The sequence below is a fragment of the Capnocytophaga sp. oral taxon 902 genome (assembly GCF_013394735.1).
GTDB classification, from domain to species: Bacteria; Bacteroidota; Bacteroidia; order Flavobacteriales; family Flavobacteriaceae; genus Capnocytophaga; species Capnocytophaga ochracea.
This window is the reverse complement of record NZ_CP058261.1, coordinates 1,291,199-1,348,869: the sequence shown is the minus strand read 5'-3', so window position 1 is coordinate 1,348,869 and position 57,671 is coordinate 1,291,199. Positions and strand designations below refer to the sequence as shown.

The following is a 57,671-nucleotide window of genomic DNA, read 5'->3' as shown; positions in this document are numbered from 1 at the left end:
CTTGTTGAACATACTCTTGAGGAGACACTTCGTACTTCTTGAGGTATTCCTTACCCTTTTCAGTGAGTTTTGCCAGGTGGTTTTGGAGTTTTTCTATCGTATTTACCGATTTTTCTATCGGTATTTTAAAGAAAGAAAAACGAGAAGGGTTCTGGGCTTGACGCATAAAGTTGCTAAAGAAATTAGACAGCATATTACCTTGCTTGTCTACTTTCATAAAGTCATCTAAGGATTTGCTGTCAGCAGGAGCCGTTTTTAACTCTCCTTTCTCATCAATTCCTTTTACAGCCTTAAGCTGTTTTTCTTCTTTGTCAAATACCAGTAGGATATCAGATAGTTGTTCATCCACAGGGATTTGATTGTCGTAATTTGCCGTATCGGCGTGTTGATTTTCTGCCATTATTTAAACATCTTTTTTAATTTGGGGGTAAAATTACTCCCTTTGTAAGACGTCTAAGAGAGGCTGTCCTTTTTAGGCATAGTATTTCCGTTTTTGGCTTTTAAGGCTGTTACTGGCACACTAAAATGTTTTCGGATAAATTGATGTACATCCGAGAGCTTGTAGTATATTTTGCCTGATATGGTATAATAAGGCAGTTTGCCATTGGAGCGATACCTTTGCAGGGAACGTGCAGAGATTTTAAAAGTGAGCATCAAGTCTTGATTGTCCAAGAGTTCCTCGCCATCCAAGCTGTTTTTGCGTTTTTCAGCTTTGTCTATTTGCTCTTTAAGCAAATCAAAACGATCCATAATGCGTTCCATCCACGCTATAAATTCTATTCTGTCAATTTCCATTTTTTATATTTATATTTGTTTAATATTTCGATTGTTAGACCTTAATCTTAGAACATCTAAAAGTTCTTCTTATCCTTGTGAGTTCTTGTTATCCTCCAAAAGTTCTTTTAGCACACTGCCCATTCCTAAGAGTTGGTCATTTTCCTCTTGAGGGACTAAAATGCCCATTTCCTTTAAGGTGCGGATATAACCTTTTGCGGTACGTTCCTTTACATCAGTCCTTTTTTGAATTTCTATGTTCAGCTCTTGAACTGTCCACAAAGTTCGCTCTTTAAAAAGAGGAGAAACTAACGAGGCTAAGGTACTGGCTTTGTTGGGTTTTTGGGCTTCGTTTTTCTGATTGCCTACATAGCTATGCATTCCCAGTTCATTGTTCCATCTAAAAAGTATTTGTGGGGTATCGCTAAGGCTACCATTGCGGATTTTCATCGGTTTGACCGCTGAGATAGGACTGTTTTTCTCCCTTTCGATGGAAAGCACTGCCGTTGCTTTGCGTTGTAGTTCAGAGCCTAAATGACCACGGAGTTTAAGCCCACTGGGGGTGAGGTGTAACACACATACAATACAGGTTTTGTAGTTACCTGCCAAAAGGTAAAGCTCTTCTATGAGTTCCACACTTTCTTGCTCGTTATTCACAGCTCCAATAAGGTCGGCTATACCATCGATGACCACCAAATGCACTCCTGCACATTGGTAGTAAAAACTCTCCAAGCCTTCACGAATGACCTTTAATCGCTCTCTGCGAGGGAGTTGGGTGAGGCAAAAGGCGTGTAGCAAATCAGGAAGAGAGCTTAGTTTAGCTCTTTTAAGCAGTTTGCTGATGTTTTGATAGAGCTGGTCTTGAGACTGTTCTGTATCGAAAAATAGCACCACTTTATCTTTGGGGCAAGGCAGTAGCGTTGTGCCCAATGTGTCAATAGATAGGTTCTTACTGTTAAGACAACCTGCAATGAGGGCGCTTACATAATGACTTTTGCCTGTACCTTCGCCTCCTGTAATACCCAATAAACTACTCTGTACTCCTACAGGAGTTTTGCCAATGGAGATGATTGTTTCTTGCTTTTGGGGAGGTTTATCCCATTGAATTTCGCAGTTTTTAAGTAGTGATAGGCTTTCTTCATAGTGTTTGCTAAGGGTCTGATAAAAGAGTTGCAATAGGTCTCTACCCGTTTTACCTTGCGCAAAATAATCGGATATATCTTTATCCCTTTTAGTACCTGAAAGAGGTAAAACCAAACGAAATATTTCTAAAGGTGCTAATTGGGCTTGTTGCTCTAAGGAGGCTCTTTTACCTGTTTCGTCGCTATCAAACAAAAGGACTAAATGTCGGAATCGCATTTTTAGCTTTTGGAGTTTTTGTAAAGGAATGTGGGCTGTTTCGCTATTGAAACAGATAGCCGAAAAGCCTCTACTGGCTAAGCTCATTACATCTTTTTCTCCTGCGGTGATAAAAAGAATGTCGCCTTGTAGTGGTAGCTGAGACTCACCAAAGCAATAGTTTCCGGGGGTACCTCCATAGAGAAAGCGCAGTTTAGAAAAGGGACGATAGACCTTTAAATGCTTTTTAAAAAGGTAAGCAAACATCCACTCATTATAAGTGGAGGCAATAGTGTAAGGTTTACCGTCTTTATTGGTGCTTGAATAGCTTTGCAGAGAGATTACATTGTACCTGTTTAGGATGTCTTGAGTGATACCATATTTTTGCCAATAGGCTAATTCTTCTTGGGTAAAAGGTTTTTGGGTGAATTGGTAAGAGATAGATTTTTTGGTTTCTGAGGTAGTACTTCCTAAGGTGATGGTGGGAGGTATTTGAGGTTTTTGTGTAATTATAGAGGTGGATTCCTCTAAACCCAGATGTAAATCTCGATTGATAATTTTTAGGATTTCGATAAAATCAGAGGCATTTCGGCAGTCCAATTGATAGAGGTAACCTACCAAGAAAAAACAGTCACCCCTGAAAGTATCGTTGCCAAAATCTTTCATTTTATAAATGCCTTGTTTGTCCTTATAGATATTGCAGGAAGCATTTTTATCGTCATAGAAAGGGTTTTTAAAGTTTTTACCTACTCGCCAGTTGCCTTGTAGATAGTGCTGAAAGACCTGTAGTCCTCCTTCGGTTCTACTTAAAATATCTTGCTTTTTCAACATAACTTTTGGCTTTTTGAGTGAGGGATTGCAGGTAGCTTTCAGTGTTTTCTACCGATTGACTGATAAGGAGTTTGCGAATGCTTCCCAAAGTATAGAAATATTGTCCATAGATTTTGGAGTAGGTGATTTCATTGCGTTTGCGCATTCGCCATAGAGTTTTTTCACTTAGATGGAGATATTGACAGATTTCTTTTTGGTTGAGCCACAAACTATCCCACTCAATAGGCTCTTGCTTGAGTTGGTTTTCAATGCTTTGGAGTTGCTCCATAAGGGCTTTCCAAGCGGATTCTTCAATGGTGATTAAATTCATTACGTATAGGGTTAAATTCTCGGCGGCAAAGTTCTGACAAATACCAAACATAAACTGCCAAGTACTACCCATTGAAATGTGCATTTTAACGCAGTTGAAGTGATTTTTATTTATTATATTGGTTATGAGTGCATTACAAAATAATTGTAACGTATTTTTGGAGTATAAACTACTTTTATAGGAAGAAATGTCTAAAAAATGCCAATGGGCTATAATGGGCTTTTTTTTAGAAATGGAGGTAAAAGTGTGTAGGGAGTTTATATAGAAGAGTTAAATTGAAAATAATAAATATAATTAAAAATAATGAATATAATATTCGAATAAATCCTTCTCCCTAAAAAAGGGAAACTGTCTATTTCCCTAAAAAACTGATTAAACAATGTTTAAACGTTTTTATTTGAAGTTAGCAAAACTACTTTTGATCGGAGTTGTTTATATGATCTAGTAAAGCCGCTTTTAAAGCATCGAGGAAAGGTGTAAGGTTCTTTGAGCGTCCTTTCATACGATGAAAAGTGTGATACAGATCTCCCAATTCTACCTTGAAGAGCTTTTCAAATACCGCAGTTAGCTTCTTGATAGAAACTTTTCCTGATGAAATGCGATTGGTAGCATACAAACCATAGATTAGCTCTATGAGTTCAGTCTTTTGCCCTGTCCATTCTAAGAGATTTAGAATTTCTAAAGGCATATCTTCTTCTTCACGAGTACGAAAAAAAAAGATAATCGGAGAGTTCCTTGGCAGCCCCTATCTTAGCAACTTCAAAGCTACGACAAGTAGAAAATGCTCCATCAAAAGAAAACAAATACCCCTCATTGCTTTGAGGAAGGTAGTCGTAATTGCGAGTAAAATACTCTACATCACGATTGGTTCTTCCTAAAGCAATGTAACTGAAGAAATCGGTTGCTTCTAAAGTCTCTGACTCTTTAAACCATTGGGCTTCTTTGTGTTTTAGAAACTTTTTAGCTGCCTCAGTAGAGAGCAAAGTTGCTTTACTTTCTATCTGGTAGATCTCATTGTAGAAAATGAGTCTGCTAACCATTTGAGGTTGTACCTCGCGGAAGAAATGTATCTCTTCTGCTTGGTCCGTAAAACCTCGTTGCTGTACCTCTTCCTTAGCCTCCTTTAAGAGGTCTTTTAGGAACTGTACCATTTCTAAGGATTCTTTAACCACGGCGGATCCTTCCAGCGTGATTTGGCGTTCTCTTACAGCCAACTGATTCAAAATTTGTTGAAACATAAATTAAATATTAAATTTATTGCGCTATATTACGAAAAAACAATGATATACGCAAACTTAAGAAAATCTTCATTTTTTTAACAACTGGTTTGCAGGAGATTTACAATTAGCTCCACGCAAACGTGCGCTGCTGCATAGGCTTCTACAGAAGCCTATGCAGCAGCGCACGTTTGCGGGTGCAAAGGTAAAATTTTTTGTTTATATTGTCAAGATGTTGTACCTTTGCACCCAGAAGTTACTGAGAAAATAGGTATAATCAAATGAAATAAGAACCATTACTAAATCGTTACCTACTCTTATTGTAATTCCTGTATCTTCTTTATTTTGAATATATTATAAAAGTAGTTTCAATTTTGGGGCAAAATTACGGCGGTTGCGCAAGTGTGGCAATACGCAAAAATAACCATTTTTAATTGACGATGAGCACCTCAGCTTTTATGGAAATCTTAGCACAGAAGTATATCCCTTATGCCGAAATGCTAGCAAAAATAGGAAATAATGCCGTTTTTATAGTAGATAAAAACGAGCATTTCTATTTTATTTCCGATAAGTTTAAACTCTTTGGTTACGACGATATTCCTCAAAACGACAGCAACGAAATACAAGATTATCCGCTAAAACAACGCATTCACCCTGATGATTTGGAGATGAAAGAGCTCATAGATGAGAAGATTTACGAGTTTCTATCGTCCTTACCCAAAGAAGAACAAGTGCACTACAAATACATTTACGACTATCGCGGAATGGCAACCGATGGTACTTATGGGCGGGTGACTAATGAGGTACAGCTCTTGGAAGTTACTGACGATAATTACCTCGCCTTAGGCATTATAGAAATTGCCCCTGACCAATCGGAAAATTTGCCGGTAAGGGTGCAAATGAAACACTGTATAACGGGGGAGATTATCCCTATAAAAATAGAAGAGGACGCTTTTGCACTTACTCCACGGGAGAAGGAAATACTCACACTTGCCTCTCAAGGTTTTTCTAGCAAAGAAATAGCTGAAAAGCTCTTCATCAGCACTTACACAGTGAATAGACACCGACAAAATATACGAGAAAAGTTCAATGCCGAAAGCCTTATAGAAGCGATTGATATAGCGAGAAGGAAAGGAATATTGTGATAAGTAACAGGTTTAATACACTGTTTGTTTTTGAGCGATACTTTCGTAGTGAGTGAAAATGCGATAGGTACCTACTTTCATTATTTTATTCTCACTGTCTTCTTTTTGAGTAACTGTTAGCACATAAACCAAATTCTTGATACCTTGAGATGTGAGTTCCCCTGAAATTAGAGTTACATCGCTATTCTTTACACCTTCTGTATTAGCAGCGTGGTTTAGGAAAACGGTGAACTTGTTACCGCTACCTGAAATGATAGCACCAGAGCCTGTAGCTGTGTCAAATACGCCAAATTTCAGTACTTTGTAATTCGATTTTACCTTTACTCCTTGTTGATCATAAAACTTATATTTATAATCGGCAGCTGGATCGCCTTTGGTAAAGTAATGATCGTCGGGGTCGCTGGTGTAAAGGAATTTAAGGTTATCGAGCAAATAGATACCCTCGATATTAGGCGGAGTAGTCCCCTCGTTAATGGTCATTCCGTTGGCAACCATTTCGGTAAGAGTTTTGTCGGGCAGAATAGTTTTAGCTTCCTTAGGAATATTGAAGTTTGTAACTTCGATATCATTTTTGTCCTTGTTCTTTTTGCTGTCGTTGTCGTCGGATTTAGAGCAACCAATAACTGTAAGCAGTGCAAATACGCCTGCACAAAGTGTGTAAATTGTTTTTTTCATTTTTATTATTGTTTTTTAGGTGTTAGGTGTCAGGGGGTAGGTTTCTAACTTTGGCAAAGGTCGTAGCACGACGGGCGAGTAGAAACTTTGACAAAATTTCTAGCACTACTCATTTGCTAATTTTCATATTTGCTAATTAGCTAATTCGTTTTCTCATTTCGTTGAGCTTCATCAGTGCCTCTACGGGGGTGAGGGTGTTGATGTCGAGACTGAGTAAATCTTCTTTTAGGGCTTCTAAAAGTGGATCGTTCATATCAAAAAAGCTCAATTGCATTTCTTTTTGGGCGTTTTTAACCACTTCGGCAGTGGGGACTACATTATGACTCTCCTCGAGCTTTTTAAGCATTTTATTCGCCTTCTGAATGACATATTGAGGCATTCCGGCCATCTTCGCTACGTGTATTCCAAAACTGTGCGCTGAACCGCCCTCGGTGAGTTTGCGCAAGAAAAGCACGCTGTCTTTGGTTTCTTTTACCGATACATTGTAATTCTTGATGCGCTCGAACTGCTCACTCATCTCGTTAAGTTCGTGATAGTGGGTAGCAAAAAGGGTTTTGGCTTTGCTGGGGTGCTCGTGCAAATATTCGGCGATTGCCCACGCTATGGAAATACCATCGTAGGTGCTGGTACCACGCCCGATTTCGTCCAAGAGCACCAAACTTCTATCGGAGATATTGTTCAAAATAAGGGCTGCCTCATTCATCTCGACCATAAAAGTAGATTCACCCATAGAGATGTTATCGCTTGCGCCTACACGGGTGAATATCTTATCGACAATACCTAATTGAGCGCTAGCAGCAGGTACAAAACTGCCTATCTGTGCCAAGAGTACTATCAGAGCGGTTTGTCGCAAAATAGCCGATTTACCCGACATATTAGGTCCGGTAATCATTATGATTTGCTGGCGTTCACGGTCTAAATATACATCGTTGGCAATGTAGGGCGTACCAACGGGCAATTGCTTTTCAATCACAGGGTGGCGACCGTCCTTAATCTCAATGGCATAGCCCTCGTTCATCTCGGGCGGTGATAGTTGTTTTCCATCGCCAAAGTAGCAAAACCACAGAGGCAATCCAGCTGACCGATAAGGGTGGCGTTCGTTTGTACCTGACCAATATACTCACTGATAAAAGCAATCAGTTCGGCGTATAGCGATTGCTCTAACTGAGCGATTTTCTCTTCAGCACCTAATATTTTGGCTTCGTATTCTTTCAGTTCTCCGGTGATATAACGCTCGGCATTCACAAGGGTTTGCTTGCGTATCCAATCAGGCGGGACTTTATCTTTATGAGTGTTGCGCACTTCGATATAGTAGCCAAAAACGTTGTTGTTATCTATTTTCAGAGAAGGAATACCTGTGCGTTGGCTCTCGCGCAAGAGCAAATCGTCTAAATAGTTTTTGCCCGAATGCGAGAGTCCGCGTAGTTCGTCCAATTCAGCCGAAAAACCTTTGGCGATAGCATTGCCTTTGGCGATGTTCACAGGGGCATCTTCACTGAGTGTTTCGGCGATGCGGGTGCTGAGCTGTTCGCAACTGTGGAGCTTGTCGCCCAAAAGGGTAAGCGATTCATTGGCAGAAGCCAAACACAATTGTTTTATCAGGGGGATATGTTCCAAGGAAGCGCGCAATTGCACTACTTCCCGCGGATTGATTTTCAGGGTAGCGACTTTAGAAATCAGTCGTTCGATGTCGCCCATACGGCTGAGGGCTGTTTTCACCTGCTCTAATACATCGATGTGTTTCAAAAAGTAATCGACCACCTCGTGACGCTGACGGATTTTGTCTAACTTCTTCAGCGGTAACGCCAACCAGCGTTTGAGGGTACGGCTACCCATAGGCGATAGCGTTTTATCAATCACATCGAGCAAACTCACCGAGGGGGTGGTATTGCCCGCATAGAGTTCCAAATTGCGAATGGTAAACTTGTCGAGCCATACATAAGCCTCTTCGGCGATGCGCTGAATGGCAGTAATGTGTTGGAGTTGATGGTGTTGGGTTTCGGATAAGTAATAGAGAATAGCCCCTGCGGTAAGGATTGCTTCGGTGAGTTCGTCTACGCCAAAGCCTTTGAGAGAGTTGGTTTGAAAGTGTTTGGTGAGTACCTGCTGGGCGTAATCGTCTTTAAAGACCCAATCTTCCAAGTAGAAACAGTGAAAGTCGTCGCCAAAATGCTCGGCAAATTCCTTTTTTTGGTGTTTAGCAACGAGTAGTTCGCTAGGGCGGAAGTTCTGTAAGAGCTTATCGATATAGGTTTTATCGCCTTGTGCTACCAAGAACTCACCGGTAGAAACATCGAGGAATGCTGCACCGCAGCCTTGTTTGCCCAACCATACCGAGGCTAAGAAGTTGTTGCTCTTGCTTTGCAATATATCGTCGTTGAGGGCAACCCCTGGGGTAACGAGTTCGGTAACACCTCGTTTTACGATGCCTTTCACGAGTTTAGGGTCTTCCAGCTGGTCGCATATTGCGACGCGGTAGCCCGCTTTTACGAGTTTGGGGAGATAGGTATTGATAGAATGGTAAGGAAAACCCGCCAATTCACTGCGCTCGGTACCGTTGTTGCGGTTGGTAAGTACAATGTCGAGGGTATGAGCGGCTTTTACGGCATCTTCACCGAAGGTTTCGTAGAAATCGCCTACCCTAAACAGCAGTAAAGCATCAGGATATTTGCTTTTTATCTGATTGTACTGCTTCATTAGTGGGGTTTCTTTTGCCATATTTTTGAGTGAAAAATGAAAAGTTTATGAGGAGTATTTTATTATTTCTTATTTTTATAAAAAAGCTCTGAATGACTACCTATTCTATCTAACATAATTGTTTTTTCAGTATCATCTTGTTCCCAAATAAGTAGTAAGTCAGGTTCTATATGACATTCCATACAACCTTTATAATTTCCTGTTAAAAGATGAGGTTTTTTATCCATTGGGATACCTTCGGAACCTTTTTCTATCAAAATATCAATTATTTCTATAATTTTTGATAGCTTAATAGGTTGGTTTTTATATTTTTTTAGTTCCTTTTTAAAGGTCGTAGCATAGACAATACGATACAAATCTTTATTTTCTTTTGTGTCATTCATCTTCTTCAGATAAGATATCGTTAATCAATTCTTGAGCATTTGTATAACCTTTTACGAGTCCCTTTTTATATTTAGCGAGTTCTGTTCTTCCTTCCTCAATAGCTTTTATAGTTTCTTTATTAGGAATATATTCCTCTACAGGTTCCGCTACTATAGTAGGTTCTACTATCACATTATATTTCTTGAAAAGAGATTCAAACATAGGTACGTCTTCCTCAGGGATACTCACATTGTAATTGACCATTTTATTGTAATTTACAGTTCTCATATTCTATTTTTTTTTTTGCAAAGATAATAATAATTTGCTAATCTGCTAATTTTACATTTGTCTATTCTATATCGACAGTGGAATTATACTTTTGGATAAGAGTGATAAAAATCGTTTTTTGATAGGTCAGACTTGTTGGACAAATCGGATAGGTTAGAGAGAGCGGAAGGAAACGGAGAAATTCAAAAGAGGGGAAGTAGGATTTTTGACGGAAAAAGGGTGTAAGGAGGGTGGAGGTAGCTTATAGAGAGCTTATAGGAAGCTTATACGAATCTTGGAAGATTGGTATATAAAGGGTGTATAAATAGTTGATTAACATTATAATACAACAAGGGTAAAAATGTTAAAAACGGGGTTTCGAGGCGAAAGAAAAGGGAATAGGTGATAGGCCTTAGGCAATAGGCACTAGGGGGGAGTATGACGGAAAAGGGAAGAGATAATTAGAGAATTAGCAAATTAGAAAATTAGTAAATGGGAAGTATGAGGTCTTAGGCAATAGGCAGTAGGGGAGAAACCTCCCCTATTCACATACTCCGCTCTCGCGGTGCACATACCCAGCTGTCGCTGGCTATCTTCAAAGGGGAAGTGTAGTGACGGGAAAGCGAAAGAAATGACGAATGACGAGAGGCGAATGACGAAGGAAATGTGATGAAAATCTCTTGCTGGCTATCTTCAAAAGGGGGAATGTGGCGAGTCATTTATTCGGTAAGCCCCCGAACCCCCGAAGGGGGACTAGCTGGAAAAAGAGACAAACCTCCTCCTAGTGCACATACCCAGTTGCGAGCTCTCGTTGGCTACCTTCAAGAGGGGCGTAGCACAATAGGCAAGGTGAACCTCTCGGACAAATAGAAACTTTGGCTAAATTTAGAATGCATATATTTGTTAATTTATTTAGCAGATTCTCATCACAGCCTTAAAATACTCGCGCAGTTCTGCTACTTGGGCATCGTTGATGGCTACCATTTTGCCCATACTTATCCCTTGTACGATAGATTTCGCGCTGCATTCGGCTACTTCCAAATAGTCGAAGGCTTTCATTAGTGAAGCACCTACTACTACAGCAGTGGCATTGCGCACTATTACGGCAGTACTTCCTTTTTTGATAAACGCTCTTATGTCTTCCCCCTCATTTTCTTGCCATAAAGAACTTACAGGTACATTGTGTACATCTTGTAAGAAAATCCAGCTTTCGGGGATGGTTCTCACATTGAAATACTCATCGGTAATGCCAAAGGACATTAAATAGGGCGGTTGTGAGCAAATGATAGCATTCACATCGGGGTTTTCGTTGTATATTTTTTGATGTAACCAAGTGTACTCACTGGGGGTTTTGCCAGCTTCGACTTTGCCTTTTTTTATCTGCACCAATTGAGCAGGAGTAAGTTCCCAACGTGAGGTTTGCGCAGGAGTAATCAGAAAATCGTTCCCCTCGGTACGCGCTGAAATTGTGCCTGCACTACTGAACATCAGGTTGTGGTTGCAACCGCGGTAGATAAGCTTACAAATCTTGCTGCGCAAAGCTTTTTCTACAGAAGTATAAGACATCGCGAGATAAGTAGGCATTGCAGTAGGCAATTGGTTATAATAACCGTCTATCTGCTCATCGGTAAGGGGTTGCGCTTTGCCTATCAAGCTACTATAAAGCCCCATAGCCGCACAAAATTCAAAGGTTTCAAATCGCGCGTAGGCATCTACTATATCACTGCCACCAAGTACAGTACCGTGGTTTTCCATTATGATAGCTTTCACTTTGGGGTTGCTAAACTGCTGGGCATTGACAGCTCCCAATGCCTCACTACCAGGGAGCTCATAAGGTGCATAACCTACCTCACCACAAGTTCTTTTTGCTTGCAAGGTGAGATTAGCCTCAGGTTTTTGGCGAATAATGCTATACGATACTAAGGCGGGGGGTGAGCGTGGATAAGCGCTTTGAGGTCGGGTCGCATTTGATAAATTGCGCGGTGGAAAGGGTATTCTGATGAGGGTTTGTGTTTACCCACTATCTCTCCATTCTTTTTCACACACATAATATCATCGGGGGTGAGGTTGCCTTTGTCGATGCCCGAAGGGGAAATCCACAAGTCGCCAGCTTCATCTATTACCGAGATATTCCCGCCAGAGAGGGTAGTGAGCCCGCGTTCATAGATGCGGGTCATTGCAATAACTATTTGTTCTTTGGGGTGTAGCATTTGGCTATCAAGAGTTTTGTGATTCATTGTCGTAAAGGTTTAAAAGGTGAAAAGGAGTGATTTGTTTGAGTCCTAAGTTGATAGGAGGAATTACGTTGCCCATTGCTGCTGAGGTGAGCAAAGCCCCTCCAAAGGCAGTAGCGTTGTCTATTTGTGAAACGTACACTTGCTTATCGCTGAAATAAGTTGCCAGCAAACGTGTGTACAAAGGATTGCGCGCAAAGCCTCCTGTAATGTATATACACTCAAAATTACTATTCTCGCTGATGAGTTGCATTTTCTCTACCGAACATTTCAGCAAATTGAGCATTAAAGCGTGATAGGCTTCATTGAAGTTGCTTGGCTTCTTCTGGCTAAGGCAATCTCTGAATATAGTTTCATCGGCTTGTACCGTTTTGTAACTATTAGCAGGCAATTGGTATTGTGTGGCTAAGCGTTCAGCTTCTACTTGGTGGATATGCCCCATAAACAAACGTGACGATTTTACAGGCTTTTGTTTTACCGAAAGGAAACACAGCGCATCGTTCTTCAGTTGGTTTTCGGTGAGAGGTTCGTGATTAAAAGGATTCATAAAGATGCTCCAGGTACCAGTAGAAATCAGTATAAACTTACTTTTAGAAATTTCTAAGTAAGGAATCAGCGAGGCAGAACTGTCGTGCAAGCCACTGCCTACTTGTACCTTCTCGCCATTTATTACAACGAACTGCAAGTTCAAATTACTTTCAGGCGTAGGGAGAGTGAGTTGTTCATCGGCGAGCCAAGGGTGGTACTGCTGGTGGTCAAAATCCCACATAACTGTATGGCAACCTATGGAAGTGTACTCGGAGGTGATTTTGCCTGTAAAGAGATAACTGAGGTATTGAGGAAAGTGCAGAATATGCTTTACACGAGCAAATACTTCTGGCTTTTGTCGCTTGAGCCACAAGACTTGTAAGCCGGCATTGAGCATTCCTAAGGCAGGAGAAGCAGTTTGACGGCTAAATTCGTCTATTCCTCCGTAACGCTCGTAAAAGTTGTTTAATACTTCTTTAGGCATCTCTTTGAGGTAGTTGTACAAAGGGGTAAGTCGTTTTTCATTTTCATCTAAATACACCAAAGTAGCACCATAAGTAGTAAAATTGAGCGCTTTGATGCGGTATTCACCCTCTTTAACTACCCTATTGAGTGAGTTGTAAATCCAAGAGGTCATTGCATCGATATCATCACAAGGAAAGCCGTCGTCATCAGTAATTTCAGGAAAAACCTTCTCTTGTTGTGCTACAAGAGAGAGGTTTTCACTGAAGAGCAACATTTTTTTATTGGTTTTACCAATATCGAATATAGCGATTACATCGGTCATAATCTTTTCTTTAGTTCGGTGTTCTCGTATTGCTGAATGGCAGTGATATAATCTTCGGCTACAGGTACGTTATTTAACATACACCAATAGTCGTATACCGCTCCAAAAGGTTTAGTTTTTAGAAGTTCGAGAAACGCAAGGCGCTCGAAATACTGCTGTTTTTCTTCTAAAGCCTTGAGCTTTTCGGTAGGTTCGAGCAGAGCGAAGAGGAATGCTAATTGTGCAGCTCTCACGCCCGTAACGTAAGCACCTATACGATTAATGCTGGCATCGAAATAATCTAAACCAATATGCACGCGACTGAAATAGTGATTGCGTACAATTTCTTGAGCGATGAGCTGAATTTCATCGTTGAAAGTAACCACGTGGTCACTATCCCAACGCACAGGGCGAGTAACGTGTAAGAGAATTTCATCAACAAACTGCAATACAGCCGAAATCTTGTCGCCTACTTGTTCTGTAGGATGGAAGTGTCCGTTGTCTAAACACACCATCTTATTGTTTTTTACGGCATACGCCAAATAGAATTCATTAGAACCTACAGTCATTGCCTCTACCCCTATCCCAAAGAGTTTGCTTTCTACAGCGTCTAAGAGGTGTGTTTTAGGAAATTCTTCGGCAAAGATTTCGTCTAACGATTGTTTAAGGAGGGCGCGATGCGCATTCCTATCAATAGGCATATCTTTAGAACCATCGGGAATCCAAATATTGTTTACACAAGGCGTACCGAGCTGTTTGCCTATTTCGGCAGCGATACGGCGACTTCTTTTCACGTGTTCTACCCAAAATTGACGAACAGATTCGTCTTTACTCGAAAGAGTAAAACCTGTAGCCGCTTTAGGGTGAGAAAAACAAGTAGGGTTGAAATCGATACCAATACCTAACTGTTTAGCCCAGTCGATCCAGCTCTGGAAGTGTTTGAGCTCTATCTGGTCTCTATCGACAGTAACTCCTTGGAAATCTCCGTAGATAGCGTGGAGGTTCAGGCGTTGTTTACCAGGGAGCAATCGCAATACTTCCTCTATATCTCGGCGCAATTGAGCAATAGTAGTCGCTTTACCGGGATAGTTACCTGTAGCTTGGATACCCCCGCTAAGGGCTTGTTGTGATGATTCAAAACCTACTACATCGTCGGCTTGCCAGCAGTGCAAACTGATGTTCACTTGTTTCATTGCTTTGAGGGCAGCATCGGTATCTACACCTATAGCTGCATACATTTCTTTAGCGAGTTCATACGCTTTTTTAATGTTTCCAGTTTTCATATTTCTTTTATTTTTAATATTAGAATTTAATTACAAAAGTTGAAAGAATCAAGATGATAATTCCCACAACCAACACAGTAATCGTACCCATACGCACTCCTTTCCATTCATTGAGAAAAATACCCCATATATTGCTGAAAGCAATATTCATAGCCATCAAGATACTCCAACTGAAAGCTACCATCTCGGCAGGGAGTTTGCTCTCTCCCATCCCCATAAAGAAGAATTGCAAGTACCAAAGTGTTCCGCCAAGAGCAGCAAAAAAGAGATTGTTACACAGGGTAGTAGCAGACACTGAAAGATAGTCTTTACCTGTTTTGTTTTTTATATTTAAGAAAAGACAATACAGCATATTGGTAAGGAAGCCTCCAAAGGTAACGAACATTATCACAGGATTTTTGGCAAACAACGGATTGCTTCCTTGTGCAAGAGCGAGTTGCTGTATAGGTTTACCAGCCGAAAGTCCAAAGTTGAAACAAGCGCTCATCACCCCTGCTACTACAGCAATGAAGATTCCTTTTTTGAGGGCGAACTCAGCTACGGCTTTACGGCGTTGTTCAGTGGTCATCTCTTTGGTTTTGAGATGCCCAGCATAACCTATCACAGCAATACCTACCAAAGAAATTACTACCCCTGCCAGCATCAATATACCCGAACGGCTCGCTAAGAGGTTCTCACCTGCTATTATAGGAGGAATGAGCGTACCTACCGCTGCACAGAGTCCTAAAGAGATAGATTGCCCTAAAGCGACCCCAAGATAACGCATACTCAGTGCAAAGGTGAGTCCACCGATACCCCAAAGCATTCCATAACCTACAGATTGAAGTAACACTTTTAAGGGGATAGTGGCAAAGATTTCACTAAAAAGACCTTTCGGAGTAGTGAGATAGGCAAAGAGTACGGGTACTACAAGCCACGAGAAGACACCTTGTACAAGCCAATAGGATTCCCACGACCAATTTTTGATTTTCTTGATAGGCACATAAAAACTGGCGGCACAAATACTGCCTATTGCCATTAGGAGGATACTGAGGGTTGTATTCATAATATGGTTTTTATTTTGGTAATATATTTATAATTACTCTTTTATATCGAGTGAGTTGAGGGCTTCCTTTATCGGTTACTTTTAGGATAATATGTACTGTTTCGGGTTTAGTTACTTTAGGGGCTTTCATATCGAATAACCAAGACACATTGCAGGGTTCTCTAACTATTTTTCTTTTATAAGAGCTTACTTCTGGATATTGCATCCAATAGAAGGAGAGGGCATCACCGTCGGGATCTTTAGTTAATCGAGCATCTAATTCAAAATGTTCTCCTGATTTTACAGTTAATGTTTCGGGGTGTGATAGTTTAACAATAGGAGGGTGGTTAGCCTCTTTATAATTTTTTACACACCAATCCATTCTTGCAGCGAAATCATTTTGAAAATCTTCTCTCCACCTCCATATAGTTACTTGGTTGCTTACAATAGGTTTGATACTATCAGGCACTATTGTTTTTCCCCATTGTGCTTTAACTAAGGGGGTGTAAGTATCATCGGTGTTAGTCCAGATGGGGTGAGATTCAGGTTTTAACTCGAAAAGCCATCTTTCATTTGGGTCAAACTCGGGTTGATAGTATTGATAACGACCTCCCCAACCGCCCCAGTCGGGATGTTCCATATTATTTAGTCCATTGGGTATCAATCCTAACCAAGAAGGGGTGTCGCCTTCCATTCCGAAGCTTACATCAGGATACATTCTACCTAAGCTACCTTTTCCTTGTTGGATATTTTTTTCGATCCAACTATTGCTTATCACCTCGTTGTTAGCGCCTTTAAAGGGTTGAGCCATTCCTATCCAAGTAGAAGATTGATAGCTATTAGGGCTTACAATATAGAACAAATCGGGGAAATTCTCGGGTATCCAAAATCCAGCATCATCTTGGTCGGAAATAGTATAAACTCTGAGTTTTTTAATAAGTTTATCCATTTCATTTTTACTTTTTGACTGTTGCAATTGCAAGAGAGCTTGAGCCAAAGTATTCACTCCACCCCAAGCAGAAATCCACAAAGGACGGCTATCTTCTTTTAGTATTGCTTTTACAAGCAAATCGGAGCCTTCGGAGTTTTTACCCTCTTGTACTCCTTTCATTCCATACTCTTGCTGCCCTGCTTTTACAAGGTTTAGCAATTGTTTTTCGGTAGGGAATCCTTTTTCGTGTTTCAACAAATGAGGTCTTACCTCTCCATAAGCTTTTATAATTTGCCGTATCATCGACACTTCAGGAGGGTTTTTTTGTGGATACTTGTAGAAGCAACTAAGCCTTCAATATCTATTACATTGCTATAGAGCATTAGTCTTACCATTGTTTGTGAATCATCGGGTTCGTTTCCTATATCTGTCATTACAAACAATCGGTTTTTTGACAAAGGGGTTAATCGCTGTGCGTTAGACGGAATACAAAACAATAGTACAACAATTGTAAAAAATAGATGTTTCATAGTAAAAAAGGTTATTTTATTCTGTAAAAGTATTATTCCCCGCTTTGAGTTCTTTTGTTGTGTTTTTCCATACAAAAGTACCTTTGAGCTTTTCGGGCAGGGTGATATTAGCATTGAGCTTTCCCTTTTTATCCAATTTATAACTTACTTTGATAGTGCCGTAAGGATGTGGCATAGAGCCAGACACTTCTTTAAGAGTCCCTAAATGAGGCGCTATTTTAACTTCGGCAAAACCTTTGGCAGCTGTATCTATGCCTAATAGCATACGATAGAATTCTATATTGGGGCTGGCACCCCAAGCGTGGCAATCGGAGCGGGTGGCTTTGATATTAGAATCTTCACCCCAAGTATTCATACCAAGTTTGAGGTAATCGCGCCATACGTCCAATTGTTGTAGGTATTCATCGGCTAAACCTACTTTGGCAAGTGCCTGATTTACATAGTAACGGAAATAGATAGAAGCTCGTGTAATATTAGGGAAGTTCATCATTCGCTTGAAAAGGTCTTGAGCAGCTTGTCCCTCTACAAGACCTGTGAGAATCGCCAAAGTGTTAGCGTGTTGAGAGTAGTTCTTTTTGGCAGGGGTATCGGCGAAAAGTTGTTGAGTGTTATCCCAATATTTGTCGTGAATACTCTGAGCCAATTGAGTAGCTTTCTGTTGGTACATCTGTTGTAAACCCCTATTGCCAAGTGCCATTTCTAACTCATTTGCCCATTGGTATGCCCATAGCAGTTGGAGGTCTAACACGGCACTACCGCCATCGGGATTGAGAGGAGGTTCCCCCATTTTCCAGCCTTTGGCATTCTCAGGCCAATCTACAAACTTCCAATAGGGGGCGTTCTTGAGGGTGCCATCGGGTTGGGTATAACTTTCGTAAAAAGAGAGAATTTGGCGCATTGCTGGAAGGTGCTGTTTTACAAAACTACTATCTGGGCGATAGAGGTAATAGTCGTGCAACATTCCTATCCACATCAGTGAGAAAGTAGAAATGATATTATCGCCCGATGCGGGATAGCGCCCTTGGGTAACGCCTTCTGCCAAACGAGAATCGCTAATAGCGTTGATAGCTTGACGTGCAAGGCGATCGTCGGTAGTGTTGTAGTAGGTAATCATCGCTTGTATACGGGTGTCGCCTATGTATTGTAATTGTTCATAGTAAGGGCAATCCATATAAGTTTCCATCGCACACATACGAGCAGTGCGCCAACCGATATTTAGCATTTGAGTGAGTTGTGGATCATCGCAAGAGAAAGTTGTTGCTCTTTGGAAAGGATAGCCCGTTGCGAGACTGTAGAGTTGTTCGATAGTAATAGGTTCACTACCCGTTTGTACCGAGAGTTGTAGATAGCGGAAGGTTTTCCAATATAAAGGGGTGAAAGTTTGTTGCTTTTTTCCATTGGCAATCAGGCTGTCGGTAACCCCGTGTAGCTTTTTGCCTTCTATTTCATCACGGTTGCCTTTATCGTAATTGTTATCGTAAAGAGCTTCGGCATATTTGAGCGCGATAGTTGTATTTTTGCCACCGCTATATTGCAATACGGGGTAGGCATTGGTATTAAAAGTTTGGTCTAAAAGTATAGTAGCTTTTGTGTTTGCAGGGACGGTAAAGTTGAGTTTGCCAACAGGCATTTTTTTAGGGAGAGTGAGCCCTTCAGTTTTTCTGACTTTGAGTCCGTATTGAGGAGTGCGTTCCATTTGAGGAATGGCAGAAGGGACGAGCATCCAGTCGTTAGCGCCCATCGTATTGACTCCTTTAGGTAGCCCTGTGCCTATAGTAGCAGCTTTTTCCCAATGGCTATCGTTGTACTCAGGGCTTTCGCTATTGAGCACAGCTTTGTTCATATCGATAAACTCGCCATAAGGAGCTACAAAAAAGCCTATAGCGTTCGGTTTTACAAGCGCATAAGCAGTATCGTGTACACACTTCCAAGAAGCATTTGTATTCAAAGCACTTTCGGCTTTGCTATCACCTTGCAGTATAAAAGCTGTCCGTGAGCTGATTTGCGCCAAAGGTTTGTGCTTGCCATCATTCCACACGGTAGCCATTACCACATTGTTGCCTTGTTGTAGGTAAGGGGCAATATCTACTGTTTCGTAATGCCAATGGTAGAGGTCACCACGAGCGGGACCTAAAGAGACTAACTGACCGTTTATAAACAATTTGTAGCGGTTGTCGGCAGAGACGTGAACTATGTAAGTAGCAGGTTTGGCCTCGAGCGAGAGCACTTTTCGGAAGTGATATACGCCATAGTCATTAGGGTCAGTATTAGGTACATACACCCAGAAAGCGCGCCAGTTTTTAGTGAGCAACTCAGGGTTTACTGTTTGAGCTACTGCCGAAAGACTGAGAAAAGCAAAAAGAAGGAATAGGTTTTTCATTGTTGTTTGTATTTAAGGGTTGTTTGTAGCCAAAGGGAAAGTTCTTTTAGAATCGCCTCGTGGTATTTATACTGTTTGCTATATCCCCAACCGTGATTACCTATAGGATAAATATGAAGCGACACAGGAATCTTCTTTTCATTGAGACTTTTGAAATAGTTTAGACTATTTTCAATAGGCACCACTTGATCGTCGGCAGCAGCGATGATAATAGCAGGTGGTGTGGTAGCCGAAACCTGTTTTTCGTTAGAATACTCATCTACAAGTGCTTGAGAAGGGGTTTTACCGAGCAAGTTCTCTCGAGACCCTGCGTGAGTATAGGCTGCTTCCATAGTGATAACAGGATAGAATAAAATTTGGAAAGCAGGCTTAATAGGCTCGCTAAAATGAGTAGCTACTGTAGCAGCTAAATGACCTCCTGCCGAAAAACCCATTACCCCTATTTGAGAGAGGTTAAGCCCCCAATTAGTAGCGTTTGCCTTTACTATGTTCATAGCCGAACTCACATCGCTAAAAGTACGGTTTCTATCTCCTTTGGGCAGACTGTATTTCAGTACAAAAACGGCTATTCCTTGTTCGTTAAAAAAAGGAGCCCAGCGCGTACCTTCGTGTCCATACGCTACCATTCCATAACCACCCCCAGGGAAGATAAACAACCCTCTGCCATTAGCTTTGGTTTTCTCAGGCAAGAAAACTTCGAGATAAGGAGTATATTCCTTATTGACTTCAAATTCTTTAGGCGCTTCAGGCTGAAATATTTTCCCCGTTTTTAAATTGAAGATTAGCGAATTTGCTTTTTGAGCTTGCAAGTTCACTGAAAAAGCTAACAGCAGTACAAGTGATAGAAAAAAACACCTTGCCATAATACTTTGTTTTTGTTATTCATCTAAAATAGAAGCCTTGTATACGTTGTGTTCATCGGGATTGTGGAGGGGAGTCCAAACTTGTGCAAAGAAAGGATTGCGTTTGGCTTCCTCGTCGTAATTCCAAGGCATAGGGAGGCACTCAGGGCACCAATGTCCGCCGAGCAAAACAAGTGTAGGGCTCGCCTGAAAGTGATGACCGCAGGCACATTCCCATTCCAATTTTGTTTTGAGGTCTCCTTTTTGCATTTTGGTAGAGAGGCATTTACCTCCGCGGAAGGCTGCTGCTTGTTGCATATCGCTGAGGTCTAATTCGCTTTTAGGTTTGCTCTCGTCGTAGCCGTGATCTAACTTTTTAGGTTCTTTAGACGCCTGCTCAAAAGTAAAGTGTTCCCAAGAGGGGATTTGTTCCCATTGTTCTTTAGAGCCAAAGAAAGCGGTGATGCGGTTTTCGCGATGGTGTTTGAACCAATACAAAGTGCCAAAAGGCTTATTGGCAACAGGTTTAAACACGAGGTTTTTAATTACCCACGACGGGATATATTTTGCTAATTTAGCGACTTTAGGTGCGTGCTCTTTCATTTCGGCAACAAATTCTTCTAACGACCCAGAACGGAAATGCAGGTATTTTTCGAGTTCATCGGAATCGAGATACCACTGTCCGTGGAAATTGCGAGTGGCAAACCAATTAGGTTCCCATATCTTGCGAAAGTCCTTTACGCCTACCAAGCTGCTGGTCATTTGCATAAACTCCCAATTCATAGAGCGGTATTTTTCACCTCCCCCGATGTTGTAAATACGACACCAAAAATCCTCAGGCACACTGTCTTCGCAGGCATTGGCGAGCATTCTGCCTGAGTCGCGTGCAGTTACCCACTCGAATACACCATTCAAAGGTTCGTGGAACATAATAGGGTCGTTAGTGTTCTTCATCAAATCGAAGTAGAGCACCCCTGTTTGGCGAAGCGACACCCAATATTTGAGTCCAGATTCAATCACCTCGCGTTCGGCAATGGTTTTAGTAAGAGCATAGTTGTCGTAAATACTTATTTTGATAGGGTCACCAGTACGCCCCCAATGGATAGGAGGATTGCGGTCGCCTGTTTGAGCCACTGTGCCTATATAAACGAGTTTTATAGCATCTTTATTAGGCTGACTCTGGATAGCTTTTATGATGTTTTTTGCTGCCCCAATATTCACTTTGGTGGTAAGGGCTGGGTGATAATCAGCCATAGGGGCAACCATACCGCCCACGTGCAACACATAATCGGCACCTGTAACACATTCGAGCACATCGTCGTAATTGGTAAGGTCGCCATAAACGATGGTTACATTGGGTTTCTGCTCCCATTCTTGCACTAAAGGTTTGTTCTTTTCGTGAGGGAGTACTAATATTTTTATTTGAAAACGGTCGCTACGGCTGAGGAGTTCTTTCATTGCTTCTCTACCCATATTGCCTGTAGCACCTGTGAGAAATACGGTTTTCATTTTTTATCTCTTTAGTTCATCGAACGCTTTGTTAGGTTTGAGCACATCAGCTACTTTTTCTACTACGATTTCTTTAGGTACGGTAAAAGTTGCTGTTTGCAAAATATTTTCGACTGAATTGCCTACTTTTACAGTGTAAGTACCTGCTTCAACTACCCAAGCCGAGCGTACAGTATCAAAAGAAGCAAGACTTTCGGGGGAGAGGGTAAAACTGAGTGTTTGTGATTGTTTAGGGCTAAGTAGTTCAGTTTTTGCAAAAGCTTTGAGCTCTAAGGCTGGTTTATCCATAGATTTTGCAGGAGCTGAAAGGTATACTTGCACTACTTCTTTACCTGCTACTTCACCTACATTGGTTACTTCTACACTTAAACTGAGTTTTTTGCTGAATTTAGTAGGCGCTTTGAGCTTTTTCATCTCAAATTGGGTATACGAAAGTCCGTAACCAAACGGATAGGCTACAGGTTTGCCAAAAGAACTGAAATAGCGATAACCTACATAAATACCTTCGTTGTAAACACTTTCGGAAGGACTGCGTTTTGGGGTACCAGGGAAAGCAGTTGCCGAAGGGATATCGTTATAAGAAAGTGCCATCGTTTGAGGCAACTTACCTGAAGGATTCGTTTTGCCGGTGAGGATATTAGCAAAAGCATTCCCCGCTTCTTGACCAGGCAACCAAGTGATGAGTAGCGCATCAGCGAGGTCTTGCCAAGAAGTAACCTCTACTAAAGCATCGATATTAAGAGCCACGATGAGCTTTTTACCTTGAGCGTGGAAAGCGCTGGCAGTAGCTTTAATAAGGGCAAGCTCTTTGTCGTTGAGAACATAATCAGTTTCGAGACTGCGATCGGAGCCTTCACCGGCATTTCGTCCAATAGTGATGATGGCCGCCTCACAATTGCGTGACATCTGTTGAAGTTGTTCTTCGCTTATAGGAAACTCTTCTACAGGTTTGATAACATCTAAGATACTCACACGTTTAGGGCGTTTTTCCTTTTCTTCGGTGATGTAACTGAGGTAAGCTTTTTTAAGGTTTTCGTCTAATGAAAAACCAGCTTTTTTAAGTCCGTCGTAAAAAGAAATCGTATAAGCTGATTGTACTTCACCACTACCAGTTCCCCCTACGAAAGTATCGTAAGAAGCATTGCCTAAGAGAGCAATTTTGCCCGCTGACAACGGAAGAGCAGCCTTGTTTTTCAAAAGAATCATACCTTCTTCAGCAGCTTGTTGAGCGATAGCTCTATTGGCAATAAAGTCGGGATGCTGACTATAACGATAGTTAGCAAATACAGGGGTTTTAACGACGAGTTGCAGGATACGCTCGATATTGCGATCAAGTTCTGTTTCTTTGAGAGAACCTTCGTCAAGAGCTTCTTTTATTTTTTTAGCTTCTTGTTTGCGCCCTGGCATTAGTAGGTCATTTCCCGCTTTCACTTGGTTAGCATATTTGCGCCCTGAAAACCAATCGGTAGTAACCATACCTTTAAAATTCCATTCGTCGCGTAGTATCGTGGTAAGTAACTCGGGATTTTCAGAAACGTACGTATCGTTGATTTTGTTATAGGAGCTCATCACCGTCCAAGGATTAGACTTTTTGATAGCGATTTCAAAACCGCGCAAATAGAGTTCACGTAAAGCGCGCTGGCTCACCAAAGCACTCACACTATTGCGATTAGACTCTTGATTATTAGCTACAAAGTGTTTTACAGATACACCTACCCCTTGACTTTGAACACCATTTACCGCAGCAGTAGCCATCTCACCGCTCAGCACAGGGTCTTCAGAGTAATATTCGTAGTTGCGACCACAGAGTGGATTACGAATGAGGTTCATACCGGGGGCGAGAAGTATATCTACTCCCATTTCTTTTACCTCGTTGCCCATCGCTTTACCTATCGAAGTGCTGAGTGTGGTATTCCAAGTACTTGCTATCAAACTACCTACAGGAAAAGCAGTCGTATAGATTTTTTCACCGTTGACGATCGTAGGCTCTATACGCAATCCTGCAGGCCCATCTGCCATTATTACTGAAGGGATACCCAAGCGAGGAATAGCGAGTGTAGCACCTGCTGCCCCAACCACTTTACCTCCAATACTACCCGCAACGGGACCATCGTTTCCTAACGAAATACTCATACCGATACCACTCACGAAATGTATTTTCTCATCGAGAGTCATTGCTTTTACCACCTCTTTGATATTGTTTTTGTTGAGTTGAGGGGTTTGTTGTGCAAAACTTAGCGAAAAGGCTAAAATTGCTGTAAAGGTTGTTATCTTGTTCATAGCTGTTATATTTTAAATTTATTGTCCCATTATTTGTACGGGGCCTATGAGTCCAGCACTCATAGTATCACTGTCTTTGAGCTTTTTGAATACTTTTTCTCCTTTTTCAGCTTGCCCTACAAAATCGTTATAAGCGGCATTTGTGATAGTAATTTCGAGGGTATTGCTACCTTGTTGAAGATAAGGAGTAATATCAGTAACAAAAGGCATAAACACTTCTGAGCTCACTTTTTTGCCATTCACTACTATATCGGCAGCGTAATACACTTTGCCTAAGCTGAGGAAATAGTGTTTGGAAGGGCTGAGGGTGTTGATTACAAACTCAGTAGTATAAACACCAGGAGCGCTGTTGTACTTCAGCTGTGGATGAGTTTTCCAATCGAAAAGAGCGGTGTTTTCCACTTTTATACTTTCTGCTTGTATATGCCACTTTTCAGGAGTAGCTATAGCTTTGGCAACCGATGGATTGTAAAGCACTTTTGAGCTGAGTGGCATCTCGGTCGTCTGCTTGGAGGCCATAAAGAAAATACTGCTATAAGGTGGCAACTGATAGCGGTAAGCGCCTTTTTCGAGATTGGCAACGCGGATACTGCCATCGGTAGCATCGAGCCAATAAGCGTATTCCAACCCTTTTTCAGTTTGAATAGGCACCTCTTGCCAACTGTCGCTTTCGTTCCAGATGAATTGTGCATAACTTCCTTCTGAGAGCTTACGGCGCTGCTGACGTAAGGCGGGGTTGGGCTGCATATACGTAATAGGCAACTGAATAGATGGATACCAATTGTTTAGCATTTCTGCTTGCTCTTTGATATGATGGCTGCCAATAGTTTTAGCGAGTGCCTGCATTGCTTTTTGGGTTTTTATATCGTTTTTTTGATAATTGAAATAGTTAGGTTGCTGGGTAGGCACATCGCCTATCAACAATATATTTGCTCCTTTTTTAGCTAACTTTTGTAAGTTTTCAGCACTCTTGAGTTGGATATATGGCAACTGAAACAATAACAGCGATTGGTACTCATTGCCTCGTATGCTAAGGCGTTTGTTGTGTAACAATGAAAGTTCTTGTAAAGAAGCATCGTTGATCCAATCCCAAGTGACGCCAAGCTGGTTGAGTTCATCAATAAGAGGCATTATCTGTTTTAACCATTCAGTATCGATAGCACGACTGTAGGCTACATTTTTGTTTTCGGCAGGAAGTGGAGGCTCAGTATCTTTCAACTCACCCGCTATCATTACCTCGCGCGGGTTGGCAACTTCTTCGCTATAGTTTAAGAAAGGATAGTATATCAGCACATCGGCGTGAGGTTTGCCAGAACGCAATACGTATTGAGCGCGTTGTGCGTATTGGTTGATTTGGCTAATATATTTCCAGAAAGGATTGTTTTCATTGATATTCGATGAAAAGTCAATACCTAAGGCTGAATTGTAGAACGGATACCACCCTTCTTTTGGGTAGCCCTCAGGGAAATATCGATAGGGAGTACCGTGATAGATAATTTGGTTTACCCCACTACTGAAGAGCTTATCGAAAGTGAGCTTGAGTTTGTGAGGGGTGGTCATATAAGCGCGTTTAAAATAAACAGCTGCTTCACAACTGATGATAGGGCGATTGTACAAGTGTGCTCCTGAAGTAATGAGTTTGTAACCATTTTCAGAACCTTTGGAGAAAAGCATAGTTTCTACTTCGGGGATAGAAGCCGCACCTGCCGCTGCCATTATATCCATATTAAATCCGTAAGTTTGAGTGCGGTGCAAGAGGTTGCGAGCATTTGCCCAATGTCTAGAGCTATTTAAAAAGTGCTTTTGCAATAAGTCGCTAAGGGTAAGGTCGTAGTCGTAACGCAAGCGCCAATCGTCGGCTCCTAAACTAAAATAGGGAGCATTAGCAGGGTGTGCCATACGTTCGTACATATTGTTATAACCACGCCACATATTAGCAGGCAGGTAAGGGGTAGGGTCGTAACCGCGTTGTTGCTTGAAAAAGCGGATAAAATCATCAGAGAAATGTCTGTTGGCTTTGAACTCGTAACTATCGTTGAAAATCGCACGTACGGGTTTGCCAAAATAAGGAGCTAAGCCTGTGCGTTCACCGAAGAGATAGTCGTAATTTTTCTTTACTTGTAGTGAATCGAAATGATTGAATACATAGCCCGCTTCGCGTTTAGCGATGAGCATAGGCGTTTCCTGAGTAGGCACCGACCAAAAGGCGATGGCTTTCCACCCTTTGGGAGCGCTGTATTGTATAGTGTTGTTTTTTACTTTATCGGTAATATTGATGAGCGTTTTAGGGTCTATACGGAAGGTTTTATCGGTAGTAGTAGTATCATTTAGGAATTTACCAGCCAATACAGCTACTAATTTAGCAGTAGGGTCATCGGAATGTGATGCTCTTGGCAGGGCAATAGGTTGCGTACCCAGATTAGCAATGCCAAACTCAAGGGTAAGATTACCTTCTTCTTTAGCGATATGTGGCCCACCAGGAGGCCAACCACTGCCGTTGGTGAAATCGACGATAAGGTTGCGTTTTTGAGCTTCAGCGAGCATTTGCTTGATATTCTCGTAATAAGCAGGAGTGTCGTAGCTCATTATACGGTCGGCACGACCTTTGCCACGCGTGGGCATTACCAAAGCGAAAGGTTGGATTTCCACCCCTCCGAAGTGATTGTCGGCAAAGAGATTGATTTCCCGTTTTAGCTCTTCGGGAGTGATATCGTTCCCTGGTAGCCACCAACGAGTAAAAGGGGCAAACTGAGGTGCCGGATGAGCAAAGCTTTCAGCAGAGAAAGTTACCGACGGCAACCAGTATTTCTCGGCTTGAGTTTGTGCCTTGAGTGGGGTGATTGCCAAGAGTATTAAAGGAAATAAGCGTTTCATAAGCTAAGAAATAAGAGGTAAGAAAGGAGGCGCAGGCAAGCGCCTCCTTTGGTTTAAGAAAGATTACTTGATTTTAGTACCTTCGATATCAAACATATCATTCATACTGCCTTCTACTTTCTTATCGCCTTTCTTCTCTATATAAAGAGGAACATTATAACCGTTGCCGATGAAATTGGCATAGAAGGTATTGCCTTCAATCTCAGCCTTAGTGAGTTTGTTAGCATTGGCATCGTCACCACCGATAGTACCACCAAGAGAACCATCGCTATTTTTGGTGATATTGAGAACCATCTCGGTATCGCCATTAGGAAGTCCATAGACCATCAGTTTCCATTTGCCTACAAAGAATTTTTCGGTTTCAGATTGTGCTTGGACAGCTGCAAATCCTGCAAAGAAGAGGACTGCTACGATTAAAAGTTTTTGAATGTTTTTCATAATGATAAAATATTAAAAATGTTACTGTTTTAGAATTTGAAATTAAGAGTGAGTTCGTAAGTACGTGGACGAATAGCACCTGCTACAATTTTACGACCTATGTAATTAGTATCGTCGAGAATTTGATTAGCCCTACGAGAGCGCCTTTGATACCTGTTTCGTTCAAAATATTTACTACTTGGAATTTAAGGTCAATATTGCGGTTGAGCTTATAATCCACCCCTCCAAAGCTTTCCCACCAGCCGTTGTAAGAAATCGCATTGGTAGGGTTACCGTACTGATTGCCAAAGTAGCGGAAACTGAGCCACAAGCGGAGGTCGCCTTTGAGCATAAAGTAGCTGGGGTCTATTTCTATAAGAGTTTTTGAAAGCTCAGGAATGATTTTATCGTTGTAGCTATAGCTTACCCCGTAGGCACTATACTCATAGTCTTTATACTCTGGTTTTTGGAGTGTGAGCAGGAAGTGCAAGTTGAAATTCTTGAACGGCTTAGAGATAATGTCGGTAGTCCAACCAAGGGTAGCAATATCGTAGAACAAAGGGTAGAAAGTTTTTTGTTCGCTGGGATTAGCTGGATTTACGATAGACTCAGAGGCGATATTGTTCTTTTTATAGATACGAGTCACCTTAGACACCAAACTTATGAGATCGCCGTGATTCCAATACACCCCTCCACCGTAGTTCAGTACGCTTTGGGTAGTAGTATGAGGAGTTGCAAATATTTCCTTGCCATTAGTGTCTTTTTCGTTATTAGCATTATCCCAATAGCGTGCAGCCCAATCGTTATAAGTAATATCACCCAAGAAACCGAACTCGTTAGATACTTTGGCTACAAAGTTGAAATAGCCTACTTTGTTCCAGTCCTTGAATTTCTTCTTTATAAGATCACGGTTTTGCACATATTGATTTGTATAAGGATCGCGAGTACTATAGTCGTAATATCTCTCAATGCGAGCACCAAAACCAATATCGAAACGGTCATTCAGTTTGATATCATCAGAAGCGTAGAAAGCTAACTTTTTATCACTTGTTATTTTATAGCCTCCATAAGAGCTTCCTAAAATACCATATTGAGGGGTAATATTAACCGTTCCTCCCCCTACATAAGCATCTAAGCGTTTAGGATTCGCTTCTACCGTTTGATAGAACAAACCATTGTGTTGTATCTCAGGAGCACGGTAATATTGGTAAGTAGTTCCTAATCTCAGACTGTGTTTGTTAATTTTTTTAGTAGCCTCTAAACGAGTAATCCAAGTGTTGATTTCTACCTGAGGGTAGTATTGCACTGAGTTCAGTTGTACCGCACCGTTGTACTCTTTGTTGGTACCTACGTATTTAAAAGTCATACCTGTTTGTTGGTCGGGGTCGGTAATAAACATACTCAAAGGGTATAGAATAGTAAAGGCAGCTTTGGAATTCATATACATATTGGCGTAGTTGAGTTTCCAACCATTATTAAAACGATGTTCACCAGTGAGGTAGATAGCATTGGTGATGTTTTTAGAGGCTTCATCAGAATTGAGGTCGCCAAGTTTGGTTTCACCTGTATTATAGTCTTGATAAGGGAAAAGTCCATCGTTAGGCATATACACATCTTTACCCAAATCAAAACCATCTATAGCTTTAGTTTTACCTTTGCCTTCATACACAAGAGGGCTATAAGCACCGAGTATAGGGATATCGGTTGCGTGTTTGTAGTAAGCACGCACAAAACCTTTGCTGTACTTTTTAGAGACTCCTATTTTAAACATTTCGAAGCGGTCTTGGAAAGGAGTGAATTGGTAATTACCACCACTACCACGTTCAAAAGTTTCGTTGAAGCCTGCCATAAAGCCCCAACCTTTTTTGCCGATAGGCGCTGTTACTGAAGCGTCGAGATGGCTACTACCATAATTGGTAAAATAAGTAGAAGCATAACCTTGCAACTTGCGACCAGGTTCTCTGTCCCAAGAGGTAACGATATAACCCACTTTACCATAAGTAAGAGCGCCATCTTGGAAAGACATCATCCCGATGCGCCCTATAGTGCTATCGTAGCGCCACGCGGTGGTAGGTATTTGTGTCCAAAAGGTGTATACTACAGGAATGTCGTTCTCAAGGATAAGAATATCGCCGTTAAAAGGCAAGCCAATGTTCAACTGACGAGGAGAGGTAGCACTACTGGCGTTGAGCATTACATTGCGGTTTTCGGTATCGCGTTCTTTCACATCTTTACCTAAAATATCTTTTTTAGGTGTGATAGGAGAAGTAGAAGGTAAAGAATCTACTTTAGGCGCGGGAGGCACGGTATCCATAGTAACCACAGGTACTATAGTATCCGTAGGCTGAGTGACGGGCTCTTGCGCATAGGCTGAGGTAACAGCCAAAAGGCAAAGCGAAGTGAAGTTTGTTATGAGCGTTTTCATATCGGTAATGTATTAATTTGTTATGAGATTTTTCGTGTTATAAATAAAATACCTTTTTGTTTGTTTATATTTATTATTGTTTTATTTCGGTGCAAAGGTATAAAATAATTTATTACGTACAATATACGCAATGTATTTATTTTGTTATATCTGTAACAGAAAGGTGTTAATATATTGTATATTAGTTATTTATATAGATAATTATTTTACGTAAAAAATACGTAATATGTGGTTTCTTTTTGTTTTTTATGAAATAACAGATTGTTAAAAATATGCTTTCTAATAGAAATAAATAAAAACTTATCCAAATAACACAGCGCTTATTGGCTAATTGATAATTTGCTAATTAGTTAATTAGCAAATTATTTATACCTTTGTGCCCTAAAAAAAACAAGTAATGGACAGAAAAGAACGCATTATCTTAAATGATATCCTCAACGGCGATAAAATTTTTTATAGAAATATAAGCGTAGACAACGTAATCTTTGGTTACCACGAAAGAGAACTGAAAGTGCTTTTATTCAAGAATGCTGCTCAAGAAAAATGGTTGTTACCTGGAGGTTATGTAAAGAAAGACGAGACGTTGGAAAAAGCAGCTCATAGAGTAGTACGCTACCGTACAAACTTAAAAAAACTTCACTTACATCAGTTTTTTACTTTTGGGAATCCGGATAGGAACAAAAACACTCACTTTACTTCTGAACTTTTATCGACTATTACCGGACAAGAGGTGACGAAAGACCATTGGTTATTAGAAAGCTTTATATCGGTAGCGTTCTTTACCTTGGTGGACTATTACCAAGTGAAACCTACAGGTAGTTTTTATATAGAAGAATGCCAATGGTGGGACATCAGTAACCTTCCTGAAATGGCTTTTGACCACCGAGAAATTATAGACCAAGCGCTGTTGAGCTTGCGTTTCTTTTCACACGTTAGCCCCATAGGAAAGGAAATGCTTCCTGAAAAGTTTACCATTCCAGAGCTACAATCACTGTACGAAACAATTTTAGGGAAGAAGTTAGACAACCGGAATTTTGTAAAGAAAATGACTAATATAGGACTGATAGAAAAATTGGACGAGAAGAGAAATATAGGCAAGCACCGTTCGCCTTTTTTGTATCGGTTTAACCAAGTGCGATACGATGCTTTAGCCAAAGGCGATGAGTTTATAGTGTTTTAAATTGATGTAAGATAAAGTGTAGCTTACGCTACAGAAAGTCTTTCAATTGACAATTGATAATTGATAATTGACAAATGTGATGCAAACGTAATTGTAAATTAGGTGTTATATATTTTGAATAGGCGTTAATTATGATGGGTTGGATGTAAAAAAAGTGTAGCTTACACTACAGAAATCTTACAAATCTTTAGAAAATCAAACAAATAAACAGCTTTGCTGCTTTAAATGTCGCGCACAAAGCCAGCGAGGGCTCACAGCTAGGTATGTGGGGGCAGATTAATTAGCAAATTAGAAAATTAGGAAATGAGTAGTGATAAAAATCGTTTTTTGACGGGTCAGACTTGTCGGACAATTTGGATAGGTTAGAGAGAGCGGAAGAAAACAGAGAAATTCAAAAGAGGGGAAGTAGGGTTTTTGATGAAAAAAGGGTGTAAGAAGGATGGGGTTAGCTTATAGAGAGCTTATAGGAAGCTTATACGAATCTTGGACGATTGGTATAGAAAGGGTATATAAATAATTGACTCATAATATAATACAACAAGGCTAAAAATGGTAAAAAGAGGGTTTCGAGGCGAAAGAAAGAGGAATAGGCACTAGGCCTTAGGCCATAGGCAATAGGGGGGAGTATGACGGAAAAGCGAGAGAATGACGAATGACGAATGACGAAAAAGAGGGAATGTGGCGACGGAAAGGGGAATTAATGATGGAAAAGTGTAATGGTAATCATTATTGGGTAGGGTATTTATGAGCTAATTTTGCAAATTTGCTCGTTTGCTAATTATCTTCTACCTTTGCACTTTAAACTTGTGAAGACTAATAGCTATGAACACGTGGAACATCATCGTAGAGGGCTTTAATAAAGCTGAGGTTACCAAACACGAAAGTATTTTCAGCCTTGGAAATGGGGCTATGGGAATGCGCGCTAACTTTGAAGAGGACTATACGGGCGATACACTTCAAGGGAGCTACATCGGTGGGGTGTATTACCCCGATAAAACCCGAGTGGGCTGGTGGAAAAACGGCTATCCTGAGTACTTTGCCAAAGTGATCAATGCGCCCAGCTGGATAGGACTACACATCAAAATAGACGGGAAACTATTAGACTTAAACACTTGTTTGGAGGTAAAAAACTTCCGCCGACAACTGAATATGAAAGAGGGTTGGTACGAGCGAAGGTTTACGGCTACGCTTCCTAACGGTGTGGAAATTGCTGTAAAAGTGGTACGTTTGCTCTCGTTGCGTTATGATGCAATAGGAGCTTTACGTTATGAGATTACACCTTTGAACGGTGATATTTCTTTAGAAATAGAAAGTTACTTAGACAGTGGTATTAAGAATAATGATACTAACTGGGACGAGCATTTTTGGAATACTTTGGAAATTTCTTCGGAAAACAACTGCGCTACTATACTTGCTGAAACTAAAAAGACAGCCTTTAAAGTACAAACCTTTATGGAAAATCATCTTTTTATAGCAGGAAAAGAACTGAATATCAGTGGAAAAGAAAATAGAAAGGAGAACTATATAGGGTTGCAGTATGAAGTAACTGTTAAGCAAAACCAAACCTTTCGTATTGAAAAATATGGTGGCTATACACCTTTGACAAAGTCTAAAACTTTGTCAAAGGTACGAGACGCACAGGCATTAACATTTGAGGGGTTATTGGAGATGCAGAAAGAGGATTGGGCGACGATATGGGAGACATCGGATATTGTGATTGAAGGTGATGAGAAAGCACAACAAGGTATCCGGTTTAATATCTTTCAGCTCAACCAAACGTATCAGGGCAAGTATGCTCATTTGAACATAGGACCTAAGGGTTTTACGGGGGAAAAGTACGGTGGTAGTACCTATTGGGATACTGAGGCTTATTGCCTGCCTTTTTATATGGCTACCAAAGGCGCGGAAGTAGCTCGCAATCTGCTGTTGTACCGCTATAAACAGTTGCCACAAGCTATTGAAAACGCCCAGAAACTCGGTTTTACCGGCGGGGCTGCGCTCTACCCTATGGTAACGATGAACGGTGAAGAGTGCCATAATGAATGGGAAATTACCTTTGAAGAAATACACCGCAACGGGGCGATTGCTTTTGCAATTTATAACTATACACGCTATACGGGCGATGAGTCGTACCTGAAAGAATATGGAATGGAAGTGCTTATTGCTATTGCACGTTTTTGGGCACAGAGAGTCAATTTTTCAGAAGAAAAGAAACAGTACGTAATCTTAGGGGTGACAGGACCTAATGAGTACGAAAACAATGTGAACAATAATTTCTATACGAACTATCTTGCCTCTTGGTGTTTGAGTTATGCAGCGACTATGGCACTGAAATACAAGAGCGAAAGGCAATGGGTGACTATTAAAGAATTGAAGGAGTGGAGTGATATTGTGGAACATATGTACTTGCCTTACAGCGAAAAGTATGATGTATACTTGCAACAAGACGGTTTTTTGGATAAAGACTTGAAGCCTGTAAGTACCATTCCTACTGGGGAGCGCCCGCTCAACCAACATTGGTCGTGGGATAGGATATTGCGTTCGCCTTATATCAAACAGGCAGATACGTTACAGGGGTTTTATTTTTTTGAAGAGCGATTTACCAAAGAACAACTTCAAAAGCACTATGAGTTTTATGAACCTTTCACCGTACACGAGTCGTCACTCTCACCTTGTGTGCATAGTGTCCTCGCATCATCCTTAGGGAAGACAGAGGAAGCCTACGCGCTCTACCTGCGTACAGCGCGGCTTGATTTGGACGACTACAACAAGGAGGTACACGAAGGGTTACACATCACCTCGATGGCAGGCACGTGGCTCAGCATTGTAGAAGGCTTTGCTGGTATGCGTGTAAAGAACGGCGCACTAACGTTTACGCCTCGCTTGCCTAAACAATGGAAGCGATTGTCGTTTAAAGTGATATTTAGAGGAGAGGTAAAAGAAGTGATTATTTAAATGACAAAAAATTACCTTCTTTATCTATATTTACCTCTCTGCCTTTCTTTATGAGGATATAGTAATAATCTTCCCATTCCTCATTGCTTTTAGTATAGGGTTCAGCCTGTTCATATTCAAAAGGAATGATTGTATTACCGAGATTATCAATCATTCCCCACTTACCTTTATACTTCACCATTGCCTTTTTACTATCGTTGAAATCACCAGCGTCATCATATACAAAAGGCAATACTACTTTACCTTTAGTATTTAAATAGCCATACTTATTACCTTGTTTCGCACGAGCCAGACCACCGAAAAAGAGGTCTATTTCGTCATACCAAGGGGTGAGTGTTTCGTTATTAGTACTAAGAAGTTTTTTCTTATCATTGAGTTGTACAATAAAAACACCTTCGGAATACGAAATAAAATTATACTGAGCAGGAATGAGTTCTTCACCCGAAGGGCGTATCACCCCATACAAATTATTAATGGTAACATCATAAAAAGGTATTTCGGCAGAAGGGTAGATGTTGATATAATCATATTTCAAAGGTGCTACGACGGTACCTTCGGCATTTACGAGTCCGTATTTATTATCTTTTCTTACCATTGAAATTCCGTTTTGAGACGGATATACTTCATCGTATTTTCTGCGCCAATCGGTATTACAAGCCGTACAGAACAAAGCTAAAGTAATAATAAATAGTCTTTTCATAAGTGTATATATTTTTAATGTTAGTATTTTATTTCTCTTTCTGTAAATCCTACGATATATCGATTGACGAATACAATGCGAGTAACCCAATTACCTTGCTTATCAAAAGTATGTTCAAACTTCTGGTTATTTACGCCGGTAGGAATGCCTTTTTTATCATATGTATAATGCATTACATCGGGTTTGGTGTTCCCCTCAGCAATACTGCGTTCCACTACCCTACCCTCACGGTCGTAACGCACTGAGATGCGCATCTCGGTAGGTGGATTTCCTTCGGTTACCATTTTGAGCAAAGTGCGTTGGTTATTTTTATCAAACTCCTGCAATACCTTCGCCTTGCTATCGGGTGTTACTAAGAGACCTTCGGTAGGGTTACCGTTGGCGTCCCACTTGTTAAAAGTATAGGTTTGTGTAGGCGAAGCACTTACCCCTATCACTGTGTGATAAGTTACTAAATGCCCTTGGTTATTATATTCATAAACTCCCGTGGAGTACTGCACATCTCCGTGAGCGACTCTTGATACTGTTACCCGCAGAGGTTTTTGCTGAGCATTGTAAGTATAGTTGTAATGCAAAGTAATACCACTGTATTTTTGTTCTAACTGCAAGGTATTTCCTTCTTCATTAAATTCATAATAATTTTCGGTTGCAAGACGTTTTTGTTTAAGATTACCTTGAAAGACGTCATAAGTACGTTCGACAAGAGCTTTTACTTTACCATTGAGTTCTTTCTCCAAATGTGTAGCTGGAGTATTGATAATTTGTGCCATTCCGATAAAAGGAAATAACAACAGGATTAAAAACTTTTTCATACTGATATATTATTATTTTACGCCGACAAAGGTAATAAATATTTTTAAATAAAGCTACATATTTAATTCATAAATGTTCCACGTGGAACATTTATGAATTGGCGATTGAGAATTGATAATTAAAAACTCATTTGTTTATCTGCTATTTTCTCACTACTTTTGCCACATACTTTTTACTTATATGAATCAGTTTATAGTAAACAGATATTTAGTACCTAAGGGTTTTAGTGGTATTACCCTCTACCCTTTTATATTTACTAATGACCCAAAACTATTGAAAGATGCACAATTCATCAACCACGAACGCATACATTTAGCTCAGCAACGAGAACTCTTAGTGATATTTTTCTATATATGGTATGCTGTAGATTTTATACTGAAATATATTAAGTATAAAGATAAGAAGAGAGCTTACCATAATATCATCTTTGAACGTGAAGCCTACGAGAATGATTACAACCTTGAATATTTGAAGAAGAGAAAATTGTTTGCTTTCTTACGAGGTAAAAGGTAACAAGTAAAAGACAAAAAGTAAGTATATAAGAAATGTTCCACGTGGAACATTATCAATTGATAATTCACAATTGATAATTGACAAGTAGTAACTAACGAGTAAACACTAATAACTAATGACAATTAAAGATTATAGCGTATCACAAGAGGATTTTACCCTCGTATATGATTCAGTATTAAAACTTTACCGCACTACTCCCCTACCTAATGACCTTAAAAAATACTATGAGAGTGAGGATTATATTTCGCATACAGACAGTCGTAGAACACTATTTGATAAACTCTACCAATGGGTGAAAAGTTATAACTTAAAGCACAAAATAAAACTCATCAAACAATACAAAAAAGGAAATATTCGTCTGCTTGATATAGGTGCAGGTACAGGCGACTTTGTGCGTAGTGGTAAAGAGTGTGCTCATTGGGAGACTATGGGCATAGAACCCAGCGAGAAAGCACGTACGAAAGCAAAAGAAAAAGGAGTTTTGTTACAAGCTGATTTTAGTAACCTCCTCCCCCACTCTTTTGATGTGATTACTATGTGGCACGTATTGGAACACGTACTCGATGTAACACAAGAAATAGAGCTCATCAGTAACTTACTGAAAGAAGACGGCTTAGCTGTTATAGCTGTACCTAATTATCGTTCGTGGGACGCACAGCATTACGGAGCCTACTGGGCAGCCTATGATGTACCCCGACACTTATGGCATTTTTCTAAGGATAGTATCGAACAGCTTTTTGCCAAAGAAGGTTTTGAGTTGCTTGCTACCCACCCTATGCTTTTTGATGCTTTTTATGTGAGTATGCTTTCCGAGCAATATAAAACAGGAAAGAAACATTTTCTTAAAGGTTTCATCAACGGACTCCGTTCAAATTATTATGGTTGGAGGAAAAGAGAATACTCATCGCAGATTTATGTTTTAGGTAAGAAATAAGAGGTAAGAGTTAGAAATTGTCTATTTTTTTATATTTCTGAAGCTAAAAATAGTAAAAACTTAAAATAAGACGTTTTTATAAGACTTCTCAACTATTACCTTATACTTTATTACTTTTTAAAAAATAATACTTAAAACAAGCTGTAATAAAGTCAGTTTTGATAAAATACACTTATAGAAGATTGTTTCTGATATAGAATAAATTTATATAAGGTAAAAGAAGGTAGTAAAATGTTTCACGTGAAACAAGGTGTAATGAATAGTGACGAAAGAGAGTATTTTCATTTTTTTAGTAACAAAATTAAAAAATATTTCTTTTACACGTAAAACTTTCTTACTTTTGCCACGTAATTCAAATTAAACATTATAAAAATGAAAAAACTCATCTTAACAGGCGTAGCACTGCTCGCCCTTACTGCTTGTACCGACAAGGTGGCGTTTGTAGATAACTCTAAACTTCTAAACGACTATCAAGAAAAAAAAGACATCGAGGCAAAACTAAAAGGACAAATTAGTGCCTACGAACGAAAACGCGACAGTATTTCAATGGCGTTCCAAACTGAAGCGCGTGCTTTCGACGCTCAGGCTAAAACTCTCCCTCAGAACGTAGCTCAGAAAAAATACAACGAACTGATGCAAAAAAGCCAAATATTGCAACAACATTTGCAACAAGAGGAACAAAAAATACAAATGGAAAGCCAAACTCAAATGGATTCTCTACTTAGCAAAGTGAAGAAAAACATTAAAGAATATGGCAAACAAAAAGGCTATACCTTTATCCTTGGTGCTAACGACGGCGGTAGCGTGCTCTATGGTGCTGATAACAAAGATATTACTAAAGAAGTTACTGAATACTTGAACAATCAATATAAATCAGGTAAGAAGTAACAAGGCCACAGGCATTAGGCCATAGGCAATAGAAAATAGACTTTGTCAGAGTTTTAAGACTTTGACAAAGTTTTTTTATTGATAGCTAATCAGTTAATTGTAATACGTTAGGAAAGAACGCTTGGAGTATCAGGAAAACTCCAAAGACTAACAATATAATGCTAATCGCGCGTTTAATTTTGTAAATATGAAAAGCAGTAAGTCGGTTTTTAAGTTTCTTAGCAATGAGAATTTTAAAGATATCTATTGCAAAGTAAACTAAGATAATAGAAGTAAAAAACACTAATATTCTACTAGCATTCATATCGAGCTTAGGACCAAAAACAATAATAATTCCCAACCAAAAACCTAAAACGCCTATGTTGATAAAATTCAGTAGAAAACCTTTAATAAAGAGAGCTACATAGTTCACTTTTTCAGCTACTTGCAAATAGGCATTCTCTTTGTTATCTATTGTTTTCTTGAAGTCTTTTTTCAGTTTGATAAACGAGATAAGTCCGTAAGCTATCATTATGAGTCCGCCGGCGAAGAAGAGCTTAGGGTCGTCCTTAATTTCGCGTAGCAAACTGCTAGTAGTGAAATAGACAATGAGAATGAAAACAGTATCTGCCAGTACTACCCCTGAATTGAAAGCAATAGCTGCCCTAAATCCTTTAGTAATGGCTGTTTCCAGCAATACAAAGAACACAGGACCTATGGTAAAAGCTAACAACAAGCCCAAAGGTAATGCAAGCAATACATCCGCAAACATCTATTTCTACCTAAAATTTGATTAACTGCACAAAAGTACTAAAAAACTGCTGAATTACAAAAAATAAGGGAGAAGTTTTTAGTACCTCTCCCCTACTCTGTTGGTTTTGTGATAATTATTAACTATGGCCTAATAACCTCATTTATTTGTTTGAGAGTTTCTTCATCTTTCAAATCAACCAATTCATCAAGATCTTTAGAAAGATAAAAAGCTCTTACATCAGGTACATAGACCATATAAGTCTTGCAAACAGTTCCACAACCACCAGCTTCAGCACAATCGTAAAGTAGCTTTCCACAACTATAATCTCCATTACAACCCTTTGTCCAATCTCCACCTTTAGCCCCTGTACAAGATACTGTATATGTCTCTTTGTCAGAGCGAGAAGCTTGTTGCTCTTCATATTTACCAGCAACGTCAAAACCTACACCCCAACTTGATTCAGCAATGATACTTGACAAGAAAGTGATGGTATTGTCATCTTTGTTTAATTTGTATGAGACAAGTAATACTTTCTCATTTGGAACAAAGTCTACTGATTTCTCTGATACAGTTTCAAAGAACTCCTTATAAGTCATTGACTTATTTTGCAAATCTTGCAATGGATTTTGATTTTTATCCTTAGAGCAAGATATAAAGGCTATGCTTAAGCATACCGTTAGAAATGAAAATTTAAATATTTTTTTCATAGTGAAAAATTTTAAATTTAAACTAAAATTCTCCTTCAACTTTTGATGAGACTAATTCATCAATATTAGCTGATATATAAAAAGCTTTTATATCTGGAACATAAACCATATTAGCTTTACAAACAGTTGCGCATCCTCCTTGATTCAAACAATTTTTAACTACACTTAAACAACTATATGCTTCACATTTTTTACTCCATCCTTTATCACAAGTTACAATATAATCATACTTTCCTCCTCCACGAGAAGCTTCAAGCTCGTAATGCTTAACTATAGCATCCCAAACTACTTTTTCACTGGGAAAAGCCTCAGTACTTGACAATAAAGTAATAGTCTCATCTTTCGCATTAAATTCGTAAGAGATAAAAAGTACCTTATCTTCTGGAACACTTACTTCTTTTTCTGAAACAGTTTTAAAGAAGTCTTCATAAGTCATTGACTTATTTTGCAAATCTTGCAATGGATCTTGATTTTTATCCTTAGAGCAAGACACTAACGCTACTACAAAACATAGCATAAACAACGAAAATTTCATCATTTCTTTCATACTAATTCAATTTTTAATTTATTAAATCTTTCTTTTGCACGTTTTTTTTATGAAGACAGTAACCCGTAGCTCAGTTAAGGAATAATACTAATAATTAGATTACTCTATATAAATACACCTTCAATAAAATCACTTCATTTTTCTGTCATACATCCACTATTAATAATTAATGGTGCAAAGATATAAAAATATTTTATATAAACAAAATAAAATAGATATTTATTTTTACATAAATATAAAAAAAGTATTATATTCTAAAAATATAAATATAATAGAAAATTTTACTTTATATTTACTCATATAATCTTTTATGTAGAAAAAAAAACTTTACCAAAGTGTGAAACTTTGGCAAAGTATGAGATGCAAAAACTGCTTGTCGTGCTACGACTCATTATTCACTTATCAGTTCAAAATCTAATTGCTTTTTCATCAGGTCGGTGTTTTTCACACGTATCATTACTTCATCACCAAGCTGATACATTTTGCCAGTGGCTTGCCCTACCAAGGCGTATTGTTGTTCGTCGAAAGTGTAATAATCGTCTTTGATGTCACGAGCGCGCACTAATCCTTCGCATTTGTTTATGGTAATTTCTACATAAATACCCCATTCGGTTACACCCGAAATCACTCCTGCAAACTGCTGGTTCTTATGGGCTTCCATATATTTCACCTGCATATATTTGATAGAATCACGCTCTGCCGATGCTGCTAAACTTTCCATTTGTGACGAGTGTTTGCATTTGGTTTCATATTCGGCTTCAGGTTGTGAAGGGGCGCCATCTAAATAGAGTTGCAAAAGGCGGTGTACCATTACATCGGGATAACGGCGTATAGGCGAAGTGAAATGGGTATAATAGTCGAACGCTAAACCGTAATGTCCTATGTTTTTAGTAGTATAAGTAGCTTTTGCCATTGAACGTATTGCCAAAGTATCGACTAAGTTTTGTTCTTTTTTACCCTTTACTTCTTCTAAGAGATTATTAAGTGAATCGGTAGTGGTTTGGCGGTTGTTCAAGTTCAAGCTATAGCCAAATCTACTAATTACCGCATTGAACTGTTGTAGTTTTTCGGCATCGGGTTCGTCGTGTACGCGGTATACGAAAGTCTTTTTCATTTTAGCTACATACTCGGCTACCTTTCTGTTAGCCAAGAGCATAAACTCTTCAATTAGTTTGTTGGCTTCCTTGCTCTCTTTGAAATATACCCCTGTAGGGTTGCCATTCTCATCGAGGTCAAATTTCACTTCCACTTTATCAAAAGTAATAGCTCCCAAACGCATACGCTTGCCACGCAATTTTTCGGCTAAGGCATTGAGCGTGAGAATAGCCTCTACCACATTAGCAGGTACAGCTCTATCAATATCAGTAATAGAAGTTTCGGCAGGAATGGTGTACCCCTCCCCTACTTTGGCTTGTTCTATTACTGATTGTGCTTCTTCGTAAGCAAACCTAAATGATGAGTGTGTTACGGTACGTCCTATCCAAATATCTACCACTTCGGCTTTCTTATTCATCTCAAACACTGCCGAAAAGGTATATTTATCTTCATCGGGGCGGAGTGAACAAGCGAAGTTACAGAGCACTTCGGGCAACATTGGCACTACCCTATCTACTAAATATACTGAAGTAGCACGGTTGTAAGCCTCTTCATCTAATATAGTGCCTTCTTTCACATAGTGCGATACATCGGCGATATGTACTCCTATCTCGTAGTTACCATTCTCAAACACTTTAAACGACAGTGCATCGTCAAAGTCTTTCGCATCACGAGGGTCGATAGTGAAAGTGAGGGTTTCGCGCATATCACGACGGCGGGCGATTTCTTCATCAGTAATGGAAAGGTCTAACTTTTTAGCAAAGGCTTCTACCTCTTCTGGATAGGTATAAGGCAGACCGTATTCGGCTAAGATAGAGTGCATTTCGGTAGTTTGTTCCCCTGGTTTACCAAGTATCTGTTCCACTACCCCCATAGGCGAATCGCTTTTGTCTTTCCAATCTTCAATGCGTACAATCACACGGTCGCCGTCCTGAGCGCCATTGAGTTTGTCTTTCAACACAAAGAAATCAGTATACATACGAGCATCGGTAGGGACAACAAAGGCAAAGTTTTTGTGCATTTGCACAGTACCTACAAAGCGCACTTTGTTACGTTCTAACACCTTGCTGATTTCTCCTTCCATCTTATTGCGATTTCTAAAACGTGGAAATACATACACTTCCACCAAATCGCCGTGGAGGGCTTTGTTTAGAAAATTCTGTGCTACAAAAATGTCGTTGTCTAAACCATCAACTATTACATAACCATTACCGCGCGTACTCACATCAAGCGTGCCCACATAGTAGTGTTGCATAGGGATAGCTTGGTACTTTCCACGGTCGATTTCTACAATGCGTTTTTTCTCTTTCAGTTGTACGAGTTGTTTCACCAGCATATCACGACGTGGTGCATCGGTAATGTGGAGTTTGGCAGCAATTTGCTTGTAGTTAAAGCTCTCTTCGGGGTGTTCTTGTAACACCGAGAAAATCGCTTTGATAAGCTCTTGCTTGTTGCGCTTAGCTAAACTCTTATTCTTTTTAGGTTTCCCTGATTTGCCTTGCTTTTGAGTTTTATTTGTTTTTTTCATATTGCAAAAGTAAATATTTTTGAGTTATCAACAATCATCAAATTATAAATTGAAAAAGATTTCTTTCTAAAAAAAGAAGGGTTATTATTATGATGACGTTCATAAGAGGAATAAAATTAGGCTGAAAAACTTGCTTTTTTCAGTTTAAGGATATTATGATTAGTTATCAACAATAAAAAGTGATTTACGGTTTTTTAAATGAATATTTTAAGCAAAATTGTTGATAACTCTTTTTGATATTATGCACAACTTTTTGTTGAGAACTTTTCATTGGGCAGATTGTTCATAACTGACAAAAAGTAGTGGATATTTTATAAGAAATAAATTTGCTTTTTTCATCTTCATTTTTGTATACACAGAAAACATAAAAGAGCAAATATTTTAGTGTTTTTTCTTCCTCAAGTTATGCACAATTTAAGAATGAACAATGAACAATACCGATAAGGATAATGAACAACACTTAAATAAAAAAAGTAGGAACGAATATTATCCGTTCCTACTTAAAAAAAAATTGAATATCTCCACAATGAACTATACTTCTTCTTGATCTTTCAAGTGCTGAATGTATTGTGCTTTTTGGATTTCGGCTCTTCTGCGTACAGAAGGTTTAGTGAAATGTTGTCTTTCACGTAGTTCACGTACTACACCTGTACGGTCGAATTTGCGTTTATAACGTTTTAAAGCTTTATCGATGCTTTCTCCGTCTTTTAAAGGAATTATTAACATAAAGATACACCCCCTTTCAATTTTCAGGGCGCAAAGATATGAAGTAATTAGCAAACGAGCAAATTTTTTAAGTAGAAAATTTTAGATTTAAGTTTCAGACCTTAGATAAGTCCGGCTTGTTTGACTTGTTTGATAACTAATGGTTGAATACTGTCATCACTTTCAAAAAACCGATATTCAGGAGGGATTTTCTTAAAAACTTCTTGCAATTGGTAAGAATAGAGTAGGGGAGTGCCAAAAGAAATAGCAATGCCGTGAGCAATGAGCTCTTGTGCTACTTTTAGGTTTTTTCTGAAACCGTGCAATATCCATAACTGTTGTGAGTGGGTGCGTTTGCGGAGTTGTATTACCTCGGCATAAGCTTTCACACAGTGAATGATAAGTGGGAGCTCTAAACTTTCGGCTAATTCTATGTGCCTTAGAAATATTTCTTGTTGTAAGGGTAGGGGAGAGGTAACGTTCTTATCGAGACCACATTCACCTATTGCCCAGCAGTTGAAATGCTGGGCTAAGGGTATGAGTGCATTCCACTGCGCCTCAAAATCGTTTAAAAACCAAGGGTGAATACCTACTGAGAAAGGTTCGCTAGTATCGGCGGTAAGTGGATACTGATTGCGAATCACCAAAGTATCGGAAGTTGAGTGCTGGGTATGCGAATGAACATCGAGATACATTGTTTTAAGAGTTAGGAAGCAGTTAGAAATTAAGGATAAGGAGCAGCGAAGAGTTGCGTCCAATACTTACCGCTACGAGCAACACCTACTTCAGTAACTTGGGCATTCATAATATTAGCGCAGTGTAAAGGACTTTCGAGCCAACTTTTCATCGCTTCTTCTTCATTTTGTTGTCCCATAGCTACATTTTCAGCCCACGTAGCCCATTTATAACCAGCGTTAGTAAGTCTTCTACCAGGATCTTGTCCGTTTTTACTATAGTGAGTTAATTCGTTGCGTTTAAGCATATCGTCACTATGAGCTTTGGCTACTTTTTCTATTGTTTTATTCCTCTTTACAGGAGGTACGGGTTTAAAATAATTACTACCACAATTGCAGCCTTTTTGTCGTTGCTGATTGATAAGGGTGAGCATCTTTTCAGAGTTCAAACCTGTGGTCTCACTATCTTGTGATTTACTACATTGTAGCGATAGGAGCGCTAAGAATAAAAAGAATAGTTTTTTCATCATTGATATTTAATATTTTTCTTTGTTCTTTAACTGTTTTAACCAGATTTTGAAAAGTTGTTATACAACACTTTTGGTGCAAAAGTAAAAAAAATAGAGCTACTAAGCAAGAAAAAAAATAGAAAAAATTTGCTATGTAATAAAAAAGTTGTACTTTTGTCGCCGGCAAGTCCTACACGACCAGCTCCTGAAAAATCCTCCAGGGTGGGAACACAGCAAAGGTATTCGGTTGTAGCGGTGCGATGTAGGTAGCTTGCCACTTTTTTGTTTATAGGGGTAAGCTATTGTTAGTTCATTCCTCTTTGGCGTGCGATTTGTTCATAGGCTTGTTGTACTTGTTTGAACTTTTCTTCGGCGCCTTTTTTTATGGCTTCATCTTCTGTAATCACTCTATCGGGGTGATATTTTTTTGCCATATTTCTGTAAGCTTGTTTTACTTCGGCATCGGTAGCTTGGGGGCTTATACCTAAAATAGCATAAGCATTTTCATTGGGAGTTTGGGTATAGCTATTACTACCATAAGTGTTAGCAAACATTGCTTTGATGCTTATAAAATCACTTTTTTCTATCTGAAAGTAATAGGCTATTTGCTCTATTTGTTGTACTTCGTCTTGGCTTACTACTCCATCGGCTTGAGCAATACCAAAGAGAAAATAGAGGATTTGCAAGCGTGTTTCGTAGGTAGTACGCGCTCGTACGTACATTGCTACTCGGGGAGCTTCTATCTGGCGTCCTTTTATTAGTTTATTAAAACTGCGAAATACGGCATTGGCGCGTTCTTTACCATAAAGGCGTACGAACTGCAAGCGTACGAAATCTAATTCGGCTTGGGTAACACGTCCGTTGGCTTTGATAACTAAGCTACAAAGTGAGAGGAGATTCAGCTCGAATGTAGCGGGTGATATGTTTTGCTGAAATGGGTTGCGAAAGGGCTGCTCGGTGAGTTGTCTAAAAAGCCAAAAGAAAAAAAGAAATATAAGAATAGAGAATAAGCTCATATAATAAAATTTGGTGCAAAGGTAAGGATAATTAGCGAATTAGAAAAATTAGAAAATGGGAAGGTGGAAGCAGACAATGACGAGTGACGAGCAACGAATAACGAAAGCCCCCGAACCTCCGAAGAGACGGTGCGAGCCACACGGGCGAGGAAGTTAGCAAATTAGGAGTGAGGTGCTTGGAAGAATTTATAAGATTAAGAAAGACTTATAGTAGAGCAAAAAACCTAAGTTAATATATTTAACAAATGTTTAACACTAAATATTTTTTTGTTTAAAATTGTTTATTTTCCTTTGCACTATTAAAAATGATTCTAAAAAATATTATGAAACAGCTTTTTAAAAATGTGGCAACTATTTTAATAGTAGGAGCTCTTATCACTGTAGAGGGGTGTAAAAAAGATGAAAATACTCCTGAGAACAATAATACGGAAATTATTAGCAATATCCGTAATAGCTATGTGCCTTTAGAAAAAAGAGAGGTTGATTCTATTTTAAAAACTGATTATGGTATAAATAATCTTGAAAAAGTAGGTATTGAACTTATTAAAAAAGATCCTCTTATTTTTACAAAAGTAATAAACAAAGATACTCTTTCAAAGGATTTTAAGTTTCTCATTCTTATTAAGAAAAAGAATAACCAGATTATTACTTTTGCTAAAAAGCAAGATAATAAGTCAATACATAGTAGTTGGAGATTTTTAGACGAAGGTATTCCACGAAATTTTCCTCCTCCTGTTTACGGAGGTCGTTATATTTGTGGACATTCTGTGGGAGATCCTAATTGTATTCACTCTGTACAAGAATTAGGAGAGGTTGTTGTGACAGGAAGAATAGTAGACCATTATAAAGAAGTTATTCCTATAATAGCAATGTACCCTAATTTTGATTGTTTAATGAAAGAATTAGATATTATGTATGCTATGGATTGGGACGGCGGAGATGGTTACATATTCTATGATACTGGAGATTTTTCTTTATGTCAGGAAGTATATTATCCTCCTAATAATAGTGGTGGAGGCAATAATAGTGAAGGTAAACAGGAGGATAATATTATAGATAGACTTAATAACCCCTGTGCAAAAGCTCTTTTAGCACAAGCTCCTAATTTAAATAACGATATTGCTAGAATTCTTAGACAGACTTTTGGAACAAATAATAAATATAATCTTACTTTTCTTGAAGACAATGCTCTAAGAGGAACTTCTGTTGATGCATATTGTAGACCAACTAGCGTAAGTGATAAAGATGCAGAAATAAATATATTCTTAAATCCTGATATTCTTAATTCTGCTACTAAAGAATATGTTTTAGTAACCATATATCACGAGGCAATACACGCTTTTTTAAGTTGTGAAAGAGAGCGTCTAAGAGAAAAATTTCAAGAACGATATCCTAATATACGTTATCGTACAGCTATGGGATTTGGAAATGGAGTTGCTTATGATAAATTTGAATTTATAGACGACAAGCATTTAAATTTTGCTCCGTTTATAGATAGTTTAGTTGATGCCATACATTCTTTTAATCCTAATATACCTCTTAACACAGCTAAGGCAATGGCGAAAACAGGAATTATAAAGAATGTGTTTGATTGGGAGGTTAAACTTAATCAAAATGAAAGAGAAGGTAATAATGATAGAAAAGGAACCAAATGTACTCCATAGTTAAAACAATCATTTTTTTACTCTTTCCTATTATAGGTTGGGGTCAAATAGAATATAAGTATGTAATTGTTGATAGCTTAACTCAAAAGTTTAACTTTAATAAGTATACTATCAACACGATGCCTTATGGTTATCATCAAGGAATTGACATATACAATGTGTGGATTAATCCTAATGAGTTTTTACTGTTATCAGTCTTTCCAGAAACAGAAAGTGGCAATAAATGGGAAAAAATAAGTTTGGAAGCTTTTCATTCAAAAGCCCTTAGTACTCGACAATTGCTTAGAGAAGTTGATAATCCTAAGAATAATTATAAACTTTTTTACCCTTATTATATGATAAAGAAGGAAGGGAACTCTTTTTATAGAAGTAAGACCTATTGTTCTATAGAAAAATTTAGAATTGTTAACTATCCTGCTATTTTTCATATATCAGAGGGGAATATAATAAACTTAGGACAATCGTTTACTTCATACAATGAACTCAAAACGGCTTACTTAAAACTATTTCCTAACAGAGAGTTCCCTTTAGAGTCTTTTGGTGGAGTGCGTTATGCAGTTCCTAAAGAGTTAGAAAGTATTTACCTTTCTCATATTGAAGAAAGAAAAGGCAATAAAATATATCGTTTTTGGAGCTTTACTGACAATACAGGGGTTTCTCGTTTTGCTTTTATAGAAGGCAAAGGTATTGTAGGAGGTTCTTATGATGATTATTTTATTCCTCGTGATAAGTATGTAGGGAAACAAATTCTTAATACACTTAGTAAGAAAGAGATTATGTGGGCAGAGGAGCTTAAAAAAGAATAGGCTGAAAAGGAGAAGAATAAAAGATAAGCGTATGAAAAACTTACTTTACTTACTATTATTTTGTTCTTGGGCTTCTATAGCCCAAGAACAAAAATATATATTGCTTGATAGTCTTACCGCTAATTGAAGAAAGAAAAGGCAATAGTAAAAAACTATTGCCTTTTTTATGGAGTTTCTAATAATATGTGATTTCTCTTTCTACGATATATACTAATTTGCCTTCGGAAAAGCATTTCTTCTCTATCCAATTACCTTTTTCATCGTATTGATAAGAAAAGGTATAGTTTATTTTCTTTGCTTTATTATGGGTCTTCTTTTCGAAGATTAAGAGCATTTCAGTAGGAAAAGGCTCTTTTTTATAGGTATACACTGTTTCGAGGCTTTTATTCTTTTCGTTGGATTTGGTTATTTGGTGGGTAACGAATCCGTTTTTATTATACTTTGTCTTCTTGGTGTATTTTATTGATTTATCGGGATTGTAGACTTTGGTTTCGAGTTGGTTATCTCTCTTGTCGTACTTATATGAAGAGTAGTTTTTGATACTTTCATCGGTGTTGTAATAAGTAGCATAGGTAGGGTAACTGCGTTTGTTTGTATCACTTGAAAGTACTAAGTATTCCTTACCTGTTTTAAGGAAGTAGACAGTTTTCTGCATTTTTTTCTCTTTATCGTCATAAGTAAGGGTGTACTCACGCAATAGAGTATCGGTTTCATCGTATACTTTTAAGTTTGTTTCTCGGTTATTATCGTCGTAAGTTACTTCTGTTTTAAGGTTGAACACATTTCGGTCGGCAAACATAATTTGCTGGACAACATATCCTTGCTCATTGGCTAAGATAAACAGATTTTCATCGTAATAGAATTTCTTTACAGCTGTTTTTTGAATGCGGTGTTTCTTGTTTTCTTTTACTTGATAGGGGATAACACGCACGGATTTTACGTTTCCTTTTAAAAAGAGTTCTTTGAGCAAAAATATGTTCTGCCCAAAGGTATTAGTAGCTGTTAGTAGGGCAATGAGAGTATAAAGATATTTCATAATAATTTGTTTTATGGGGGCAAAGATAGGAGGTAATTAGCAAATGAGCAAATTTGGAAAATGAGAAAATGAGAAAATGAGGTAATTAGCAAATGAGGAAATGAAAAAGAAAAATTTACTATTGTATAGGTAGCTTGGACGAACCTTAAACGAATCTTGAACGAATGTTGGACGATAGATGGCACTTTTTTGGGAGGAGGCATTTTGTGAAATGGAGTTTTGATGGAAAAATTTACTACTTATATGGCTTGTAGGGCAGAAAAATGTACTGAGTAGGGGAGAGGGCATTTGGGTATGGCTGGGATTTAAGAAAAAGATAAGGTGAAGGGTAGTAGTAAAAGTGTTGAAAAAGAGGACATAGAAGCAGTTTGCAAGAATTGAGATATACAGCTTAATACATTAATTATGAATAAATTAAAGGAGTTATATGCAGTTTTTTTAGTTTTTTTATTTGCGTAGTTCATTTTTTATTTGCACCTTTGTAAGATTTTTTGATACACTTGCGCCCTAAATGGCTTGGTGTTTGTGAACTAAAAAATGTAAAAACAGAAACAGAAAACTTATGATGAAGAAAGTCCTTTATTTTTCATTTTTTGCACTTCAGCTTTCGGTATTCACGGCTTGTAATGATACCCCTAATGCTGAGAAGGCAACCGCTTCGGCTACTGTTGAGGCACCTAAACCTCCGGTGTATGAATTTGGTTTCAACCTGAACGATTACACGATAGTGAAAGATACGATTAAGCAAGGTGATACCTTTGGTAAACTATTAGAAGAGAACAACATAGGAGCGGTGGATATTCATAATATCACCCAAAAAACCAAAGGAGAGTTTAACCCTAAGAATATACGTACGGGTAAGGTTTACGCTTTTTTGTACGATAAAAAAGACCCCTCGAAACCCCATAGCTTTATCTATCAGCCGAACGTTACAGATTACGTAGTGGTGCGTCTTGGAGACTCGGTTCACGCTTACAAAGCGCAACGCAAAGTAACGATTGTGGAAAAAGCATTGGCAGGAAATATCAACAGCAATCTTACAGTTGATGCGCTTGCGGCGGGTATCAGTGCGAATGCTACTTACCAAATGGGACAGATTTTTGATTACACTATTGACTTTTTCCGCTTGCAAAAGGGTGATAATTTTAAGATTATTTATGAGGAACGTTATGTGGACGACACTATTTTTGCAGGAGTTGAGAAAGTGAAAGCGGCTTATTTTGAGTGGCAAGGGAAACCTTATTACGCTTTTAACTTCACTATCGATTCGGCAAAAGGCACAAATGGCTATTACGACGAAAAAGGGAATATGATGAAGCGAATGTTTTTGAAATCGCCTTTGGATATCTTTCGCATTACGTCTAAATTTGGAATGCGTTTTCACCCTGTGCTTCACCGTATGAAGGGACATTTTGGAACCGACTATGCAGCACCTACGGGTACGCCTATACGGGTGACAGCAGCAGGAACGGTGATTGAGGCGGGCTATAGTTCGGGTAATGGTAACTACGTGAAGGTGCGCCACAACAATATGTATACAACACAGTACTTGCATATGTCGAGAATATTGGCACGCAGAGGACAACACGTATCGCAAGGACAGGTGATTGGACTTGTGGGAAGTACCGGCTTGGCAACAGGTCCTCACGTGTGCTATCGTTTCTGGAAGAATGGAAGACAAGTAGACCCACTCAGAGAGAAGTTACCAGAATCGGTGCCTATTGATGCGCGACTTAAAGCTAAATATTTGAAGGAGATTGCGCCACTAAAAGAACAGCTTGATGCGCTAAAAGCGACCCCTATTGAAATGGAAGAGGAGGTAACGAATGTACAAAAGCAAACGGTGTCGTAACAATGGTTAATGATTAGTGATTAATGGTTAATTGAGCAGAAATACGGAATTTTATTATAATAGAAGGTCGTAGCACGACGGGTAAGCACGAGTTACATAGGTGATTATATAAAGCAATTTTAATTGCTTTTAATGAGAACTTGATGTAAACGAGTGATGCTGTACTTCCAAAATAGGAACTAATTAGTTTTTAAAATTAAAAGAGAATCAAGGATACGCCTTTGAGAAAGGGTTATTTAGGACTTTAGAGAGAAAAATAAGAGTTTTTTGGATATGGGAAAAAGCGTTAAATTCATAGATTTATTTGCAGGGGTAGGGGGCTTCCGCTATGCTTTGCAGAATATAGGGGCTGAATGTGTCTTTTCGTCAGAATGGGACAAGTTCGCTCAGCAGACCTATAAGCTAAACTATGGAGAAGTTCCTTTTGGCGATATTACTTTACAAGAAACGAAAGATAATATTCCTAATGAATTTGATATACTTTGCGCAGGATTTCCTTGTCAAGCATTTTCTATAGCTGGATATCAAAAAGGTTTTGAAGATATTAGGGGAACACTCTTTTTTGAGATAGAAGAAATAGCAAGAAAGCATCGTCCTAAGGTTATTTTTTTAGAAAATGTAAAGAACTTAGTGAGTCACGATAAGGGTAAAACATTTAAGGTAATAACGAATATCTTAGAAGAGAAATTAGGTTACAAGATATTTTATAAAATTCTCAATACAATGGAATATGCTAATATTCCACAAAATAGAGAGCGTATTTTTATAGTAGCTTTTGATCCTAAACAAGTTCCTAATTATAAAGAGTTCCAATTTCCTGAAAAAATTAAACTTACTAAAACGATTCATAGCTTTTTAGAGAAAGGAAAACAGAATGATTATTTTTATTATCAGCTATCTCACAAATACAGTCCTGAACTTATTAAAACCGTAACACGTAAAGATACTATTTATCAATGGAGGCGTGTGTATGTTCGAGAAAATAAGAACAATGTTTGTCCTACTTTAACAGCTAATATGGGTACAGGGGGACATAATGTACCGATTATTAAAGATAATTTTGGTATTAGGAAATTAACCCCACGAGAATGTTTTAATTTTCAAGGTTATCCGAAAGGCTTTATACTTTCTAAAGAAATAGCTATATCAAAATTATATATGCAGGCAGGGAACTCTGTGACAATGCCTTTAATTCAAAGAGTAAGTGAACAAATTTTGAAAGTGTTATGAAGTCATTTGCTAAAATAGATAGAGAAAAGAAAGGTAATTACTTGAAATTACTTTCTGCGGTTTCTAAGTTATCAGGACTTTTCAGTGAAAGTATAATTCCCTATATTAATTATAGGGTAGTTGAAAATGTTTTTTGTAAAAGTTTTGATGCTGAAAATCTCTCTCGTTCAGACACTGCTTTTGATGCAAATTACGAATCTATTGGAGTAGGATTAAAAACCTTTACTTGTCCTTCAAATAGTAGTATAGAAAAAGTGGCTGAATTTAATTCTTTATCAACAATATTAAAACCTTTGAAAGGAAAAGAATTAGCACTAAAACTTGCAAAATTTCGTAATGAAAGAATAGATTTAGCCAATAGACTTTATAACATTAATAACTCACTATATCATATAGTAGCGAGACGAGAAAAGGAATTAATTCTGTTTGAGACAGACTATGATAAGATAGATATAAATAATATTCATTCTATAAAAGACACTAAAGCAAGTCTACAATTTGATGATGGTAAAAATCAGTATAATTTTAATTATTCGAAAAGTACTCTTTTTAGGAAATTTTATATTCCGCAAAATGCTTTTCATTTACCAGTAGAAATTATAGAAGACCCTTATCAATTACTTTTAGAATTATTTGGAGATAAAGTTTTTAAACCTGCTAAAGATAAATTAATTAAAGGTATAAACTACGTGATACTTCCTTTGTACGGCAGAAAGCAAAAGAGAAAGTATGTTTTTGAGAAAAGTGGACTCAATCAGTGGAATGCTGGAGGGAGAAAAAGAGATTTAGGAGAAATATATATCCCTATACCAATTGAAATTCATAAACAGTTTCCTAATTTCTTTCCTAAAAGAGATGTACAGTTTAAACTTAAAGTTCCCACAGGAGAGATTCTCAGTGCAAAAGTTTGCCAAGATAACTCAAAAGCATTAATGACAAATCCTAATAAAGCTCTTTCAGATTGGTTATTAAGAAAAGTTTTTCAGGTAAAAGAAGGAGAGCTTTTAACTATTGAGAAGATGAATGAATTAGGATTTGATAGTATTATCATTATTAAGGAAGACGAAGAGAATTACAAAATAGATAAAGCGAGACTTGATAGTTATGAAGTTTTTATCAATGGGAGCTCTGTCGAAAATGAAGAATAAGAAGAGAAAATGGTTTGATTAGTTTAAATATCAGAAAAACGTTTAAAATATTATTTCAATGAAAAAGTTTATTTTTTATCTATTGGCTCTTGTGGGCTTTACCGCCTCAGCACAAGTATATGAATTTAAGGTAGTAACCGCTATTGAATCAGTAGTACCTTCGGGAGCGGGACGTTCGCGGCTTATCTCAGCTAATGAAACACGCAATTATAAAGAATTTACCACTACGCGCTCGGAAGAAGGAGACGAACGCAACAAAAGCGACCGTGATGAGATTCGCGTAAAGGGCTTTGATGAGACCAAACTTCTCAACTTCTTTAATCTCGGGGGGATTCGTTTTCAGAACATCGCTGCCAACGATGCTCTTATCACTTCTAAGTTGAACACTATGAGTGAAGAAGGCTGGGAACTTGCTTTTGTTACTAGTGGAGTAGAGAGCAATGCAGGAAGCAATGATTCTACTGGTATTTTTATCACCCGTTTTGTGTTTAAAAGACTGAAAAAGTAAGTTTCATTAAATAATTTGTCAATTAGCAAATTAGCTAAAGGTGAGGCGTCATTATTTTGTAGTTTTGCACCCTGAAAAGACAGATGTTAGTTGCTATTACATAGATTATAATCAAACAAATAGAAAATACAACAGATTATTAAGATAATTAACTTTGCCAAAGTTTCAAACTTTGGCAAAGTGGAAGGTGCAAAATTTACAGACTAATTTGTGATTGACTATAAAAAGAATAACAACATTAAACATATATAAATAAAAATGTTAAAAAATAGTAATCCAACACAAACCAATGCGTGGAAAGCATTGCAAAAACATTTTGCGGAAGTAAAAGACCGCCATATGCTTTCTCTATTTGAGAAAGATCCCACTCGCGGTGAGAAATTCGCCATCAAATGGCACGACTTCTATGTAGATTATTCTAAAAACCGCATAGACGAAGAAACCCTTAAACTCCTTGTGCAACTCGCCGAGGAATGTGGTTTAAAGGACGCTATTGGCAAATACTTCGGTGGCGACCTTATCAACAACACCGAAAAACGCGCCGTATTGCACACTGCCCTTCGCGCGCCCGAAAATAGCGTGATAAACGTAGATGGCAAGAACGTAATGCCCGAAGTAGCAGCTGTAAAACACAAAATCAAACAGTTCAGCGAAGAGGTCATCAGTGGTAAGCGCAAAGGTTATACTGGTAAAGCCTTTACCGATGTGGTGAACATTGGTATTGGTGGGTCTGACCTCGGTCCGGCAATGGTAACTGAGGCACTTAAATTCTACAAAAATCACCTCAACGTACACTTCATTAGCAATGTAGATGGCGACCACGTGCTCGAAACTATCAAGCACCTCAACCCCGAAACTACCTTGATAGTGATTGTATCTAAAACTTTCACAACACTCGAAACCCTTTCGAACGCGCTTACTGTAAAAGAATGGTTCCTCAAATCAGGCTCAAAAAAAGATATTGCTAAACACTTTGTAGCAGTATCTACTAATTTGCAAGAAATCGATAAATTCGGTATAGACCCTGATAATGTATTCCCTATGTGGGACTGGGTAGGCGGACGCTTCTCGTTGTGGAGTGCCGTAGGTCTCAGCATTGCCCTATCAGTAGGCTATGACAATTTTGATAAGTTGCTCAAAGGGGCTCACGCTATGGACGAGCATTTCCGCACAGCTCCGTTTGACAAGAACATTCCAGTAGTCTTGGCATTGCTCAGCGTGTGGTACAACAACTTCTACGGAGCCGAAAGTCAAGCTATCATTCCTTATACTCAGTATTTGCACCGATTGGCAGCTTACCTACAACAAGGTATAATGGAAAGTAACGGTAAACAAACCGACCGTGATGGCAACCCTGTAAGTTACCAAACAGGGGTAATTATCTGGGGTGAGCCAGGAACCAACTCTCAACACGCGTTCTTCCAGCTCATTCACCAAGGTACTAAATTGATACCTACTGATTTCATTGGCTTTAAACACTCATTGCACGGCAATACCGATCACCACAACAAGCTAATGGCTAACTTCTTTGCACAAACTGAAGCTCTTTTAAAAGGTAAAACCGAAGCCGAAGTGCGCAAAGAAATGGGTGACAAGGTAAACGAAGCCTTAGTGCCCTTCAAAGTATTTACAGGAAACCGCCCTACAACCTCTATCCTCATCAACAAACTCACCCCTGAAAGTTTGGGTAGCCTTATCGCTATGTATGAGCACAAGATTTTTGTAGAAGGTGTGATTTGGAACATCTATAGTTACGACCAATGGGGTGTAGAGCTCGGTAAACAGTTGGCAAGCAAAATCCTTAAAGACATCGCCGCTACCGAACTTTCTGCTCACGACAGTTCCACAACCAATTTACTAAAACAATTCAAAAAATAGAAATCTAATTACGAATGACGAGTTACGAATGACAAAACTTTCGTAATTCGTCTTTCGTAATTAGTAATTACAAATGATTCACATTAGAACAGCCGAAGAAATAGAACTACTACACCAAGCAGCCCAAGTAGTATCACGTACTTTGGGGATAATGGCTAAAGAAGTAAAACCAGGGGTAACCACCCTATATTTAGATAAAATTGCCGAAGAGTATATCCGCAGTCAAGGGGCTATCCCAGGATTTTTGGGCTTGTATGGCTTCCCTAATACCCTCTGTATGAGTCCTAATGCGCAAGTAGTACACGGCATTCCTAACGACCGCCCATTACAAGAAGGCGACATCATCTCAATAGACTGTGGGGCACTGAAAAACGGTTACTATGGCGACCACGCTTATACTTTTGAAGTAGGCGAAGTAGCCCCCGAAGTAAAAGAACTATTGCGCGTAACCAAAGAATCACTGTATATAGGTATCCGTCAGTTTCGTGCGGGCAACCGTGTAGGCGATGTGGGACACGCTATACAACAACATTGTGAGGCACACGGCTATGGAGTAGTGCGCGAACTCGTCGGTCACGGCGTAGGGCGTAAGATGCACGAAGACCCCGAGATGCCTAACTACGGCAAACGAGGTAGTGGTAAAAAGTTTAAAGACGGAATGGTAGTAGCCATAGAGCCGATGATCAATATGGGTACCAAGAGCATACGCCAACTCAAAGATGGTTGGACAATCCTCACCGCCGATGGCAAGCCTTCTGCCCACTTTGAACACGATGTAGCGCTCATCGATGGTAAACCTAAATTGCTCTCCACCTTTAAGTACATATACGAAGCCTTAGGCATTAAAAGCAATGAGGAGGACGAGTTTTTGCTCAATTAGATGAATGAACACTTTTATTTCCAATATCTCTGACAATTCTGAACCTTATGTAAAGGTTTCAGAAGCTGAACTATGAAGGTTTAGAAGAGGCAAAAAAGGTATCTTTATTTCTCATAATAAGGTAATGAAAAAGATTACGAGAACTCATAGAGAAAGAAGCCTAAGAGAAAAAACCTTTGTCTATATATTCTTACTAAAGAACTTGAAGTATATCAAAAATAATTGAATTTAAAAATACTAAAATTATGAGTACACTTATTATTAAACCACCTAAACATCTCTCATTGGAAAAGGCTAAAGCTGCTCTTGAAAATTTAGATTTTGAGATTGTTACTAATGAATACACTGAACCTTATGCAAAGGTTTCAGAAGCTGAACTACGTTCTATAGATGAAGGCTTAGAAGAGGCAAAAAAAGGTGTCTTTATTCCTCATAATGAAGTAATGAAAGGATTACGAGAACTCATAGAGAATTGGAAAAATGGAAGATCTAACGATTATTTGGTTGCCAAAAGCTAAAATTCAATTGTATGATATTTCGCTGTATTGGTTAGAAAAAACTCAATCAGAAAGTTATATTCTAAAATTAGAAACTGAAATAGCTAAAATTTGTGAAATGCTTGAGTGTAATCCAAGAATAGGAACAATAGTAGATAATAGAAAGGATGTAAGAAGAGTAATTGTACTTCGTAATTTTTCAATTTTTTACCAAATTATAGAACAAAAACAAGTGATTGAAATTATATCTTTTTGGGATAACAGAAATAACCCCGAGAAGTTAAATCTCAATAGAATATAACTCAAAACTTATAACTAACGACAAATAAATGTACAGAACGCATACTTGTGGAGAGCTACGACTCTCGCACGAAAAACAACAAGTAACCCTTAGCGGATGGGTACAACGCGTCCGCAACAAGGGATTTATGATTTGGGTAGACCTACGTGACCGCTATGGCATCACCCAACTTATTTTTGATGAAGAACGCACTGATAAAACAGTCTTTGAGCAAGCTAAAACCCTCTCTCGTGAAGATGTGATTCAAATTCAAGGTACTGTGATCAAACGCGAGGCAGCCAACGCTAATATCCCTACTGGAGAAGTGGAAATCCTCGTTACAACACTCACCTTGCTCAACCACTCCGAACTTCCTCCTTTTACCATTGAAGATAATACCGATGGTGGTGAAGACCTCCGTATGAAGTACCGCTATCTCGATATACGCCGTACCCCCGTACGCGATAACCTTATTTTCCGCCACAAAGTGGGGATAATGGTGCGCAACTACCTATCCGAACAAGGCTTTATAGAGGTAGAAACCCCTGTACTTATCAAATCAACACCCGAAGGCGCACGCGACTTTGTAGTGCCTAGCCGTATGAACCCAGGTGAGTTCTACGCCTTGCCACAATCCCCACAAACCTTCAAGCAGCTGCTAATGGTAGGCGGATTAGACAAGTACTTCCAAATCGTAAAGTGCTTCCGTGATGAAGACCTTCGCGCCGACCGTCAACCAGAGTTTACCCAAATAG

Annotated in this window: 49 protein-coding genes, 1 other RNA gene and 3 pseudogenes (2 of these 53 running past the window's edge); 18 read left to right on the top strand and 35 right to left on the bottom strand. The window is 38.9% G+C overall.

Annotation, left to right across the window (positions count from 1 at the left end):
• The 6 genes from HW278_RS05745 to HW278_RS05720 form a co-directional block, all read right to left on the bottom strand.
• A protein-coding gene (locus tag HW278_RS05745; protein ID WP_178977204.1) for a DUF3945 domain-containing protein crosses the window boundary here: on the bottom strand, positions 1–400 show its 5' end (the start). It extends 1,079 nt beyond the left edge of the window; the window shows 400 of its 1,479 coding nt (coding positions 1–400); it begins with the start codon at positions 398–400; its stop codon lies off the left edge, out of view.
• 53 nt (positions 401–453) lie between these two features.
• Positions 454–795 carry a helix-turn-helix domain-containing protein gene (locus HW278_RS05740; RefSeq protein ID WP_178977203.1) on the bottom strand — a complete coding sequence of 114 codons (342 nt, stop codon included), beginning with the start codon at positions 793–795 and terminating at the stop codon, positions 454–456.
• Positions 796–864: 69 nt separating this feature from the next.
• Positions 865–2,943, bottom strand: coding sequence for a bifunctional DNA primase/helicase (locus tag HW278_RS05735; protein WP_178977202.1), 2,079 nt, complete (start codon positions 2,941–2,943; stop codon positions 865–867).
• The gene (locus tag HW278_RS05730; protein ID WP_178977201.1) at positions 2,915–3,325 is read right to left on the bottom strand and encodes a helix-turn-helix domain-containing protein; all 411 of its coding nucleotides are present in this window, start codon (positions 3,323–3,325) and stop codon (positions 2,915–2,917) included. The genes HW278_RS05735 and HW278_RS05730 overlap by 29 nt, the downstream gene beginning before the upstream one ends.
• 340 nt (positions 3,326–3,665) lie before the next feature.
• Positions 3,666–3,941 carry an RteC domain-containing protein gene (locus HW278_RS05725; protein ID WP_016419155.1) on the bottom strand — a complete coding sequence of 92 codons (276 nt, stop codon included), beginning with the start codon at positions 3,939–3,941 and terminating at the stop codon, positions 3,666–3,668.
• A gap of 10 nt (positions 3,942–3,951) precedes the next feature.
• Entirely contained in the window at positions 3,952–4,491 is a 540-nt protein-coding gene (locus HW278_RS05720; RefSeq protein ID WP_178977200.1) for an RteC domain-containing protein, read from the bottom strand.
• Positions 4,492–4,910: 419 nt separating this feature from the next.
• Between HW278_RS05720 and HW278_RS05715 the strand changes: the two genes are divergently transcribed.
• Entirely contained in the window at positions 4,911–5,615 is a 705-nt protein-coding gene (locus HW278_RS05715; protein ID WP_178977199.1) for a helix-turn-helix transcriptional regulator, read from the top strand.
• Positions 5,616–5,627: 12 nt separating this feature from the next.
• On the opposite strand, the gene HW278_RS05710 is transcribed toward HW278_RS05715, so the two are convergent.
• The 18 genes and pseudogenes from HW278_RS05710 to HW278_RS05635 form a co-directional block, all read right to left on the bottom strand.
• Positions 5,628–6,290 (bottom strand): hypothetical protein, encoded by a 663-nt coding sequence (locus HW278_RS05710; protein WP_178977198.1) that lies wholly within the window; start codon positions 6,288–6,290, stop codon positions 5,628–5,630.
• A gap of 136 nt (positions 6,291–6,426) precedes the next feature.
• Positions 6,427–9,008, bottom strand: a pseudogene (gene mutS / locus HW278_RS05705) (DNA mismatch repair protein MutS).
• 41 nt (positions 9,009–9,049) lie between these two features.
• Positions 9,050–9,370: a type II toxin-antitoxin system YafQ family toxin gene (locus HW278_RS05700; RefSeq protein ID WP_002674418.1), complete on the bottom strand. Its 321-nt coding sequence runs from the start codon at positions 9,368–9,370 to the stop codon at positions 9,050–9,052.
• Positions 9,363–9,638 (bottom strand): flagellar motor switch protein FliM, encoded by a 276-nt coding sequence (locus HW278_RS05695; RefSeq protein ID WP_178977197.1) that lies wholly within the window; start codon positions 9,636–9,638, stop codon positions 9,363–9,365. The genes HW278_RS05700 and HW278_RS05695 overlap by 8 nt, the downstream gene beginning before the upstream one ends.
• Positions 9,639–10,529: 891 nt before the next feature.
• Positions 10,530–11,105 (bottom strand): class II aldolase/adducin family protein, encoded by a 576-nt coding sequence (locus HW278_RS12510; protein WP_255493807.1) that lies wholly within the window; start codon positions 11,103–11,105, stop codon positions 10,530–10,532.
• Positions 11,106–11,345: 240 nt separating this feature from the next.
• Positions 11,346–11,794 (bottom strand): annotated as a pseudogene (locus HW278_RS12505) (class II aldolase/adducin family protein); the annotation flags it as partial.
• A gap of 40 nt (positions 11,795–11,834) precedes the next feature.
• Entirely contained in the window at positions 11,835–13,166 is a 1,332-nt protein-coding gene (locus HW278_RS05685) for an FGGY-family carbohydrate kinase (protein WP_178977196.1), read from the bottom strand.
• Positions 13,163–14,428, bottom strand: a complete 1,266-nt coding sequence (locus tag HW278_RS05680) for an L-rhamnose isomerase (RefSeq protein ID WP_178977195.1) — start codon at positions 14,426–14,428, stop codon at positions 13,163–13,165. The genes HW278_RS05685 and HW278_RS05680 overlap by 4 nt, the downstream gene beginning before the upstream one ends.
• Before the next feature lie 19 nt (positions 14,429–14,447).
• Entirely contained in the window at positions 14,448–15,473 is a 1,026-nt protein-coding gene (gene rhaT, locus HW278_RS05675; protein WP_178977194.1) for an L-rhamnose/proton symporter RhaT, read from the bottom strand.
• 10 nt (positions 15,474–15,483) lie between these two features.
• Positions 15,484–15,678 (bottom strand): hypothetical protein, encoded by a 195-nt coding sequence (locus HW278_RS12885; protein WP_410493729.1) that lies wholly within the window; start codon positions 15,676–15,678, stop codon positions 15,484–15,486.
• Between the two features lie 435 nt (positions 15,679–16,113).
• Positions 16,114–16,778, bottom strand: a pseudogene (locus tag HW278_RS12880) (DUF1593 domain-containing protein); the annotation flags it as partial.
• A gap of 151 nt (positions 16,779–16,929) precedes the next feature.
• Complete coding sequence (locus HW278_RS05665; protein WP_178977193.1) at positions 16,930–19,293, bottom strand: family 78 glycoside hydrolase catalytic domain; 2,364 nt, start codon at positions 19,291–19,293, stop codon at positions 16,930–16,932.
• Positions 19,290–20,156: an alpha/beta hydrolase gene (locus tag HW278_RS05660; protein WP_178977192.1), complete on the bottom strand. Its 867-nt coding sequence runs from the start codon at positions 20,154–20,156 to the stop codon at positions 19,290–19,292. Before HW278_RS05660 ends, HW278_RS05665 begins: the two co-directional genes overlap by 4 nt.
• 15 nt (positions 20,157–20,171) lie before the next feature.
• Positions 20,172–21,644 (bottom strand): NAD-dependent epimerase/dehydratase family protein, encoded by a 1,473-nt coding sequence (locus HW278_RS05655; protein WP_178977191.1) that lies wholly within the window; start codon positions 21,642–21,644, stop codon positions 20,172–20,174.
• Positions 21,645–21,647: 3 nt separating this feature from the next.
• Positions 21,648–23,924, bottom strand: coding sequence for a beta-glucosidase (locus tag HW278_RS05650; RefSeq protein ID WP_178977190.1), 2,277 nt, complete (start codon positions 23,922–23,924; stop codon positions 21,648–21,650).
• A gap of 18 nt (positions 23,925–23,942) precedes the next feature.
• Complete coding sequence (locus tag HW278_RS05645; RefSeq protein WP_178977189.1) at positions 23,943–26,798, bottom strand: glycosyl hydrolase; 2,856 nt, start codon at positions 26,796–26,798, stop codon at positions 23,943–23,945.
• 63 nt (positions 26,799–26,861) lie between these two features.
• Entirely contained in the window at positions 26,862–27,236 is a 375-nt protein-coding gene (locus HW278_RS05640; protein ID WP_106096145.1) for a hypothetical protein, read from the bottom strand.
• A gap of 97 nt (positions 27,237–27,333) precedes the next feature.
• Positions 27,334–29,640, bottom strand: a complete 2,307-nt coding sequence (locus tag HW278_RS05635; RefSeq protein ID WP_178977188.1) for a hypothetical protein — start codon at positions 29,638–29,640, stop codon at positions 27,334–27,336.
• Between the two features lie 397 nt (positions 29,641–30,037).
• Here HW278_RS05635 and HW278_RS05630 point away from each other — a divergent pair, with 397 nt between their 5' ends.
• Positions 30,038–30,820: an NUDIX hydrolase gene (locus HW278_RS05630; RefSeq protein ID WP_178977187.1), complete on the top strand. Its 783-nt coding sequence runs from the start codon at positions 30,038–30,040 to the stop codon at positions 30,818–30,820.
• An 822-nt stretch (positions 30,821–31,642) separates the two neighbouring features.
• Complete coding sequence (locus tag HW278_RS05625) at positions 31,643–33,775, top strand: family 65 glycosyl hydrolase domain-containing protein (protein WP_178977186.1); 2,133 nt, start codon at positions 31,643–31,645, stop codon at positions 33,773–33,775.
• Here the strand turns inward: HW278_RS05625 and HW278_RS05620 are convergent.
• Together HW278_RS05620 and HW278_RS05615 are read right to left on the bottom strand one after the other, a co-directional pair.
• A complete protein-coding gene (locus HW278_RS05620; protein WP_178977185.1) occupies positions 33,768–34,475 on the bottom strand; it encodes a WG repeat-containing protein in 708 nt (235 codons plus the stop codon). The two genes, HW278_RS05625 and HW278_RS05620, sit on opposite strands and share 8 nt — an antisense overlap.
• Before the next feature lie 20 nt (positions 34,476–34,495).
• On the bottom strand, positions 34,496–35,287 hold the full coding sequence (locus HW278_RS05615) for a hypothetical protein (RefSeq protein ID WP_178977184.1): 792 nt from the start codon (positions 35,285–35,287) through the stop codon (positions 34,496–34,498).
• 181 nt (positions 35,288–35,468) lie between these two features.
• Here HW278_RS05615 and HW278_RS05610 point away from each other — a divergent pair, with 181 nt between their 5' ends.
• The 3 genes from HW278_RS05610 (at position 35,469) to HW278_RS05600 (ending at position 37,623) form a co-directional block, all read left to right on the top strand.
• A complete protein-coding gene (locus HW278_RS05610) occupies positions 35,469–35,801 on the top strand; it encodes a hypothetical protein (protein WP_178977183.1) in 333 nt (110 codons plus the stop codon).
• 115 nt (positions 35,802–35,916) lie between these two features.
• Positions 35,917–36,735, top strand: coding sequence for a class I SAM-dependent methyltransferase (locus tag HW278_RS05605; RefSeq protein WP_178977182.1), 819 nt, complete (start codon positions 35,917–35,919; stop codon positions 36,733–36,735).
• A gap of 372 nt (positions 36,736–37,107) precedes the next feature.
• The gene (locus HW278_RS05600; protein WP_009410479.1) at positions 37,108–37,623 is read left to right on the top strand and encodes an OmpH family outer membrane protein; all 516 of its coding nucleotides are present in this window, start codon (positions 37,108–37,110) and stop codon (positions 37,621–37,623) included.
• A gap of 85 nt (positions 37,624–37,708) precedes the next feature.
• Here HW278_RS05600 and HW278_RS05595 read toward each other — a convergent pair whose 3' ends face one another.
• The 7 genes from HW278_RS05595 to HW278_RS05565 form a co-directional block, all read right to left on the bottom strand.
• The gene (locus HW278_RS05595) at positions 37,709–38,374 is read right to left on the bottom strand and encodes a LysE family translocator (RefSeq protein ID WP_016478315.1); all 666 of its coding nucleotides are present in this window, start codon (positions 38,372–38,374) and stop codon (positions 37,709–37,711) included.
• 122 nt (positions 38,375–38,496) lie between these two features.
• Positions 38,497–39,063, bottom strand: a complete 567-nt coding sequence (locus HW278_RS05590; RefSeq protein WP_178977181.1) for a hypothetical protein — start codon at positions 39,061–39,063, stop codon at positions 38,497–38,499.
• 22 nt (positions 39,064–39,085) lie between these two features.
• Complete coding sequence (locus HW278_RS05585; RefSeq protein ID WP_178977180.1) at positions 39,086–39,610, bottom strand: hypothetical protein; 525 nt, start codon at positions 39,608–39,610, stop codon at positions 39,086–39,088.
• A gap of 391 nt (positions 39,611–40,001) precedes the next feature.
• Positions 40,002–42,233, bottom strand: coding sequence for a ribonuclease R (gene rnr / locus HW278_RS05580; RefSeq protein ID WP_178977179.1), 2,232 nt, complete (start codon positions 42,231–42,233; stop codon positions 40,002–40,004).
• Positions 42,234–42,764: 531 nt separating this feature from the next.
• Positions 42,765–42,959, bottom strand: coding sequence for a 30S ribosomal protein S21 (gene rpsU / locus HW278_RS05575; protein WP_002674401.1), 195 nt, complete (start codon positions 42,957–42,959; stop codon positions 42,765–42,767).
• Between the two features lie 101 nt (positions 42,960–43,060).
• Positions 43,061–43,633: a TatD family hydrolase gene (locus HW278_RS05570; RefSeq protein WP_178977178.1), complete on the bottom strand. Its 573-nt coding sequence runs from the start codon at positions 43,631–43,633 to the stop codon at positions 43,061–43,063.
• Positions 43,634–43,662: 29 nt separating this feature from the next.
• On the bottom strand, positions 43,663–44,142 hold the full coding sequence (locus HW278_RS05565; RefSeq protein WP_178977177.1) for a CAP domain-containing protein: 480 nt from the start codon (positions 44,140–44,142) through the stop codon (positions 43,663–43,665).
• A gap of 160 nt (positions 44,143–44,302) precedes the next feature.
• Here HW278_RS05565 and ffs point away from each other — a divergent pair.
• An RNA gene (gene ffs, locus HW278_RS05560) (signal recognition particle sRNA small type) lies at positions 44,303–44,401 on the top strand.
• 25 nt (positions 44,402–44,426) lie between these two features.
• Here ffs and HW278_RS05555 read toward each other — a convergent pair.
• Positions 44,427–45,137: a molecular chaperone DjiA gene (locus tag HW278_RS05555; protein ID WP_178977176.1), complete on the bottom strand. Its 711-nt coding sequence runs from the start codon at positions 45,135–45,137 to the stop codon at positions 44,427–44,429.
• Positions 45,138–45,442: 305 nt separating this feature from the next.
• Here HW278_RS05555 and HW278_RS05550 point away from each other — a divergent pair, with 305 nt between their 5' ends.
• Positions 45,443–46,801, top strand: a complete 1,359-nt coding sequence (locus HW278_RS05550) for a hypothetical protein (protein ID WP_106096156.1) — start codon at positions 45,443–45,445, stop codon at positions 46,799–46,801.
• A complete protein-coding gene (locus HW278_RS05545; RefSeq protein WP_106096157.1) occupies positions 46,789–47,607 on the top strand; it encodes a hypothetical protein in 819 nt (272 codons plus the stop codon). Before HW278_RS05550 ends, HW278_RS05545 begins: the two co-directional genes overlap by 13 nt.
• 175 nt (positions 47,608–47,782) lie before the next feature.
• Here the strand turns inward: HW278_RS05545 and HW278_RS05540 are convergent, their stop codons facing one another.
• Entirely contained in the window at positions 47,783–48,643 is an 861-nt protein-coding gene (locus tag HW278_RS05540) for a hypothetical protein (RefSeq protein WP_178977175.1), read from the bottom strand.
• A 562-nt stretch (positions 48,644–49,205) separates the two neighbouring features.
• On the opposite strand from HW278_RS05540, the gene HW278_RS05535 reads away from it, so the two are divergent.
• From HW278_RS05535 to aspS, 9 genes are all read left to right on the top strand, one after another.
• Complete coding sequence (locus HW278_RS05535; RefSeq protein WP_178958038.1) at positions 49,206–50,495, top strand: M23 family metallopeptidase; 1,290 nt, start codon at positions 49,206–49,208, stop codon at positions 50,493–50,495.
• Positions 50,496–50,768: 273 nt separating this feature from the next.
• Positions 50,769–51,725, top strand: a complete 957-nt coding sequence (locus HW278_RS05530) for a DNA cytosine methyltransferase (RefSeq protein WP_178958037.1) — start codon at positions 50,769–50,771, stop codon at positions 51,723–51,725.
• Positions 51,722–52,873, top strand: a complete 1,152-nt coding sequence (locus tag HW278_RS05525; protein WP_178958036.1) for a restriction endonuclease — start codon at positions 51,722–51,724, stop codon at positions 52,871–52,873. Before HW278_RS05530 ends, HW278_RS05525 begins: the two co-directional genes overlap by 4 nt.
• Positions 52,874–52,931: 58 nt before the next feature.
• Entirely contained in the window at positions 52,932–53,381 is a 450-nt protein-coding gene (locus HW278_RS05520) for a hypothetical protein (RefSeq protein WP_002674390.1), read from the top strand.
• A 258-nt stretch (positions 53,382–53,639) separates the two neighbouring features.
• The gene (pgi, locus tag HW278_RS05515; RefSeq protein WP_178977174.1) at positions 53,640–55,259 is read left to right on the top strand and encodes a glucose-6-phosphate isomerase; all 1,620 of its coding nucleotides are present in this window, start codon (positions 53,640–53,642) and stop codon (positions 55,257–55,259) included.
• Between the two features lie 73 nt (positions 55,260–55,332).
• Positions 55,333–56,139 (top strand): type I methionyl aminopeptidase, encoded by an 807-nt coding sequence (map, locus tag HW278_RS05510; RefSeq protein WP_053581313.1) that lies wholly within the window; start codon positions 55,333–55,335, stop codon positions 56,137–56,139.
• Positions 56,140–56,384: 245 nt separating this feature from the next.
• On the top strand, positions 56,385–56,657 hold the full coding sequence (locus HW278_RS05505; RefSeq protein ID WP_178977173.1) for a hypothetical protein: 273 nt from the start codon (positions 56,385–56,387) through the stop codon (positions 56,655–56,657).
• Positions 56,620–56,937, top strand: coding sequence for a type II toxin-antitoxin system RelE/ParE family toxin (locus HW278_RS05500; protein ID WP_178977172.1), 318 nt, complete (start codon positions 56,620–56,622; stop codon positions 56,935–56,937). The genes HW278_RS05505 and HW278_RS05500 overlap by 38 nt, the downstream gene beginning before the upstream one ends.
• A 28-nt stretch (positions 56,938–56,965) precedes the next feature.
• A protein-coding gene (aspS, locus tag HW278_RS05495) for an aspartate--tRNA ligase (protein WP_178977171.1) crosses the window boundary here: on the top strand, positions 56,966–57,671 show its 5' portion. Its footprint extends 1,049 nt past the window's final position; 706 of the gene's 1,755 nt are visible here — the first part of the coding sequence; it begins with the start codon at positions 56,966–56,968; its stop codon lies off the right edge, out of view.

What these genes read in the sequence shown, in the direction of transcription:
- HW278_RS05740 (WP_178977203.1), bottom strand. Translation starts at nt 795, where the DNA reads ATGGAAATTGACAGAATAGAATTTATAGCGTGGATGGAACGCATTATG.
- HW278_RS05735 (WP_178977202.1), bottom strand. Translation starts at nt 2,943, where the DNA reads ATGTTGAAAAAGCAAGATATTTTAAGTAGAACCGAAGGAGGACTACAG.
- HW278_RS05730 (WP_178977201.1), bottom strand. Translation starts at nt 3,325, where the DNA reads ATGGGTAGTACTTGGCAGTTTATGTTTGGTATTTGTCAGAACTTTGCC.
- HW278_RS05725 (WP_016419155.1), bottom strand. Translation starts at nt 3,941, where the DNA reads ATGCCTTTAGAAATTCTAAATCTCTTAGAATGGACAGGGCAAAAGACT.
- HW278_RS05720 (WP_178977200.1), bottom strand. Translation starts at nt 4,491, where the DNA reads ATGTTTCAACAAATTTTGAATCAGTTGGCTGTAAGAGAACGCCAAATC.
- HW278_RS05715 (WP_178977199.1), top strand. Translation starts at nt 4,911, where the DNA reads ATGAGCACCTCAGCTTTTATGGAAATCTTAGCACAGAAGTATATCCCT.
- HW278_RS05710 (WP_178977198.1), bottom strand. Translation starts at nt 6,290, where the DNA reads ATGAAAAAAACAATTTACACACTTTGTGCAGGCGTATTTGCACTGCTT.
- HW278_RS05700 (WP_002674418.1), bottom strand. Translation starts at nt 9,370, where the DNA reads ATGAATGACACAAAAGAAAATAAAGATTTGTATCGTATTGTCTATGCT.
- HW278_RS05695 (WP_178977197.1), bottom strand. Translation starts at nt 9,638, where the DNA reads ATGAGAACTGTAAATTACAATAAAATGGTCAATTACAATGTGAGTATC.
- HW278_RS12510 (WP_255493807.1), bottom strand. Translation starts at nt 11,105, where the DNA reads ATGTTCAGTAGTGCAGGCACAATTTCAGCGCGTACCGAGGGGAACGAT.
- HW278_RS05685 (WP_178977196.1), bottom strand. Translation starts at nt 13,166, where the DNA reads ATGACCGATGTAATCGCTATATTCGATATTGGTAAAACCAATAAAAAA.
- HW278_RS05680 (WP_178977195.1), bottom strand. Translation starts at nt 14,428, where the DNA reads ATGAAAACTGGAAACATTAAAAAAGCGTATGAACTCGCTAAAGAAATG.
- rhaT (WP_178977194.1), bottom strand. Translation starts at nt 15,473, where the DNA reads ATGAATACAACCCTCAGTATCCTCCTAATGGCAATAGGCAGTATTTGT.
- HW278_RS12885 (WP_410493729.1), bottom strand. Translation starts at nt 15,678, where the DNA reads ATGCAATATCCAGAAGTAAGCTCTTATAAAAGAAAAATAGTTAGAGAA.
- HW278_RS05665 (WP_178977193.1), bottom strand. Translation starts at nt 19,293, where the DNA reads ATGAAAAACCTATTCCTTCTTTTTGCTTTTCTCAGTCTTTCGGCAGTA.
- HW278_RS05660 (WP_178977192.1), bottom strand. Translation starts at nt 20,156, where the DNA reads ATGGCAAGGTGTTTTTTTCTATCACTTGTACTGCTGTTAGCTTTTTCA.
- HW278_RS05655 (WP_178977191.1), bottom strand. Translation starts at nt 21,644, where the DNA reads ATGAAAACCGTATTTCTCACAGGTGCTACAGGCAATATGGGTAGAGAA.
- HW278_RS05650 (WP_178977190.1), bottom strand. Translation starts at nt 23,924, where the DNA reads ATGAACAAGATAACAACCTTTACAGCAATTTTAGCCTTTTCGCTAAGT.
- HW278_RS05645 (WP_178977189.1), bottom strand. Translation starts at nt 26,798, where the DNA reads ATGAAACGCTTATTTCCTTTAATACTCTTGGCAATCACCCCACTCAAG.
- HW278_RS05640 (WP_106096145.1), bottom strand. Translation starts at nt 27,236, where the DNA reads ATGAAAAACATTCAAAAACTTTTAATCGTAGCAGTCCTCTTCTTTGCA.
- HW278_RS05635 (WP_178977188.1), bottom strand. Translation starts at nt 29,640, where the DNA reads ATGAAAACGCTCATAACAAACTTCACTTCGCTTTGCCTTTTGGCTGTT.
- HW278_RS05630 (WP_178977187.1), top strand. Translation starts at nt 30,038, where the DNA reads ATGGACAGAAAAGAACGCATTATCTTAAATGATATCCTCAACGGCGAT.
- HW278_RS05625 (WP_178977186.1), top strand. Translation starts at nt 31,643, where the DNA reads ATGAACACGTGGAACATCATCGTAGAGGGCTTTAATAAAGCTGAGGTT.
- HW278_RS05620 (WP_178977185.1), bottom strand. Translation starts at nt 34,475, where the DNA reads ATGAAAAGACTATTTATTATTACTTTAGCTTTGTTCTGTACGGCTTGT.
- HW278_RS05615 (WP_178977184.1), bottom strand. Translation starts at nt 35,287, where the DNA reads ATGAAAAAGTTTTTAATCCTGTTGTTATTTCCTTTTATCGGAATGGCA.
- HW278_RS05610 (WP_178977183.1), top strand. Translation starts at nt 35,469, where the DNA reads ATGAATCAGTTTATAGTAAACAGATATTTAGTACCTAAGGGTTTTAGT.
- HW278_RS05605 (WP_178977182.1), top strand. Translation starts at nt 35,917, where the DNA reads ATGACAATTAAAGATTATAGCGTATCACAAGAGGATTTTACCCTCGTA.
- HW278_RS05600 (WP_009410479.1), top strand. Translation starts at nt 37,108, where the DNA reads ATGAAAAAACTCATCTTAACAGGCGTAGCACTGCTCGCCCTTACTGCT.
- HW278_RS05595 (WP_016478315.1), bottom strand. Translation starts at nt 38,374, where the DNA reads ATGTTTGCGGATGTATTGCTTGCATTACCTTTGGGCTTGTTGTTAGCT.
- HW278_RS05590 (WP_178977181.1), bottom strand. Translation starts at nt 39,063, where the DNA reads ATGAAAAAAATATTTAAATTTTCATTTCTAACGGTATGCTTAAGCATA.
- HW278_RS05585 (WP_178977180.1), bottom strand. Translation starts at nt 39,610, where the DNA reads ATGAAAGAAATGATGAAATTTTCGTTGTTTATGCTATGTTTTGTAGTA.
- rnr (WP_178977179.1), bottom strand. Translation starts at nt 42,233, where the DNA reads ATGAAAAAAACAAATAAAACTCAAAAGCAAGGCAAATCAGGGAAACCT.
- rpsU (WP_002674401.1), bottom strand. Translation starts at nt 42,959, where the DNA reads ATGTTAATAATTCCTTTAAAAGACGGAGAAAGCATCGATAAAGCTTTA.
- HW278_RS05570 (WP_178977178.1), bottom strand. Translation starts at nt 43,633, where the DNA reads ATGTATCTCGATGTTCATTCGCATACCCAGCACTCAACTTCCGATACT.
- HW278_RS05565 (WP_178977177.1), bottom strand. Translation starts at nt 44,142, where the DNA reads ATGATGAAAAAACTATTCTTTTTATTCTTAGCGCTCCTATCGCTACAA.
- HW278_RS05555 (WP_178977176.1), bottom strand. Translation starts at nt 45,137, where the DNA reads ATGAGCTTATTCTCTATTCTTATATTTCTTTTTTTCTTTTGGCTTTTT.
- HW278_RS05550 (WP_106096156.1), top strand. Translation starts at nt 45,443, where the DNA reads ATGATTCTAAAAAATATTATGAAACAGCTTTTTAAAAATGTGGCAACT.
- HW278_RS05545 (WP_106096157.1), top strand. Translation starts at nt 46,789, where the DNA reads ATGTACTCCATAGTTAAAACAATCATTTTTTTACTCTTTCCTATTATA.
- HW278_RS05540 (WP_178977175.1), bottom strand. Translation starts at nt 48,643, where the DNA reads ATGAAATATCTTTATACTCTCATTGCCCTACTAACAGCTACTAATACC.
- HW278_RS05535 (WP_178958038.1), top strand. Translation starts at nt 49,206, where the DNA reads ATGATGAAGAAAGTCCTTTATTTTTCATTTTTTGCACTTCAGCTTTCG.
- HW278_RS05530 (WP_178958037.1), top strand. Translation starts at nt 50,769, where the DNA reads ATGGGAAAAAGCGTTAAATTCATAGATTTATTTGCAGGGGTAGGGGGC.
- HW278_RS05525 (WP_178958036.1), top strand. Translation starts at nt 51,722, where the DNA reads ATGAAGTCATTTGCTAAAATAGATAGAGAAAAGAAAGGTAATTACTTG.
- HW278_RS05520 (WP_002674390.1), top strand. Translation starts at nt 52,932, where the DNA reads ATGAAAAAGTTTATTTTTTATCTATTGGCTCTTGTGGGCTTTACCGCC.
- pgi (WP_178977174.1), top strand. Translation starts at nt 53,640, where the DNA reads ATGTTAAAAAATAGTAATCCAACACAAACCAATGCGTGGAAAGCATTG.
- map (WP_053581313.1), top strand. Translation starts at nt 55,333, where the DNA reads ATGATTCACATTAGAACAGCCGAAGAAATAGAACTACTACACCAAGCA.
- HW278_RS05505 (WP_178977173.1), top strand. Translation starts at nt 56,385, where the DNA reads ATGAGTACACTTATTATTAAACCACCTAAACATCTCTCATTGGAAAAG.
- HW278_RS05500 (WP_178977172.1), top strand. Translation starts at nt 56,620, where the DNA reads ATGGAAGATCTAACGATTATTTGGTTGCCAAAAGCTAAAATTCAATTG.